This is a genomic window from Variovorax sp. JS1663, from assembly GCF_002157355.1.
Classification (GTDB): Bacteria; Pseudomonadota; Gammaproteobacteria; order Burkholderiales; family Burkholderiaceae_C; genus Variovorax.
Genome location: NZ_LYMK01000012.1, coordinates 111,080 through 154,518, shown reverse-complemented (window position 1 = coordinate 154,518; position 43,439 = coordinate 111,080). Strand labels below are relative to the sequence as shown.

50 protein-coding genes and 1 pseudogene (1 of these 51 cut by a window edge) are annotated in these 43,439 nt (G+C 67.7%); 18 read left to right on the top strand and 33 right to left on the bottom strand.

From position 1 onward, the window contains the following. Nucleotides 1–88: 88 nt before the first annotated feature. The 7 genes from A8M77_RS12905 to A8M77_RS12875 are packed head-to-tail and all read right to left on the bottom strand — an operon-like array spanning nt 89 to nt 6,255. Complete coding sequence (locus A8M77_RS12905; protein ID WP_086921895.1) at nt 89–1,048, bottom strand: acetaldehyde dehydrogenase (acetylating); 960 nt, start codon at nt 1,046–1,048, stop codon at nt 89–91. A gap of 44 nt (nt 1,049–1,092) precedes the next feature. Further along, nucleotides 1,093–1,860 carry a 2-keto-4-pentenoate hydratase gene (locus tag A8M77_RS12900; protein ID WP_086921894.1) on the bottom strand — a complete coding sequence of 256 codons (768 nt, stop codon included), beginning with the start codon at nt 1,858–1,860 and terminating at the stop codon, nt 1,093–1,095. Further along, nucleotides 1,857–2,663, bottom strand: coding sequence for a 2-keto-4-pentenoate hydratase (mhpD, locus tag A8M77_RS12895; RefSeq protein WP_086921893.1), 807 nt, complete (start codon nt 2,661–2,663; stop codon nt 1,857–1,859). Before mhpD ends, A8M77_RS12900 begins: the two co-directional genes overlap by 4 nt. Nucleotides 2,664–2,687: 24 nt before the next feature. Then, nucleotides 2,688–3,713, bottom strand: a complete 1,026-nt coding sequence (locus tag A8M77_RS12890; RefSeq protein ID WP_238136803.1) for an amidohydrolase family protein — start codon at nt 3,711–3,713, stop codon at nt 2,688–2,690. Between the two features lie 20 nt (nt 3,714–3,733). Beyond that, nucleotides 3,734–4,303, bottom strand: a complete 570-nt coding sequence (locus A8M77_RS12885; protein WP_086921892.1) for a 3-hydroxyanthranilate 3,4-dioxygenase — start codon at nt 4,301–4,303, stop codon at nt 3,734–3,736. A gap of 23 nt (nt 4,304–4,326) precedes the next feature. Further along, complete coding sequence (locus A8M77_RS12880; RefSeq protein WP_086921891.1) at nt 4,327–4,764, bottom strand: RidA family protein; 438 nt, start codon at nt 4,762–4,764, stop codon at nt 4,327–4,329. A gap of 9 nt (nt 4,765–4,773) precedes the next feature. Continuing rightward, nucleotides 4,774–6,255 carry a 2-hydroxymuconic semialdehyde dehydrogenase gene (locus tag A8M77_RS12875; RefSeq protein WP_086921890.1) on the bottom strand — a complete coding sequence of 494 codons (1,482 nt, stop codon included), beginning with the start codon at nt 6,253–6,255 and terminating at the stop codon, nt 4,774–4,776. Nucleotides 6,256–6,505: 250 nt separating this feature from the next. Here A8M77_RS12875 and A8M77_RS12870 point away from each other — a divergent pair, with 250 nt between their 5' ends. From A8M77_RS12870 to A8M77_RS12835, 8 genes are all read left to right on the top strand, one after another. Then, nucleotides 6,506–7,048 (top strand): 4-hydroxylaminobenzoate lyase, encoded by a 543-nt coding sequence (locus A8M77_RS12870; RefSeq protein ID WP_086921889.1) that lies wholly within the window; start codon nt 6,506–6,508, stop codon nt 7,046–7,048. 107 nt (nt 7,049–7,155) lie between these two features. After that, nucleotides 7,156–8,328, top strand: coding sequence for an ABC transporter substrate-binding protein (locus tag A8M77_RS12865; protein WP_086921888.1), 1,173 nt, complete (start codon nt 7,156–7,158; stop codon nt 8,326–8,328). Nucleotides 8,329–8,347: 19 nt separating this feature from the next. Then, nucleotides 8,348–8,926, top strand: a complete 579-nt coding sequence (locus tag A8M77_RS12860; protein ID WP_086921887.1) for an NADPH-dependent FMN reductase — start codon at nt 8,348–8,350, stop codon at nt 8,924–8,926. Further along, nucleotides 8,923–9,837 (top strand): branched-chain amino acid ABC transporter permease, encoded by a 915-nt coding sequence (locus A8M77_RS12855; protein ID WP_086921886.1) that lies wholly within the window; start codon nt 8,923–8,925, stop codon nt 9,835–9,837. Before A8M77_RS12860 ends, A8M77_RS12855 begins: the two co-directional genes overlap by 4 nt. 4 nt (nt 9,838–9,841) lie before the next feature. Next, nucleotides 9,842–10,789, top strand: coding sequence for a branched-chain amino acid ABC transporter permease (locus A8M77_RS12850; RefSeq protein ID WP_086921885.1), 948 nt, complete (start codon nt 9,842–9,844; stop codon nt 10,787–10,789). A 16-nt stretch (nt 10,790–10,805) separates the two neighbouring features. Further along, nucleotides 10,806–11,549 carry an ABC transporter ATP-binding protein gene (locus tag A8M77_RS12845; RefSeq protein ID WP_086921906.1) on the top strand — a complete coding sequence of 248 codons (744 nt, stop codon included), beginning with the start codon at nt 10,806–10,808 and terminating at the stop codon, nt 11,547–11,549. After that, on the top strand, nt 11,546–12,277 hold the full coding sequence (locus A8M77_RS12840) for an ABC transporter ATP-binding protein (protein ID WP_086921884.1): 732 nt from the start codon (nt 11,546–11,548) through the stop codon (nt 12,275–12,277). The genes A8M77_RS12845 and A8M77_RS12840 overlap by 4 nt, the downstream gene beginning before the upstream one ends. Nucleotides 12,278–12,279: 2 nt before the next feature. Further along, a complete protein-coding gene (locus tag A8M77_RS12835) occupies nt 12,280–12,930 on the top strand; it encodes a flavin reductase family protein (RefSeq protein ID WP_086921883.1) in 651 nt (216 codons plus the stop codon). 18 nt (nt 12,931–12,948) lie between these two features. On the opposite strand, the gene A8M77_RS12830 is transcribed toward A8M77_RS12835, so the two are convergent. Then, nucleotides 12,949–13,929, bottom strand: coding sequence for a LysR substrate-binding domain-containing protein (locus A8M77_RS12830; protein WP_238136802.1), 981 nt, complete (start codon nt 13,927–13,929; stop codon nt 12,949–12,951). Between the two features lie 3 nt (nt 13,930–13,932). Continuing rightward, nucleotides 13,933–14,913 (bottom strand): AraC family transcriptional regulator, encoded by a 981-nt coding sequence (locus A8M77_RS12825; protein WP_337590016.1) that lies wholly within the window; start codon nt 14,911–14,913, stop codon nt 13,933–13,935. A gap of 109 nt (nt 14,914–15,022) precedes the next feature. Here A8M77_RS12825 and A8M77_RS12820 point away from each other — a divergent pair, with 109 nt between their 5' ends. Next, nucleotides 15,023–15,835, top strand: a complete 813-nt coding sequence (locus A8M77_RS12820; RefSeq protein WP_086921881.1) for an SDR family oxidoreductase — start codon at nt 15,023–15,025, stop codon at nt 15,833–15,835. Nucleotides 15,836–15,854: 19 nt separating this feature from the next. Then, nucleotides 15,855–16,868: a patatin-like phospholipase family protein gene (locus tag A8M77_RS12815; RefSeq protein ID WP_158100921.1), complete on the top strand. Its 1,014-nt coding sequence runs from the start codon at nt 15,855–15,857 to the stop codon at nt 16,866–16,868. A gap of 98 nt (nt 16,869–16,966) precedes the next feature. On the opposite strand, the gene A8M77_RS12810 is transcribed toward A8M77_RS12815, so the two are convergent. Further along, nucleotides 16,967–18,076, bottom strand: a complete 1,110-nt coding sequence (locus A8M77_RS12810) for a zinc-binding metallopeptidase family protein (protein WP_086921879.1) — start codon at nt 18,074–18,076, stop codon at nt 16,967–16,969. Nucleotides 18,077–18,105: 29 nt separating this feature from the next. On the opposite strand from A8M77_RS12810, the gene A8M77_RS37375 reads away from it, so the two are divergent. After that, complete coding sequence (locus A8M77_RS37375; RefSeq protein WP_158100920.1) at nt 18,106–18,537, top strand: hypothetical protein; 432 nt, start codon at nt 18,106–18,108, stop codon at nt 18,535–18,537. A 9-nt stretch (nt 18,538–18,546) separates the two neighbouring features. After that, complete coding sequence (locus A8M77_RS12800) at nt 18,547–19,047, top strand: hypothetical protein (RefSeq protein WP_086921877.1); 501 nt, start codon at nt 18,547–18,549, stop codon at nt 19,045–19,047. Between the two features lie 9 nt (nt 19,048–19,056). Here the strand turns inward: A8M77_RS12800 and A8M77_RS12795 are convergent, their stop codons facing one another. Together A8M77_RS12795 and A8M77_RS12790 are read right to left on the bottom strand one after the other, a co-directional pair. Next, the gene (locus A8M77_RS12795) at nt 19,057–20,064 is read right to left on the bottom strand and encodes an extracellular catalytic domain type 1 short-chain-length polyhydroxyalkanoate depolymerase (RefSeq protein ID WP_086921876.1); all 1,008 of its coding nucleotides are present in this window, start codon (nt 20,062–20,064) and stop codon (nt 19,057–19,059) included. Between the two features lie 316 nt (nt 20,065–20,380). After that, nucleotides 20,381–20,605 carry a hypothetical protein gene (locus tag A8M77_RS12790; protein WP_086921875.1) on the bottom strand — a complete coding sequence of 75 codons (225 nt, stop codon included), beginning with the start codon at nt 20,603–20,605 and terminating at the stop codon, nt 20,381–20,383. 246 nt (nt 20,606–20,851) lie between these two features. Here A8M77_RS12790 and A8M77_RS12785 point away from each other — a divergent pair, with 246 nt between their 5' ends. Together A8M77_RS12785 and A8M77_RS12780 are read left to right on the top strand one after the other, a co-directional pair. Continuing rightward, on the top strand, nt 20,852–21,088 hold the full coding sequence (locus A8M77_RS12785; RefSeq protein WP_086921874.1) for a hypothetical protein: 237 nt from the start codon (nt 20,852–20,854) through the stop codon (nt 21,086–21,088). Between the two features lie 18 nt (nt 21,089–21,106). Continuing rightward, the gene (locus tag A8M77_RS12780; RefSeq protein ID WP_086921873.1) at nt 21,107–22,669 is read left to right on the top strand and encodes a serine hydrolase; all 1,563 of its coding nucleotides are present in this window, start codon (nt 21,107–21,109) and stop codon (nt 22,667–22,669) included. A 411-nt stretch (nt 22,670–23,080) separates the two neighbouring features. On the opposite strand, the gene A8M77_RS12770 is transcribed toward A8M77_RS12780, so the two are convergent. The 6 genes and pseudogenes from A8M77_RS12770 to A8M77_RS12745 all read right to left on the bottom strand — a co-directional run bounded on the left by A8M77_RS12770 (nt 23,081) and on the right by A8M77_RS12745 (nt 27,470). Then, entirely contained in the window at nt 23,081–23,482 is a 402-nt protein-coding gene (locus A8M77_RS12770) for a PIN domain-containing protein (RefSeq protein ID WP_086921871.1), read from the bottom strand. Then, the gene (locus A8M77_RS12765; RefSeq protein WP_086921870.1) at nt 23,482–23,703 is read right to left on the bottom strand and encodes an AbrB/MazE/SpoVT family DNA-binding domain-containing protein; all 222 of its coding nucleotides are present in this window, start codon (nt 23,701–23,703) and stop codon (nt 23,482–23,484) included. Before A8M77_RS12765 ends, A8M77_RS12770 begins: the two co-directional genes overlap by 1 nt. Nucleotides 23,704–23,822: 119 nt before the next feature. After that, a pseudogene (locus A8M77_RS12760) lies at nt 23,823–24,100 on the bottom strand (transposase); the annotation flags it as partial. Between the two features lie 77 nt (nt 24,101–24,177). After that, a complete protein-coding gene (locus tag A8M77_RS12755) occupies nt 24,178–24,441 on the bottom strand; it encodes a helix-turn-helix domain-containing protein (protein WP_086921869.1) in 264 nt (87 codons plus the stop codon). Nucleotides 24,442–24,520: 79 nt separating this feature from the next. Continuing rightward, complete coding sequence (locus A8M77_RS12750; RefSeq protein ID WP_086921868.1) at nt 24,521–26,368, bottom strand: esterase/lipase family protein; 1,848 nt, start codon at nt 26,366–26,368, stop codon at nt 24,521–24,523. 145 nt (nt 26,369–26,513) lie between these two features. Next, nucleotides 26,514–27,470 carry a GlxA family transcriptional regulator gene (locus A8M77_RS12745; RefSeq protein WP_086921867.1) on the bottom strand — a complete coding sequence of 319 codons (957 nt, stop codon included), beginning with the start codon at nt 27,468–27,470 and terminating at the stop codon, nt 26,514–26,516. Nucleotides 27,471–27,610: 140 nt separating this feature from the next. Between A8M77_RS12745 and A8M77_RS12740 the strand changes: the two genes are divergently transcribed. Beyond that, nucleotides 27,611–28,414, top strand: coding sequence for an SDR family NAD(P)-dependent oxidoreductase (locus A8M77_RS12740; protein ID WP_086921866.1), 804 nt, complete (start codon nt 27,611–27,613; stop codon nt 28,412–28,414). Between the two features lie 24 nt (nt 28,415–28,438). Here the strand turns inward: A8M77_RS12740 and A8M77_RS12735 are convergent, their stop codons facing one another. Further along, on the bottom strand, nt 28,439–29,428 hold the full coding sequence (locus tag A8M77_RS12735) for a DMT family transporter (protein ID WP_086921865.1): 990 nt from the start codon (nt 29,426–29,428) through the stop codon (nt 28,439–28,441). Nucleotides 29,429–29,563: 135 nt separating this feature from the next. On the opposite strand from A8M77_RS12735, the gene A8M77_RS12730 reads away from it, so the two are divergent. Together A8M77_RS12730 and A8M77_RS12725 are read left to right on the top strand one after the other, a co-directional pair. Beyond that, nucleotides 29,564–30,439 carry a LysR family transcriptional regulator gene (locus A8M77_RS12730; RefSeq protein WP_086921864.1) on the top strand — a complete coding sequence of 292 codons (876 nt, stop codon included), beginning with the start codon at nt 29,564–29,566 and terminating at the stop codon, nt 30,437–30,439. Nucleotides 30,440–30,564: 125 nt separating this feature from the next. Then, complete coding sequence (locus tag A8M77_RS12725) at nt 30,565–30,768, top strand: DUF3606 domain-containing protein (protein WP_086921863.1); 204 nt, start codon at nt 30,565–30,567, stop codon at nt 30,766–30,768. On the opposite strand, the gene A8M77_RS37230 is transcribed toward A8M77_RS12725, so the two are convergent. The 10 genes from A8M77_RS37230 to A8M77_RS12680 form a co-directional block, all read right to left on the bottom strand. After that, nucleotides 30,733–30,867, bottom strand: a complete 135-nt coding sequence (locus tag A8M77_RS37230) for a hypothetical protein (RefSeq protein ID WP_272947435.1) — start codon at nt 30,865–30,867, stop codon at nt 30,733–30,735. The genes A8M77_RS12725 and A8M77_RS37230 overlap by 36 nt on opposite strands. Nucleotides 30,868–30,959: 92 nt before the next feature. Beyond that, nucleotides 30,960–32,357 (bottom strand): metallophosphoesterase, encoded by a 1,398-nt coding sequence (locus tag A8M77_RS12720; protein ID WP_086921862.1) that lies wholly within the window; start codon nt 32,355–32,357, stop codon nt 30,960–30,962. A gap of 178 nt (nt 32,358–32,535) precedes the next feature. After that, nucleotides 32,536–33,450 (bottom strand): LysR family transcriptional regulator, encoded by a 915-nt coding sequence (locus A8M77_RS12715; protein WP_086921861.1) that lies wholly within the window; start codon nt 33,448–33,450, stop codon nt 32,536–32,538. A gap of 36 nt (nt 33,451–33,486) precedes the next feature. Then, nucleotides 33,487–33,822 (bottom strand): ferredoxin, encoded by a 336-nt coding sequence (gene fdxA / locus A8M77_RS12710; RefSeq protein WP_086921860.1) that lies wholly within the window; start codon nt 33,820–33,822, stop codon nt 33,487–33,489. A gap of 10 nt (nt 33,823–33,832) precedes the next feature. Continuing rightward, the gene (locus A8M77_RS12705; RefSeq protein ID WP_086921859.1) at nt 33,833–34,609 is read right to left on the bottom strand and encodes an enoyl-CoA hydratase-related protein; all 777 of its coding nucleotides are present in this window, start codon (nt 34,607–34,609) and stop codon (nt 33,833–33,835) included. Further along, nucleotides 34,606–35,781, bottom strand: coding sequence for a CaiB/BaiF CoA transferase family protein (locus A8M77_RS12700; RefSeq protein WP_238136800.1), 1,176 nt, complete (start codon nt 35,779–35,781; stop codon nt 34,606–34,608). The genes A8M77_RS12705 and A8M77_RS12700 overlap by 4 nt, the downstream gene beginning before the upstream one ends. Continuing rightward, on the bottom strand, nt 35,781–37,160 hold the full coding sequence (locus A8M77_RS12695) for an FAD-dependent oxidoreductase (RefSeq protein WP_086921858.1): 1,380 nt from the start codon (nt 37,158–37,160) through the stop codon (nt 35,781–35,783). Before A8M77_RS12695 ends, A8M77_RS12700 begins: the two co-directional genes overlap by 1 nt. A gap of 37 nt (nt 37,161–37,197) precedes the next feature. Next, the gene (locus A8M77_RS12690; protein WP_086921857.1) at nt 37,198–38,049 is read right to left on the bottom strand and encodes an ABC transporter permease; all 852 of its coding nucleotides are present in this window, start codon (nt 38,047–38,049) and stop codon (nt 37,198–37,200) included. Nucleotides 38,050–38,073: 24 nt separating this feature from the next. After that, nucleotides 38,074–38,856: an ABC transporter ATP-binding protein gene (locus tag A8M77_RS12685; RefSeq protein WP_192871598.1), complete on the bottom strand. Its 783-nt coding sequence runs from the start codon at nt 38,854–38,856 to the stop codon at nt 38,074–38,076. A gap of 158 nt (nt 38,857–39,014) precedes the next feature. Beyond that, nucleotides 39,015–40,049 (bottom strand): ABC transporter substrate-binding protein, encoded by a 1,035-nt coding sequence (locus A8M77_RS12680; protein ID WP_086921855.1) that lies wholly within the window; start codon nt 40,047–40,049, stop codon nt 39,015–39,017. Nucleotides 40,050–40,390: 341 nt separating this feature from the next. Between A8M77_RS12680 and A8M77_RS12675 the strand changes: the two genes are divergently transcribed. After that, nucleotides 40,391–40,633: a DNA-directed RNA polymerase subunit alpha C-terminal domain-containing protein gene (locus A8M77_RS12675; RefSeq protein ID WP_086921854.1), complete on the top strand. Its 243-nt coding sequence runs from the start codon at nt 40,391–40,393 to the stop codon at nt 40,631–40,633. Nucleotides 40,634–40,711: 78 nt separating this feature from the next. Here A8M77_RS12675 and A8M77_RS12670 read toward each other — a convergent pair whose 3' ends face one another. The 4 genes from A8M77_RS12670 to fahA form a co-directional block, all read right to left on the bottom strand. Further along, nucleotides 40,712–41,923, bottom strand: coding sequence for a beta-ketoacyl-[acyl-carrier-protein] synthase family protein (locus A8M77_RS12670; RefSeq protein WP_086921853.1), 1,212 nt, complete (start codon nt 41,921–41,923; stop codon nt 40,712–40,714). Beyond that, a complete protein-coding gene (locus A8M77_RS12665; RefSeq protein ID WP_086921852.1) occupies nt 41,924–42,178 on the bottom strand; it encodes an acyl carrier protein in 255 nt (84 codons plus the stop codon). A 36-nt stretch (nt 42,179–42,214) separates the two neighbouring features. Continuing rightward, nucleotides 42,215–42,922, bottom strand: a complete 708-nt coding sequence (locus tag A8M77_RS12660; RefSeq protein ID WP_086921851.1) for a phosphatase PAP2 family protein — start codon at nt 42,920–42,922, stop codon at nt 42,215–42,217. 119 nt (nt 42,923–43,041) lie between these two features. Further along, nucleotides 43,042–43,439: the final stretch of a fumarylacetoacetase gene (gene fahA / locus A8M77_RS12655; protein WP_086921850.1), read on the bottom strand. 928 nt of this gene lie beyond the right edge of the window; the window shows 398 of its 1,326 coding nt (coding positions 929–1,326); its start codon lies beyond the right edge, outside the window; its stop codon occupies nt 43,042–43,044.

Sequence of the window (43,439 nt, the reverse complement as noted above, 5' to 3'; positions counted from 1 at the left end):
CCTGGCAGGATCGCACCACCTACGATCCGCTCCGCCACACCGCCGCCATGCTTCATCTCGCAAGCGTCGGGGGTTGACACAGGATGTCTCATGCCTTCTCCTTCAGGCCCCGGGCGGTGCCGCCGGCGATGCGTCGTTGGGCCATCATGTCGCCGCAGGCCAGCGCGGCCGAGGTCATGATGTCGAGGTTGCCGGCGTAGGACGGCAGGTAGTGCGCGGCCCCTTCCACCTCCAGGAAGATGGAGGTCTTGAGGCCATGGCGAAGCCCGACCTTCGGCACGTTGATCGGTCGGTCCGCGGGGATGAGGTCGAACTGCACCCGCTGCTTCAGTCGGTAGCCCGGAACGTAGGCCTGGACCTTGGCGACCATCCTCGCGATGCTCTCCTCGACCTCCGCCTGGTCCGCCGGCTCGGAGAGCACGAACACGGTGTCCCGCATGATCAGCGGCGGGTCCGCCGGGTTCAGCACGATGATCGCCTTGCCCCGCTCGGCCCCGCCCAGCTTCTCGATGGCTGCCTTGGTGGTCTCGGTGAACTCGTCGATGTTCGCACGCGTGCCCGGCCCCGCGCTCTTGCTGGAGATCGACGCCACGATCTCGGCATAGTGGACCTTCGCGACCTGCGACACCGCCGCGACCATCGGGATGGTCGCCTGCCCGCCGCAGGTCACCATGTTGATGTTGACGGCGTCCTCCGCCTCCAGATTGATCGCGGGGATGACATACGGCCCGATCGCCGCCGGCGTAAGGTCGATCACCTGGATGCCATGCGGCGCCAGGACGTCGTTGTGGCGCTGGTGTGCGTTGGCGGAAGTGGCATCGAACACGATGTCGATGTCGTCGAAGACGTCCAGCTTCAGCAGTCCGTCCAGTCCTTCGGCCGTGGTCGGGACACCCAGCCGGGCCGCGCGCGCCAGGCCGTCGGACCCCGCATCCACCCCGACCATCGCACCCATCTCCAGGTACTTGCCGTTGCGCATGACCTTGATCATCAGGTCGGTGCCGATGTTGCCGGGGCCGATGATCGCGGCCTTGAGTTTTTCTGTCACGGTGATTCCTTCAGTTGTGATGACCGGGGTCTGGGCGGCCAGGGCTACTCCCCGACATGAAAGCCGGCGACACCCAGCCGCTCCATCTCGACGGAAACGTACTGGCCAGGCGCGATCCATTCGGCGGGCGTGGCACCTCCGGCCATGACGATCCAACCCGCCCGGAGCGGCTCGCCGGCGGCCGCCGACAATCGCGCCGCGGCGACGAGCGAGCGCAGCGGATGACCCAAAATCGCGGCCGTCGATCCGACCTGGACCGTGCGGCCGTCGATGTTCATCGTCAAACCCAGGTTGCTGAAGTCCTGGCGCGGATCGTTCCAGGCGCCGACGACGAACCCGCTGGACGACGCGTTGTCCGCGATCACGTCCGTCAGGCTGAACTTGAAGTCGCGGTAGCGCGAATCGATGATCTCCAGCGCGGGTGCCACTGCCTCGACGGCGGCCAATGCTTCTGCGGCCGTGACGTCGCCGGCGAGGTCCTTCTTCAGCACGAAGGCGATCTCCGGCTCGACCCTCGGATGGATGAAGCGCGATCGCTTCAGCGCCGAACCCTCTTCGACCTGCATACCGCTCGACAGGCGTCCCCAGATGACATCGTCGATACCCATCTGGATCATCTTCGCGCGGCTGGTGAAGCCCATCTTCACGCCGACGCGTCGCTCGCCGCGCTGGACGCGTCGCTCGATCGACGCCGCCTGGATCGCGTAAGCGTCCGCCACCGACAGCCGGCCCTCGGGGTCGACCTGCTGCACCGACCTGGCGGCGCGCGCCGCGTCGTCCAGCAGTTCCGCGACGTTCTGGATCTGGCTCATGCTTGCTCCTCGCTGTTGGCCGCTTCAAAGACAGCCTTGATGTCGCCCAGGCCATGGATCCTCGTCTCGAAGACGTCGCCGGGCGCCACCGGGACCATGGGGCCCAACGCGCCGGACAGCACCAGATCCCCGGCACGCAGCGGTTGACCCAGCGACGCCATGGTCCGTGCGAGCCAGACCACGGCGTTGATCGGATGGCCCAGGCAGGCCGCACCGGCGCCGACTGAAACCGGCTCGCCGCGACGGGTCATGACCATGCCGCACAGGCGCAGGTCCAGATCGGAGAGACGCCGGGGCGTATTGCCGAGCACATAGGCGCCTGACGACGCGTTGTCCGCGACCGTGTCGACGAACTTGATGCGCCAGTCGGCGATGCGGCTGCCCACGATCTCCAGCGCGGGCAGGACATGGTCGATCGCACGCATCACGTCGAGCTGGGACGGTGACGGCATCGCCAGGTCGCGGCCGAGCACGAAGGCGACCTCCGCCTCGATCTTCGGCTGCTGCAGCGCGGACATCGGCACGGGTTCCCCGTCGCCGTAGCCCATGTCGTCGAAAAGAACGCCGAAATCGGGCTGGTCCACGCCCAGCTGGGCCTGCACGGCGCGCGCGGTCAGTCCGATCTTGCGGCCCACGATGCGGCGCCCGCCGGCGACGCGATGCTCGGTGTTGATGCGCTGGATCTCGTAGGCAGAGTTCGCGTCGAGTGTCGGATAGGTCTCGCGCAACGGCGATATGTAGTGCCCCGACGCTGCGGCATCGCGCAGCGATCGGGCGGCTGTGGACAGTTGTTCAGGCGTCACTTGTCTTCTCTCTGGGGGTGGCGTTCACGCTGGTGCGTACTCTCTCGACAACGAGAAGAACTCTTCTGCGTTCCCGGCGAGCATGCGGGACTGTTCTGCTTCGGTCAGGAAGTCGGCCTCCTCGATCAGCGATCCGATGCGGGCCTCGCCCAGTGGGAACGGATAGTCGGAACCGAGGAGGATGCGATTCGTGCCGTGCACTTCCGTCAGCAGGCGCAGCGAGCGTCGATCGAACACCGCGCTGTCGACGTAGAAGCGATCGACATAGGAAGACGGCAGCTGCGGGCAGTTCTCCCGAACGATGTCGCGGTGCTTCCAAGCGTTGTCGACCCTGCCGAGCAGGAAGGCGAAGGCGCCGCCGCCGTGGGCAAAGCAGATCTTCAGTGAAGTCGGGATGCGCTCCAGCGCCCCCGAGAGGATCAGCGACAGCATGCTCAGCTGCGTCTCGGCCGGCATGGCGACCAGCCAGGGCAGCATCCACTTCTTCATGCGGCCTTCGCCCATCATGTCCCACGGATGGACCAGGACGGCGATGCCTTCGTTCGCACAGTGCGTCAGGAAGGCCACCAGTTGCTCGTCGTCCATGTCCCGGTCGCCGAGATGATTCCCGATCTGAACGCCCACGTGCCCGGCGCGCGTGGCGCGCGTTGCTTCGATGCAAGCCAGTTCGAGGTCCTGCAGGGGCACCTGCGCAAGAACCTTGAGCCGCGAAGGGTCGGCGCTGGCGAATTCCAGCGCATGGTCGTTCATCCGCGCGCACCAGTCGGCCGCGACGCGAGGCGGTGCGCCGTAGCCGAACATGACGGGCGTCGCACAGCTGATCTGGATGTCGACGCCTTGCCGGTCCAGGTCTTCGAGGCGCGCATGCGCGTCCCATAGGACACGATCGACCGGCCTGAACGGCGCGTCGCCGCGCATGATCTGGCCGTGGTCGCCACCTGCATCGATGCGCAGCCAGGCGCCCGATTGGGCACTCAGCAGCTTCGCCTCCTCGCGATCGATGCGCGGAAAGTGATGCGCATGCATGTCGATCTTCTTGGGAGTTTTCATGAGACTGTCCTTCGGTGCGACTAGCCGAGCGCGTGATGGCTGGTGAGCGTGTGGTGCCACGCCCCGGCATCACGCCCAGGGTGCACCTCGCCGCAGTTCGGGCAGGTGCGATCCGCCACCGATGACGCGTAAAAGCGCTCGTAGGTCGGAGGCAGGTCCGCCACGATGCTTCGCAGCTGGATCTCGGAGCGTTGAACGAGGTGGGCGCAGACGGCGCAGTTCCACTGGAAGGCATCGATGTCCGTCGGCGGGCGCTGGCGCTCGACCACCAGGCACAGGCTGCCGACCTCGGGCCGCTGCGGCGAGTGCAGCACGTGCGGCGCCATCAGGAACATGTCGCCCTCTCTCAGGTCGACGCGGTCATACTTCCCCCGATCGAGGATCAGCAGGTACGCGTTGCCCTTGAACTGGTAGAAGAACTCTTCCATCGGATCGTCGTGGAAGTCGCTTCGCTTGTTCGGGCCGCCGACGACGGTGACCAGGAAGTCGCTGTCCTTCCAGATCTGCTGATTGCCGACCGGCGGCTTCAGCAGATGGGCGTTGTCGTCGATCCAGCGCTGGAAGTTGAGGGGGTGTCCGTACTTGTACATGGTTGACCTCGTGTCGTGGGGGCTCAGGCCTTCGCGTCGCCGGCGAGCGGCTTCCAGGCGACGACCTTGATCTCGATCAGCAGATGCGGATGCGGGAGCTGGTGCACCGCCACGGTCGTCCGCGCCGGGCCGCTCTCGTCGAAGAACTCGCCGTAGACCTCGTTGTAGCCACCGAAATCGTTCATGTTCACGAGGTAGGCGCAGGCCTCGACCACGTCCGACAGGGACGCGCCGGCGGCCCGCAGCACGTCTTCGATGTTCGTGATGACGGCGCGGGTCTGGGCGCGGATGTCGAGCGAGGTCGTCCCCATCGCATCCACCTCGACGCCTTCGAAGCTGTTGTCCGGCCGACGCGAGCTGGTTCCGGAGACGAAGATGAATTCGCCCGCGCGGCGAAAGTGCGGAAAGCGGCCGCGGGGTCTGGCCTTTCCTTCGACGACCTGGCTCTGGATGGCGCTCATGGTGGGGTCCTAGAGTTGGATGCTGATGTTGCTGATCTCGGAATAGAAGTCGAGCGAATGGCGTCCGCCCTCCCGCCCGAGGCCCGAGAGCTTCGCCCCACCGAAAGGCGTGCGCAGGTCGCGGTTGAACCATGTGTTGACCCACGCGATGCCGACGTGCAGGCGCCGCGATACGTTGTGCGCGCGTTTCAGGCTCGTGGTCCAGAGGCTCGCGGCCAATCCGTACTTGCTGTCGTTGACGCGACGGATGACCTCTTCGTCCGTGTCGAAGGGCGAGATGTGGCACACCGGGCCGAAGACTTCCTCGACATTGCAGCGCGCACCGTCCGAAAGGCCGGTCCAGATGGTCGGGAGCACGTACGCGCCCTTGTCCCGCGCGTCGCCGAAGGACGGCACGCCGCCACCGGTGACGACCGTGGCACCCTCCTCCACCGCGAGGTCGAAGTACGACAGCACCTTCTTGCGATGGCCGTGCGAGATCAGCGAGCCCATGCCGACGCCGGGCTCGTCCGGGTACCCGATCACCAGCGCTTCCGCCTTCTGCTTCAGCGCGGCGACGAAGCGGTCGAAGATCGGTCGTTCGACGAACACACGTTCTGAACACAGGCAAACCTGCCCCGAGTTCGTGAAGCTCGACTTCAGTACGCCGTTGACGGCCGCCTCGAAGTCGGCGTCGGCGAAGACCACCGCCGCATTCTTGCCCCCAAGCTCGAACGAGACCTCCCGCACGCCTTCGGCGGCCACCTTCATGATGGTTTCACCGGTGCGCGATTCACCGGTGAAGGTGATGGCGTCCACCATGGGATGGCGCGTGAGGAACTCGCCTGCCGAATCGGGTCCGAAGCCATGCAGCAGGTTGAAGACGCCCTTGGGCACGCCCGCCTCATGCATCACCTCGGCCAGCAGCGTCGCGGAAGACGGCGTTTCCTCCGACGGCTTGACGACCACGCAGTTGCCGCACGCCAGGGCCGGCGCCACCTTCCACGTCAGGAGAAGCAGTGGCAGGTTCCACGGCGAGATGATGCCGATGACACCGTGCGGCTTGCGCACGGTGTAGTTCATCAGATCGCCTTCCTGGGTCCGCATCTCGAAGGTCTCGCCGCCGGCGACCTTCACCAGGTCGGCGAAGGTGCGGAAGTTGGCCACGCCCCGGTAGACGTCAAGACTTCTCGCCTGTTCGACCAGGCGGCCGGTGTCCGCGACCTCGGCGGCGATGAAGTCGTCGAACCGGCGCTCGATGCCATCGGCAACGCGCTGCAGGACAGCGGCGCGCTCTGCGGGCGACAAGGCACCCCAGGGCCCGTCGAGCGCGGCGCGTGCCGCGCGCACCGCCCGATCCACGAGGTCCGCGTCGGCTTCGCAAACGTCCGCGATCACCTCGCCATGGACGGGCGAGATGTTCGAGAACCGCTTGTCCGTGGCGACGAACTCGCCGTTCACATAGTTCAATGTCGGGCAGAGCGAGGCAGGCAGGGTCAGAGTCTTTTGCATGGTGAAGTTCTCTCGGTGACCGCCATCCGGCTGAAGTGGATCGCGGCGAAGGAAACTTTAGTCACGCAGGCCGGCGCTGGACAATCAATCTCTCGCGATCGTCTATAACCGTCTCTCATACCGAGGGACCTGCAACGCGCCGCGTTCCCTGCCATGAGTGTTTGGAATATCCACGGACCGAACATTCATTACCACCGGCAGGGACGGCCTCTTATGCTTGCGCCGAACTGTCATGAAGCAGAGGCCCAGGATGAATTCAGACGACGAACTTAGCGCCACCGGTCGCGGGACACCCACCTTGCCGACAGGCCCCCACAAGGCCGCCATGCTGCAGGCGGCGTACGAATTCCTCGCCTTCGTCGGCGACCAGCCCCTGGGCCCCGAACTCGAGTCGCGACTCAACGAGCACTACGGCCCCCACAGCGAGCGATATGCCACGCTGCTGAAGCTCCTGCGGCACGGGATCGACGAAGGCTGGGCCTGCTACAGCGAGATCACCGGCCCCGACTACCGCCGCGGCCGCATCGCGGAAGCCTCCCCGCTGACGCGCGGGTTCACCGTGGAGAGCGGCAGGCTTCGGAACGTGCTGGGCAACTACCACCGGCATCCCCGCGGCGAGATCAACATGATCGGCCCCGTCGACGCCACCGGCCAGTTCTGCGGGCATGGCGCGGGCTGGAAGGTCTTCCCTCCCGAGAGTCGCCACTTCCCGACGGTCACCGGCGGCACGGTCACGATGCTGTTCTTCCTGCCCGGCGGCGAGATCGAATACACGGATCCGCCTGCGGCCTAGGCCTCGCGCCGCCTGCCCGGTGTCTGCCGGGCTCCACCTGCCCCTTTTCTCGTATGCGCTGCGGATCGGCTCCGCAGGTCTCCACTCGTCCATCAGGAACAGACACCATGAAGCTCGCAACGCTCGCACTCCCAGTCCTGCTTGCCTTTTCCCTCGGCGCACAGGCCGCGGACAAGGTCAAGATCGGATTTGTCAGCACGCTCTCGGGGCCTTTGTCCGGGCTCGGCATCGAGATACGGGACGGCTTCCGGCTGGCGCTCAAGGAGACCGGCGACAAGATCGGCGGCCTGCCCGTGGAAGTCATCGAGGGTGATGACCAGGCCAGCCCCGACGTCGGCAAGCAGATCGTCGATCGATTGCTCAAGCGCGACAAGGTGGACTTCATGACGGGGGTCGTCTACTCCAACGTCATGCTTGCGGTGGGCGCGCCGACCTTCGCGGCCAAGACCTTCTACGTCAGCGCCGCCGCAGGGCCCGCATCCCTGGCGGGCGCGCAGTGCAACCCCTACTTCTTCGGCCTCTCGTGGCAGAACGATGGACAGTCCGAAGCCATGGGCAAGTACATGACGGAGAAGGGATTCAAGAACGTCTTCATCCTGGCGCCCAACTACGCGGGCGGTCGCGAGAACCTGGCCGGCTTCAAGCGCTACTTCAAGGGAAAGATCGCGCAGGAGTCGTACGTCAAGCTCGGCGAACTCGACTTCGCTTCCGAGCTGTCGCAGATCCGGGCGGCCAGGCCGGACGCCGTCTTCTTCTTCCTGCCCGGTTCCATGGGCACGAACTTTCTCAAGCAGTTCAACGCATCGGGCCTCGGCAAGGACCTGCCGTACTTCGTGCCCGGCTATTCCGCTGACGAGGACACGATCCAGGCCGTCGGCGATCCGATGGTCGGCCTCTACAACTCCTCGCATTGGGCCTGGGACCTCGACAACGCCGCCAACAAGAAGTTCGTGGCAGCCTTCCGGGCCCAGTACAAGCGCACGCCGTCGATGTACGCGTTCCAGGGCTACGACGTCGCGCGGCTCATCGATCGCGCGGTCAGCGACGTCAAGGGAAAGGTCGAGGACAAGGCGGCGCTGCATGCGGCCCTTGCGGCGGCGCGCTTCGAATCGGCGCGTGGGAGCTTCAAGTTCAACTCGAACCAGTTCCCGATCAACAGCTTTTACCTGCGTCAGATCCAGAAGGATGCCAACGGCGTCGTCACCAACAAGACCATCTCGCGAATCATCGATGCGCACACCGACAGCTACGCCGGTGACTGCAAGATGAAGCCGCTCTGACGACCGCGAGGAACGAATCGTGAAACCCAGGATCCTCGCCTTCGCCGGTAGCTCGCGCGCCGGCTCCTACAACAAGAAGCTCGCCGCCGTGGCGGCCGGGCATGGGCGTGCGCTGGGCGCCGACGTGACCCTGATCGACCTGCGGGACTTTCCCATGCCGATCTACGACGGCGACGACGAAGCCAGGGCAGGATTGCCCCCGGCCGCGATCCGGTTCCGCGCGCTCCTGAACGAGCACCAGGCCCTCCTGGTGGCTTCGCCGGAGCACAACGGCTCGGTCACCGCGCTCCTCAAGAACGCGCTCGACTGGGCATCCCGCACCGCCGACGGCATCGACGGCCTCGCGCTCTTTCGCGGCAAGACGGTCGGCCTGGTGGCCGCGTCGCTGAGTCCCTTCGGCGGCGTCCGCGCGGTCGCGCACCTGCGCGGCATCCTCAGCAAGATGGGCGCCAACGTCCTGGCGGACGAGGTCCTGGTCGCGGCGGCACACCATGCATTCGATGAAGCCGGGCAGCTGACCAATGCGCTCTCGGACAAGCTGACCGTGCAGCTGATGGCCAACCTGGTCGCGAGCGCCCGCTGGAGCGACGCATCATGAGCGCGCTGTACGAATCCTCTCTCAATGGACTCCAGTTCGGGCTGATGCTGTTCCTGCTGGCGGCTGGGCTGACGCTGGTCTTCGGCATCATGGACATGATCAACCTGGCGCATGGATCGCTGTACATGTTCGGCGCCTATCTGACGGCGACCCTTCTGAACGCGACGGGCTCGTTCCTGATCGCCGTCCCCGTCGCGCTTCTTTCGACGGCCGCGATCGGCATGCTGCTCGAAGTCTCGGTGTTGCGAACGCTCTACCGGCGCGATCACCTGTCGCAGGTTCTGGCCACCTTCGCGCTCATCCTCGTGAGCAACGAAGTGGTGCGGCTGGTCTGGGGCGCGCAACCGATCAAGCTGAACATCCCCGAGGCGCTTTCCGGCCCGATCGCGGTGGGTGGCGGCGTTTCCTACCCCGCTTATCGGCTCCTGGTCATCGGCGTCGGCATCGCGGTCGCGGCCGCGCTCTACCTGATCGTCGCGCGCACCCGGATGGGCATGTGGGTTCGCGCCGGCGCCTCCAATCGCGAGATGGCGACCGCGATGGGCGTGGACATCCGGCGGCTTTTCACCTACGTCTTCGGATTCGGCGCACTGCTCTGCGGCCTCGCCGGGGCGATGCTCGGCCCGCTGCTGTCGGTGCAGGTGGGCATGGGCGAGAGCATCCTGATCCTCGCGTTCGTGGTGGTCGTGATCGGCGGCATCGGTTCGATCCGCGGTGCGCTCGTCGGGGCACTCCTGGTGGGACTGGTCGACACGGTGGGGCGCACGGCGCTGCCCGCGCTGTTCGGTGCCTTCTTCTCGCCGACAGTGGCATCGGGCCTCGGGCCCACGGCTGCGTCCATGCTGATCTACGTGCTGATGGCCGCTGTTCTTTTCTTCAAGCCGCGGGGGCTGTTCCCTGCGAGGGGATGACACCATGACGCTCCATCAATCCGTCCGCATGCCGCTGGCCGCGGCGCTGCTGATCCTGGCCGTCGGCATGCCTTTCCTCGCATCGGCGCTGGACCATGATTTCTACGTCGGCGTCCTCACCCGCATCATGATCTTCGGCATCGTTGCCACGAGCCTCAACCTGCTCATCGGATTCGGCGGGATGGTGTGCTTCGGGCATGCAGCGTTCTTCGGCCTCGGCGGCTACGCCGTGGGGATCCTTGCCCATCACGGGTTTCATGCCGCCTGGCTCGCCTGGCCGCTGGCCATGCTCGTCGCGGCATTGGCGGCCGCCATCATCGGCGCCATCAGCCTGCGCACCCATGGCGTCTACTTCATCATGATCACGCTGGCATTCGCCCAGATGCTCCACTACATGTTCGTGTCGCTGGCCGACTACGGCGGGGACGACGGCTTGCCCATCAGCCAGCGCTCGTCGATGACCGCGGGGCTCGATCTTTCGCAGGACACGGTCTTCTACTACGTGGTGCTGGCCTTGCTGCTCGCGGTGCTGGCCTTCGTGCAGGCCCTCGTCAACTCCCGCTTCGGCCGCGTGCTGCAGGCGACCAAGGAGAACGAGCAGCGCACGGAGGCGATCGGATTTCCGGTCTTCCGCTACAAGCTCATCGCCTTCGTGATCGCCGGCGCGATCGCCGGCCTCGGCGGCGCATTGATCGCCAACCAGAACGGCATGGTCAGCCCGAGCCTCATGTTCTGGACGCAGTCCGGCGCCCTGATGGTGATGGTCATCGTCGGCGGCGTGGGCTACGTGTACGGTGGAATTCTCGGCGCGTTCATTCTTCTGCTGCTCGAGGAAGTGCTCGCCACCTACACGATCTACTGGCAACTGCCGCTCGGACTGCTTCTGCTCGGCATCGTCCTCTACTCGCGCAATGGCATCGCCAGCCTGCTGTCGCGCCGCCAGCGAGATTGAAGTGAAGGACCTCTCCATGCTCAAGATCCACAACCTGGTCAAGCGCTTCGGCGGCCTCGTGGCCACCGACCACGCGAATCTCACGGTGAAGGCCGGTGAGATCCATGCACTGATCGGCCCGAACGGTGCCGGCAAGACGACGCTGCTGCACCAGATCTCGGGTTCCCTGCGCTCGAACGCCGGGACGATCGCCTTCGAGGGTCGCGACGTGACCCATGTATCGATGCACGATCGGGTGCGAATGGGACTGGCACGCTCCTACCAGATCACCAACACCTTCAGGAACTTCTCGGTGCTCGACAACGTCGCCCTGGCGGTGCAGGCGCGCAGCGGATCGAGCTATTCCTTCTTCAGCGCGGCGCGCCGGGAGCGGAAGATCTTCGAGGAGGCGCAGGCGGTGCTCGAGCGGATCGGGCTGGCGCGTCGCGCCGACGATCCCGCGGGCAGCATCGCGCACGGCGAGCAGCGGCAACTCGAACTTGGCATTGCCCTGGCGACCAACCCGAAGTTGCTGGTCCTCGACGAGCCGATGGCGGGCATGGGGCCCGACGAGTCGCTGGAGATGGTCGCCTTGCTGGAGACGCTGCGCGGCGACGTCACCATGCTGCTCGTCGAGCACGACATGGATGCCGTGTTCCGGCTGGCGGATCGCATCTCGGTCCTGGTCTACGGACGCGTGATCGCATCGGGGCCGCCGGACGAGATCCGCAGCAGCCCCGAGGTTCAGAAAGCCTATCTCGGTGAGGAGGCAGCAGCATGAGCAACAGCATTCTCGAAGTGGAAGCGCTGCAGACTTTCTACGGGGACAGCCAGGTCCTGTTCGGCGTGTCGCTCGGCATCCAGGCCGGCGAGATGCACACCCTGCTCGGACGCAACGGCATGGGCAAGACGACCACCGTCCGCAGCATCTTCGGCCTGACGCCCTGTCGCGGCGGCTCGGTGCGATTTCTCGGCCACCGCATCGACCGGCTGTCCGCGGACAAGGTGGGCCGGCTCGGCATCGCGCTGGTGCCCGAGGGGCGCCAGATCTTCCCGAATCTGTCGGTGCGGGAGAACCTCGTCGCGTTCGCGCGCGCCGGGGCGAAGACGGAAGGGCGCGGCCCGGGCAGCGAGCGATGGACGCTCGATCGGATCTACGCCGTCTTTCCCCGGCTGCGCGAGCGCGAGAAGAACATGGGCAACCAGCTGTCCGGCGGTGAGCAGCAGATGCTCGCGATCGGACGCGCGCTGATGACCAATCCCCGCCTGCTCATCCTCGACGAGGCCACCGAAGGCCTGGCACCGCTCATCCGCGAGGAGATCTGGCGCTGCCTCGAGCTGCTGAGAGCGGCGGGCCAGACCGTGCTGGTGATCGACAAGTACGTCGACCGGCTGATCAAGATCGCGGACCGGCACACGATCGTGGAACGCGGCCAGGTCGCGTGGCAGGGCTCATCGGGGCAGCTCTCGTCCGATCCCCAGCTCTGGCAGCGGTACATCGGGGTCTGAGCATGAAACACGTTTCGATGGCGCACCTCAGCAATATGCAGAAGTACTGGCTCATCACCGGCAGCATCGGACCGCGACCGATCGCGCTGGTGACCTCGCTCGGCGCGGACGGGCTCTGCAATGCGGCGCCCTTCAGCGCGTTCAACTACATGGGCGAGGAGCCGCCCTTGTTCGTCATCGCCATCGACCGCTACGGCGAGGAAAGCCATCGGCCGCGCGAGAAGAAGGACACGCTGGTCAACATCCTCGACCGGAAGGAGTTCGTCGTGAACATGGTGGACGAACCGATCGCGGAGCGCATGGCCCGCTGCGCCACCGACTACCCGTCGCGCGTGTCGGAGCCGCAGGTGGTCGGCCTGGCGCTTGCGTCCAGCAAGATCGTCCGGGTGCCGAGGATCGCGGAGGCACCCATTTCCTGGGAATGCGAGCTTTTCAGGACCATCGAATTCTCGGCGCATCGAACGCTGGTCTTCGGAGAAATCGTTTCGATGGCTTTCAGGGAGGAACTGCTCGACGAAGACCGGATGCGCGTTCATGTCGACCGGTTCGCCCCCTACGGGCGGCTGGGGGGACCCAACTACGTGCGAACCACGGATCGCGTGCAGCTGCGCGTGCCGACCTTCCTGCCTTCCGTCGGGGCGCCCAGAGAGTAAGGCGGGACGTGCCGGCCATCACTCTGAAACGGAGATGAGATCGGCCGCGGCCCGTTTGAGGCACACGAGGAATCGCTTGCACGATGGCGCCAGATCCTTGTCCGCCCGGATCGAGAAGCCGACGCGTCCCGCGTTGTGCATGGCCGGCATCGACAGGATCGCCAGGCTGCCCACCTTCATCAACTGAACCGCCGCGGCGCGCGGCATGAACGAGAGCAGGTCGCTGTGCAGCATGAGGCCGAGATTCGCGAGCAGCGACAGCGACTCGACCCTGGGCGTGGGCACCGGGATGCCCGCGTCGTGAAACATCTTCTCGGCCGCCATCCGTGCCGGCGACTCCGGCAAGGGGAAGATCCACGCGGCGTCCGCCAGCTCGGCGACGGCGACATCCTCTCGTCCGGCCAGTGGGTGGCCGGTGCCGCAGACCACGCTGAATTCTTCGTCGTAGAGTTCCTCGTGGCGGATCGGGAAGGACATGAACAGCTGCGAATCCCGCTCGGGCAGCCGGCCGACCACGATGTCGATCTCGCCCGTCATCAGCTTGGGAAACAGCTGCGCCGCGGTCCCTTCCTGGATCGTGACGAGCACGCCGGGCGCCTCGTCCTGCAATTGCGCGATCGCCCTCGGAAGCAGGACGGCCGAAGCTGCGATCAGCGTTCCAACGATGAGGTGCCCCGTGTCGCCTTTCCGGAATGCGTGGACCTCGTCAGTCATGAAGCGAAGCTCTGCGATCAGCGTCCGCACGCGTCGGCCGAGCATGAGGCCGAACTCGGTCGGCGTGACGCCCCGGTTCGACCGGTTGAACAGCTCCTCCTCGAAGAAGGACTCCAGCTCGAAGATCGCCTTCGAGATCGCGGGCTGGGTCAATCCGAGTTCGTTGGCAGCCCGGATGAACGATCCCGTGTCGAGAACCCGCGCGAAGACCATCAACTGGCTGAGCTTGAGCTTTCGGCTCAGGTTGATCGTGGAGATGGGTCTGACGGTCAGGCGTTCACTCATGGTTCAAGCTCCCATTTCGTTGTTCGTCGTGAGCGAGGCCTCGACCGGTACGGGCCGGTCACCGGAGGCGGTGGTGCGATCGGCGCGCGCGAACGCGCTGGGCGAGACGCCGACCGAACGGCTGAACGCCGCGCTGAAGGCGCTGGCCGATTGATAGCCGATGCCATGCGCCACTTCCCCCAGGGAGAGGCCGTCATGCCACAGCATGTCCTTCGCCAGGGCCATGCGCCAGCGCAGGACGTACTCCATGGGCGGCACGCCCAGCACCTGCATGAAGCGTGCGGCAAACGCGGCCCGCGACATGCCCACCGCGTCCCCCAGGGCCTCGATCGTCCAGCGGCGCGACACGTCTTCATGAATGAGGCGCAGCGCCTTCGACATGCGGGCGTCCGCCAGGCCCGCGAGAAGGCCGGCGAGCGGGGCGGCGTCATGCACCGGCGCGGGACGCCAGCGCATGGCCTCGATCAGCATGACCTCGACCAGACGGGTCAGGATGGCATCGCCGCCCGCCCTTGGCGTCGTGCTCTCTTCCCCGATGGCGCGGGCGATCCAGGTGAGTCGCTCCGCACCGGGATCGTTGGCCTTGATGTGAACCACCGTCGGCAGCAGGCCGACGAGAAGCGGCGCGTTCGTGGGGTCGAACAGGAAGTACCCACCCAGCATCCGCACGGCCGCCTCGTCCTCCTGGATGCCATGCCGGACCTCCCCGACGGGGGTGGCCTCGGCGACGCGCAGGGTGGGGCGCTCCAGGGCGTCGAGGTCGCTCCCCATCCGGAAGCCGGGCGTTGCCGGCAGCAAGACGTAGTCGCCGGCTTCCATCAGGAAGGGTTCGGCGGATTCCACGCTCAGCCAGCAGGCGCCTTCCAGCATGAGGGCGAAGCTGGGATGGCCGTAGTTGGGGTACTGCACCGCCCAGCTGCCCGCGCCGCTGACGAACTTCGACAGGACGGTTCGCGGACGGAGCAAGGCGACGATGGCGGCCAAGGGGTCGGAGTTTAGACGATCTCGCATGAACGAGAGACTAATCGCCATTGATCGTCTTGGTCAAGCCTCCTAGGATCCCTTTCATCATTTCATCTTGAAGGAATCGAACATGAAAACCGTGCTGATCACGGGCTGCTCTTCGGGCTATGGCAAGGCGACGGCCGAACACTTTCTGGAGCGGGGCTGGCAGGTCATCGCCACGATGCGCCAGCCCGACCCCGGTCTCTCCGGACACGACCGCTTGCGCCTGCTCCCACTCGACGTGACCGACGATGCCAGCATCGCCGACGCCGTGAGGCAGGGCATCGCTGCGTTCGGCGACATCGACGTGCTGGTGAACAACGCCGGGATCGGGCTGTTCTCCGCGTTCGAGAGCACGCCCAAGAACATCATCCGCGAGGTCTTCGAGACCAACACCTTCGGCGCGATGGCGATGACCCAGGCCATCATTCCCCACATGCGCGAGCGCGGCGAGGGGACGATCATCAACGTGACTTCCAGCGTCTGCTTCGCGGGCATGCCCATGGTTGCGCCGTACGCCGCAAGCAAGTGGGCGATCGAAGGCTTCACCGAATCGCTGTTCTACGAGCTGGACTCGGTCGGCATCCGCGTCCGGCTTGTCGAGCCCGGCTACGGTCCCGGAACGGCATTCGCCGCCAATGGCATGGCGCGCATGAGCGGTCTGGTCTCGGTGCCCTACCAGGTCTATGCCGGCCAGTTGATGGCGCAGTTTGAAGGCGCTGGCGCCGTGACGGTCGCGGATCAGGTCGCGGCCGCCGTCTTTGCCGCGGCGACCGACGAGTCGGAGAAACTGCGCTTCCCCGCCGGTCCGGACAGCGAGCACTTGGCGAATGCGCGCTGGAACTGCACCGATGAGCAATTCCTGACGGGAATGCGGTCGATGCTTCGCATGACGAAGTAGTCGGGTCGCCGGAATGCAAGTGAAGCAGCCCCACGCCGCGCGCGCGTGCCGCACCTCCAACCCATGCCGCTGGAAATCCGGATTCGCATGGGCTGGCGTCGCCATGGCGGCCGCGCTCATCGCCGGATGCGGGTCCCTCCACGGCACAAGGGCTGCCGCGTTGTCTTCGGTGCGAACGCTCGAGGAAGTGCGCAGCGAAACGGCGCGCAAGGCCAGGGCGAGCTCCGCTCGACCCGTCGTGGGTCTCGCGCTCGGCGGCGGTGGATTGCGCGGCTACGCCCACGTCGGCGTGCTGCAGGCCCTGGAGGAGGCCGGTATCGACATCGAGGTCGTGGCGGGCACCTCGGCGGGTGCCGTCATCGGCGCGTTCTACGCCAGCGGTCGGACCCCGGTGGAAATCAGGCAACTGGCCGGGACGCTCGACGTCTCCAGCCTCACGGACTGGCGCATCAGCACCGCGTCCTTCATGCGCGGCGATGCGCTGACGCAATGGGTCTCGTCCATGGCAGGCCACACGCCCATCGAGTCGATGCAGCGCCGCTTCGGAGCGGTGGCCGCGGCCATCGATACCGGCGAGGCCGTTCTCATCGACCAGGGCGATGCTGGCATGGCGGTCCGCGCGTCGGCGGCCGTGCCCGGCGCCGTGCAACCCGTCGATTCGCCGCGTGGTCCGCTCGTCGACGGCGGGATCTCCAGCCTTGTTCCGGTGCGCTTCGCACGCGCCCTGGGCGCGGACGTGGTGATCGGCGTGGACATCTACTGCAACAGCCCCCGCGCGTCAGGAACTTCGCTGTTCACGACGCTCGCCAAGGTCGCCCAGACGCAGACCTGTCTCGTGAGCCGTGCGGAGACGGCCGAGGCGGATGTACTCATCGCACCTGGCGTCAGCGTCAAGGACATGAAGAGCGTCACAGAACGCGACGAGGCGATTCTGGCGGGGTACACCATGGCGCGGGCTGCGATGCCTGCGATCCTCGAGCTGATCGAGGGTGGACGCATGGTGGAGTCCGCGGTCGCGGCGGCCTCTCGCTGATATTTCACTGCGCCGCCCAACCGGGCCCCTTTGGAGAAAGCGCGTCGATCTGGTCCCAGCCGAGCAAGGGTCAGGCCTCGGGTTCGTTGCAAACCACTTTAGAAGCCGGCAATTGCACCATCGACTTCCCGCGGCAGGAAATTCATCGGTACGCGGCCTGCACTTCCGGCCCGCACCACGCGGTGGATGAAGTCGAGCTTCTCGATCACCGGCGGGACGACGATGAAGGGGTAGCTGTCGCGTGCGCCGAGGCTGCGGTCCATCGCGTTGATGAACTGCGAGACCGGCAGCCATTGTTCGACGATGGGCGCGCGGATGGATTCGGCGTTCAGGTCGACCGGGCGTACTTTCAGCGCCGGACCGGACGGCGCGGCCAGCTCCAGGTGCGTGCCCCAGGAGGCGGCAGTTTCCAGACCGTCCACCATGTGCAGGTAGTGGGCCCAGGTCTCGGCCCAGTCCTCCCACGGATGCGAACTCGCGTAGACGCTGATGAAGCGCAGGGGCCAGTCGGCGACGGGCGACGCATAGTGGATCTTCAATGCCGCGTCGTAGTCCGCGCGCTCATCGCCGAAGAGCGATCGGAACTCTTCGATCCACGGCGTCCCGCGCACCAGTCGGTCCCAGTAATAGTGCCCGATTTCATGGCGGAAGTGACCCAGCAGCGTGCGGCTGGGCTCGTGCATCGACAGGCGGATGTGCTCGCGGCGCGCATCGTCCGCCTCGGCGATGTTGAGCGTGATGACGCCTTCGTCGTGCCCGGTGAGCACATGCTCCTGCGGGCTCCCCTGCTCGAGAAACTCGAACGACAGGCCGTTGGCAGGGTCTTCGAGCTTGTTCGGCGTCGGCAGCACGAGCTCGATGAGCGTGTAGAACAGGCGGCGCTTGGCCTGTTCGAGCGCGGCCCAGTACCCGTGGTTTTCCGGCTTGGCCAGTGCGGGAATCGTGCGGGTCGTCCGGCACGACAGGCAAAGGTGATGCCCGGTGGCCGAGGGCACCATCCAGTTGCACACATTCGCCTTGCGATTGGCGCACGGGCGGTACGCGGGGCCTTCCAGACCCAGCCGGCGCCATGAGGCGTCGCCCGGTTCGTCGAAGGCCAGCATGCGCTGCTCATCCGGCGCGTAGCCGAGGGTCGAACCGCAAGCTTCGCAGCGCAGGTTCTCGAAGAAAACGCGATTGCAGCATTTCGAGCAGGTCATCTGCTTCATGGCGGCCCTTCGGTCCTGATGCGCTGCACGTGCTTCAACGACGCTTCCTGGCGCGCGTGGTGCGTGTCGTGCGCGCCGGCTTGAGCGGTGCGGTCCACAGCTTGATCCATTCTGAACTCGCCGAGGACGCGGCCGAGGTGGCTGCGCGCCTTGCTTCCGCGGTCATTCGGCCCCGCGCGGAGCCGGCGGCGGCGTTGGCGGCGCTGAGCCACATGCTCATGAATGGGTTCTTCTTCAACCAGGGGTTGGACATGTCGATCTCCGGTGTTTGCAGCGCTATCGTGGGCGGCCTGTCCCGGCAAGTGCCGGAGGGATTGGCCCGTGGTCTTGTGGGATCGGACGCCATACGCATTGAAAACCTCACACAACGTATCGGTCTGCAGCCCAGGACATGCGAGGTCCCTGCTGACATGTCGGCATCGGCAATGCGGCGACCATCGGGGTTGCTCAATCCATTGTGATCCCTCCCCATGAAACTGCTGCTTGGCGTCTATTCGGCGATCCATGCCTTCATGGCGGCCCTTTTCGCCATGGCCGCGGTGATGCTGATCGTGATCGCCGCGCGAATGGCCTGGGCGGCATTCGTCAATGAGCTGGACGCTTCATCGGCGGAAACCATTATCGAGGCGATGGGCCTGCTGGCCGCTGCGGTGGTCGCATTGCAGATTTCCCAGACCATCGCGGAAGAGGAGGTCATCCGTGACGCGCACATCAGTGCACCCACCCGCGTGCGACGGTTTCTTTCGCGCTTCATGGTCGTGATCGTCGTGGCAGTCGCAGTCGAAGCGCTGGTTGCCACCTTCAAGGCGCGTGAAGCCCCTTCGCTGCTGCTCTACGCCGCCGCGACGCTGTGCTCCGTCGGCGTGATCCTTGCCGGGTGGGGGCTCTTCGTGCGGCTCAATCGCTACGCGGAAGAGCTGGAACCGGAGGCCATGGCCGAGGCGAAGCGGGAAGACGCCAAGCTGAAGTAGTCCACCCCTTCATCGCGCCCGAAACTGCTTTGCCGCAAACACCCAGGCCATGCGGGACGCGTCGGGACCCCGCTCATCGCTGTAGGGCTGCTTGGCTGCGCCGCCGCTCCATGCATGCCCGAGGCGCGCGATCTCGACCAGCTTGGCCACTGTGCTTCCCCTGCGTTTGAACTCGGTGATGCGCGTCGGATACCGGCTGCCCCTCTGCACGCTGCGCTGCTTGACGGCCGTGGCGCCTGCCGCGTCGGCCCATGCCTGCACTGCCGCCTGCCCATTGCTGGAGGCCACCACCCGGTCGAGGCCGCCGTGGATCACCATCAACGGGGGCCAAGCTCCGGCCAGGGCCGCTGGCGTCGCGACCAGCGGCTTCGTCGATCGCTGGCCCACCATCGCGCCCATGGCGGAAAGGGTTGAATGCGCTGTCCCCGGCGGGATGCCCGAATGCATGACGACCGCCCTGAAGCGCTCCGGGTGCCTGCTCACCAGCAGCGCAGCCATGCTGGCGCCGGCTGAAAGCCCCGCGACCGCGACACGCGTGCGGTCCACCGGGTACATCAAGCACACCTGGTCGATGGCCTTCATGATCAATGCGACCTCGCCATACGCCCGCCCGGCGGACGTGTCGAACCAGTTCCAGCAGCCCTGCGCGTTGGACACCCGGTCTTGCTCCGGATACAGCACGAGGAATCGCTCGCGCGCCGCAATGCCGTTCATCCGGGTGCTGGTTGCGAAGCTCTTGGCGTCCTGCAAGCAACCGTGCAGCATGACCATCAGCGGCAGTCGCTCCCCAAGCTTGACGCCGGGCGGCCGGTAGAGCCTGAAGCGACGCATTCCCGCCGCGCCCATCGCCACGCCCGAAATCCATTGCCCTGCGCCGGCCGGCGGGCGGCGCTTGTCGATCGCCGACTTCACCACGCCATCGACGACCTGCGCGTTCACGTGCAGGCCGATGCGAGAAAGCGCAGAGACGCTGCGTGCAAAGATCCCGGTCCAGGTGGCCTTCTTGCGCTTGGCCATTCAGCGCCTTCGGCGCTTCGCAGAACCGGCCAATTGACCGCGGAGCGCGTTCGTTGCCGTGCGGGCGGAACCGAGCCGCCTGCGCATCAACGGGTTCTTCGGGGTCCTGGGATCGTTCATGGTGCCTCTCTGTGACCCATTGGCCATCGGATCACAGTCTGGCCATTTGCTCATTGCGGCGGTGCAGCATTTGGCGCGATCGAAGGTCGCCCGTGTCCTACGCTGACGGCAGCGTCGAATGAGAACACCCGAAGGGCGGCCTTGCCCTGCAGGAACGGGCCTCGATCGGCCGGCGGTGGCGCGGGGGTGAACCGCGCTATGCAACGAGATCGCGCTGCACTTCCAGCAGCATGGAGCACTTGATCAAGCCGATCCGGTCCACGGCCTCGGCCATGGTGTAGCCCATCTCGGTCAGCCACTCGGGCCGGTTGAGCACCAGGGCCGCGACGACCCGCTCCCCGTTGGAAAGGGTGCTCAGCCCTTCATCGCGTGCGCCTCTGCACTTCTCGAGCAGCTTTTGGTATTCGATGTCACTTCGCATAACTGGTGGCGTGCTTGTGTAATGGGTCGGATGATCGAATTCTTGTGCATTATGAGTGCTTTGGTTTTCAGAAAATCGCTACATATACCAAGAAGTTCACACCCCTGAACGAACGGACATCGGCCCCTGTCCGTTTGTCCGACACGTGCATACGCCATGTGGGCGATGCCGGACGCCGCCCCGGTTGCTAGATTGACTGGACGCACCGCCCCGCAGCGGCTCCATCGACCCACCAGAAGGCCTCCCATGCTCGACACGGTCTCCAAAGTCGACATCCTCCGCCGCAACGGCATCGTCGTCCCGGCCCGACCGGCGCCCGAGACGGAAGCCTGGAAGGCTGCGGTCGACGCGCTCTTCGATCTCTACGTGGTCCAACGCGCCGCGCACAGCCTGCGCCAGGCGGAGGAAGCCTGCGATCTGGAGCTGATGAACCGCCTGGCCGCTACGTCCTACCAGCGTCGGCGGGTCACGTACTACGCCTGACGCAGCGCGCTGGGCGACATGAATTCGGCAGGGCGGCAACGCCGCCGCATCGTCGTCGGCGGCGGTCTCGCGGCATGCGGGTTGCTGGGGCTCCCAGGGTGTGGCGGAGGCGGTCGCAGTGGCGCGGGCCTGGCGGCTTCGGCCGACGAGGCGAAGATGCGCAACGCCCTTGCCCAGCTCGACGGCCTGGCCACGGCGCTGATGGCGGACACGGGCCTTCCCGGCATGGCCGTCGCGGTGGTTCGCGGCGACCAGGTGGTCTACGCGAAGGGCTTCGGCACGCGGGTTGCCGGCACGAACGCGCCGGTCGATGCCGATACGGTGTTCCAGCTGGCGTCGGTGTCCAAGTCGCTGGGGGCCACGGTGGTGGCGCACCAGGTCGGGGCGGGGGCGGTCGCGTGGGACACCCCCGTGCGCAGGCATCTGCCCTGGTTCGAACTCTCCGACCCCGCCGTGAACGCACAGCTCACGATCGGCGATCTCTACGCGCATCGCTCCGGCTTGCCGGACCATGCCGCCGACCGGCTCGAGGACATGGGCTACGACCAGCAGGAGGTGCTGCGACGCCTGCGCTACCTGCCGCTCGACACCTTCCGCCAGTCCTACCACTACACCAACTTCGGGCTCACCGGGGGCGCGGCCGCGGTGGCCGTTGCGTCCGGCGCCGACTGGGCGACGCTGTCGGAGCAGGCCCTCTACCGGCCGCTGGGCATGAGCCGGACGAGTTCGCGCTTCGCCGACTTCCAGGCGCGGAGCAACCGGGTGGTGGGGCACGTCAAGGTCAATGGCGCCTACGTGCCGGGACCGGTGCGCATGCCCGACGCGCAGGCGCCTGCCGCGAGCATCAGCTCATCGGTGAACGACGTGGCCCGGTGGCTGTCGATGATGCTGGGCCGGGGCGCCTTCCAGGGCCGGCGCATCGTCGATGCCGATGCGTTGGCCCCCGCGGTGTCGCCGCAGGCCCTGAGTTCGCCGGCCAGCGGCGAGCGGCCGGCGGGCCACTACGGCTACGGCTTCAACGTCGGCACCACGGCGGTCGGGCTGCCCTCGTTCAGCCACTCCGGCGGCTTTCTGCTGGGCACGGGGACAGCCTTCATGGTCGTGCCGGCCACCGGGGTCGGCATCGTGGCGCTGACCAATGCGTCGCCGATCGGGGTGCCGGAAATCCTGGGGCTGCAGTTCTTCGACCTGGTGCAGTTCGGCGCGATCCAGCGGCCTTGGAAGCAGATCGTCACGCCGGCCTTCGATGCGATGTCCGCGCCCGAAGGCTCGCTGGTCGGCATGCCGCGTCCCGCGCAACCCCGTCCGCCCCAGAGCCTGTCGGCCTATGCCGGGACCTACGGCAACGCATACCACGGCCCGCTGCAGGTGGTCCAGGAAGCGGGCGGGCTGACGCTGGTGCTGGGGCCGGCGCCACTGCGGATTCCGCTGACGCACTGGGATGGGGACGTCTTCACCTTCACGCTCTTCAACGAGAACGCCGCGCCGGGCACGCTCTCGAAGGCCAGCTTCGCGGGCGATCGCGTGACGCTGGAGTACTACGACCACGAGAAGCTCGGGACTTTCCAGCGCGGCGGCTGATCGCGTTGTCGGCCAGTGCTCAAGCCTTCTTCGACAACGAAGAAGGACAGGTCGTAGTGGTCGCCCTGAAAGTCCCAGACCTGGAATGGCATGAAGCGCTTGCCATCTTCGACCCGCGCACCCTAGTGCTTGACCAGGTTGGTGCCACGCTCTTCCTTGTCAAAGTCCCTGACGGTGACGACCCCGGCGCATACTGGTCGTCCATGAGCTGCTGAACCCGTTGGCGGTATCGATTGAGCGATACCCAGTTCAGCAGGTCCAGTGTCTTGGCGCGGTTGGAAGCCGCGTACGTCACGAAACGAATCGCGGCTTCCTCGGCGTCCGTCACACAAGCTGCCGATTCGTCCACGCGCCTCAGCCTCGTTAAGGCGACGTTGTTGGGCGTGCGCCGCAAAGGTCCGGTCCTGGCCGTCACCGGGCCATCTGCTGCGCGCCGCTCACCTTGGCCGCACGCTTGTCGAACGTCCACAACGGCTCCTCTCCGGCCTGTGCCGCCAGGGCGATGTGCAGGCAATCAGCGAAGTCGGCTAGACCGTTGCGGTACAGCTGCAGTGCCACTTCAAGGGCTCGCTCTGACTCAAAGGCAAGTTCGGCCGTCGAGAACAGGTTCGACAGCGCCTCCATCACCTCATCCTTTTCATATTCAAAGCTGGCGCGAAGAACCCATTCGAGCTCGAGCGTGACCGTCACCGGGACAAAAAGCGTCTGGCCTTCGGCTACGCACCTATGGATGAGCCGTCTCGCCGAGGCCAACTGCGCCTCGTCGTCTTGCACGACATAGCGCACCAAGACGTTGGTGTCGAGCGCGGGCATCAGCGCCAGGGGTTCATCTCTTCGACGGCAACCCGCTTGCGCTTCGGAGTCTTCAGCATTCCGGCCATGTCGAGGATAGATTTTGTCTTTGCCCGAACGATGATCGTGCCGTCTGGCGTTACGGACCAGACCAACCGGGTTCCAGGCTTGGCATGCACGAGCGCCCTCACGTCTGCGGGAACCGTCGTTTGGCCTTTGGCAGTAATGGTGGATTCAGTCATAGCGATCCTTACTTTTAAACCAATTGTAATGCATCCGGCAGGGCGACGCTGGTTTCTTGTTGCCGTCCGCCCGAGGATTGCTCTGGAGCGATTCTGACCGGCTACCTCAGCGTCGGCTTCTGGGTGAGGAAGCGGGTCGACCCCATCCAGTGCTTGAGCGTGCCGAATACGTGCTCGACCGTTCGCCGACGTAACGTCATCGCATCGGGCTTGCGATCCAGGCGCTGCTGCGCGCGCTCGAGCACCGCCTCGTGCTCCCATCGCCGCACTCGCCGATAGGCACTGGGTGTGTGCACTGCGGCTTCAGCGGGCAACTTGGGCAGGCGCTGGTCCAATACAGGCGTGCATGCAGGCCGTTCTTCTCCACAGTGCTGAACCTGAAGACGGCCCGTTGTCCTGGTCGAACCATCCGCTTCCCTCAGCGCATCGTTCAAGCCACGGGGAGTGATTGCAAGAAGGAAACAGCGGTCGGTATCACCGCTTGAGCAACTTGTAAGGCGCAACCTCCAAAGCAAGAGCCAAGCGTTCGAGATTGTCCAGCGAGATGTTTCGGGCCTGTCGCTCGACGTGGGCCACAAACGTCCTGTGCAGCCCAGCCTCAAGGGCAAGAGCTTCCTGAGACCACCCTCGTTCTGCTCTCAATCGGATGAGGTTGGCGGCGAGCACCTCTCTTGCCGAGAGATCGTTGAGCTGTGCGGAGTTGGCTGGGCGAGACACTGCGCCGCAGTTTCGCCACATGATGCTTTTAAGTCAGCCGCGTTTAAGTCACAATGACTTGCTTTTGCACTGAATCGTTGGGTCTGCCTGCCTCCGGGCGCTAGAAGCGGGTCAGCACCGTCCAGACCAGGGCCGCGTAGCCCACCACCGCCAGCGTCTTGACCCATTCCCGCACGCGCCAGCGCAGCAGGCGGCGCAGGATCCACAGCAGCACCACGGCGATCAGGATCCAGATGGCCCAGGCAGCGTAGGCGGGGTAGCGCACCCAGCCGTCGGCCTTGTCGACGATGCGCACGCCGTGCGGTTCCTGGTACTGGCCGGTCAGGACGAAGCCCGCGATGGTGTCCCACCAGCCTTCGTCCAGCGCGGCGCTGTGGCCGCCGGCCGCGCGCCGGGTGTTGACCTCGGGGTTCAGCCGGAAGCCGTCGTGGCCGGCGCTGCCCAGGTCCTGGATGCCCACCTCCTGCAGCGCGTTCGGGAACCAGGCCACCACCCAGTCCGCGGAGGCCAGGAAGTTCAGCACCCGGGACACACGGCCCTGGCGGATCAGCTCGGGCCAGCCGTAGTCGCGGTGGACCACGCTGCCGGCGAAGGCCACGTTCTTGAAGCGCACGGCCGGGTAGTCTTCCAGCGCCTTGGCGATCAGGTAGGTGCCATGGCTGTGGCCCACGTAGGAGAAGGCGGCCGCGGGGTACTGGGCCTTGGCCTCGGTGTAGCGGTCCATCAGCCATTCGACCTTCTCCTGCCGCGCGCCAGGCCGCAGGAAGGAGAACATGGGGAAGTAGCCGTAGCTCGAGGTTTCGGTCGCGATCAGGGGCAGCTTCCTCTCGCGCCCCATGTGGACGATGCGGCGCGCGATTTTCTCGGTCCAGTAGCCCTCGTCGCGGATGCCGTGCATGACGAAGACCACGTCTTTCACCGTGGGGTCGGTCACCGGCGCCTTGCCGACGGGCTGCACGGCGGCGTCGCCGAACTCGCTTTTCGTCAGGGCGTCGAGGAGGACCCGGGCGCGCCCGGCGCCATGTTCCGGGTCGGCCACCTCGACCACGTCGGCATGGCCGGACCGCGGCACGTCGAGGTAGACGAAGTCGTCGCCGGTGATGAGGTCGATGTTGTCGTCCGGCGGGACCAGGTCGTCCTTGGTGCCCAGCAGCTGGACCACGCAGGCGCCGCCCGGCACCGGCGGGCCGGTGCGGCAGCGGGTGGCGCGCCGGCCCGGCGGCTGGTCGTGCGGCAGGCCGGTGCGCATCTCCAGCCATTGCAGCCGCAGCTGCGTGATGAAGGGCGCGCCGCGGCGCGCGGAGAACACGATGGGCGGCTTGCCGAAGGCGCCCATCGCATCGCCCAGCGCGCTGCCCGCGCTCATGTAGAGCGCGCGCTGCAGGCTCATGTGGTGCGAGATGGTCCAGCCGCGGTTCATGCCCGCGAGCAGCACCAGCCGGTCGACCTGGCGGGCCCAGTCGCGTTCCTTGTCGATACCCGGCGCGCCCAGCGCGGCAAGGGTCTCGGCCAGGTCGGGCTCGAAGGGCGCGCCCGGCTTCGATCCGTTGGCCGCCGCGTAGACCTTGCGCGCATACAAGGCGCCCATGCTGTGTCCGACGAGGAGGATGTGCTGGTAGGGCCCGCCACTCGCCTTCCGGTCGCTCCAGGCCTGGTCGATGCGCGCCAGCGCCCGCGCCACCACGTCGGCGGGCCGCGCGGTGGAGAGCAGGGCGAAGGGCAGGTCCAGCGGCAGGATGTCGGCGGCCGGGAACTGCTCGCGCAACAGCTTCCTCAGGGGCAGCAGATCCTCCTGTTCCCGATCGAAGCCGTGGAACAGCACGATCAGGGTGGTAGCGTCCTTGCCGGGGTCGATGGGGGTGACGGCCTGGGGTTCGCCGCCGCAGCCCGGCAGCAGGACGCCGGCCGCCAGCGCGGCCAGCCAGAGACGCAGCACACGCAGCAGCATCCTCGCTCCTCGTTCGATGGTTGTTGTGGCGTGCATCCGCGGCCGAGCCGGCCTGGCGGTGCACGCTGACTTTTTGTCCAGGCGGAATGCTACGTGGCTGCGGCGGGGGCGCAAGGGGCCGGGTGCGCTCAGCCTCGGGCGGGTTTCAGGCGGCCAGTGCCAGCTCCGGCCGCTGCCGCGCGCCGCGGCGCAGGCTCTGCGGCGGCTGGCCCAGGGTGCGCAGGAAGGCGCGGCGCATGCGCTCGGGATCGCCGAAGCCGGCTTCCCGCGCGATCACGCCGAGCGTGAGATCACCGGTCTCGATCAGGCCGCGGGCCGCCTCCACGCGGAGGTGTTCGACCGCGTGCGCGGGCGACTGCCCGGTTTCGGCCTTGAAGGCACGGCTGAACTGGCGCGGGCTCAGGTGGGCGACCTCGGCCAGGTCCTCCACCGACAGTGCATCGCGCAGGTTGGCGCGCGCGTGGCTCAGCGTGCGCTGGATGCGGTCCGACTTGGGCTCCAGCTCCAGCAGGGCGGAGAACTGGGACTGGCCCCCGGGGCGCCGGTAATAGACCACCATCTTCCTTGCGACCGCGCGCGCGGCCGGCGCGCCCAGGTCCTGCTCCACCATGGCCAGCACCAGGTCGATGCAGGCGGTCATGCCGGCGGAGGTCCAGACCGGTCCGTCCTGGATGAAGATGCGGTCGGGCTCCACCCGCACGGCGGGGTGGCGTTGCTGCAGCGCCTGCGCGAAGCCCCAGTGCGTGGTGGCGCGCCGGCCATCGAGCAGGCCGGCCTCGGCCAGCGCGAAAGCGCCGGTGCAGATGCTGGCGACGCGCCGCGCGCGGCGCAATGCCGAATTCAGGAAGCGGCACAGCCGCGGCGTCGCGCTGGTGGCGATGAGTGCGCCGGTCATCACCACCGTGTCGAAGCGCGCCTGCGTGAAGCGCCGGGTGTCGACCATCGCGCCGCTGGAACTCGCCACCAGCCCGCCCGTCTCGGACAGCAGCTCGACGCGGTAGAGCGGCTCGGCCAACTGCGCGTTGGCGAGTTCGAAGGCGGCGATGGCGGCCAGGTCCAGGATCTGGAAGCCCGGAAAGACCAGCATGGCGACGGTTTTCATGCCGGGAGGGTACGCGGGAAGGGACAACCATGTCTTGAAAGGTGGCAAATATGTCATTCAAGCCATGGTGGTCGAGCCCAAACTGGAGATCAGCCGTCGGCCATTCGACGTGCAGACCTCCAACCAAAGGATCGATCGCCATGACCCCCTCTTCCACCCCCCTGGGCACCGCCCTCATCACGGGCGCTTCCTCCGGCATCGGCGCCATCTACGCCGATCGCCTCGCTCGCCGCGGCCACGACCTGGTGCTGGTCGCCCGCAACCGCGAGCGCCTGCAGGCGCTGGCCGACCGGCTCGGCACCCAGACCGGCCGCCGTGTCGAGACGCTGGTCGCCGACCTGACCCACCCGCACGACGTGGCGCGCGTGGAAGAGCGGCTGCGCAGCGACGAGCGCATCACCATGCTGGTCAACAATGCCGGACTGGGCGCCACCGCGCCGCTGGTCGACTCGGACATCGACAAGATGGAAGCCATGCTCGCGCTGAACGTGAACACGCTGACCCGCCTGACCTACGCAGCGGTGCCGGTCTTCCTGAAGCGCCCGGGCGCGTCGATCGTGAACATCGCGTCCATCGTCGCCATCTCGCCGGAGACCCTGAACGGCGTCTACGGTGCCAGCAAGGCCTACGTGCTGGCGCTGGGCCACTCGCTGCAGCACGAGCTGGCGGGCCGGGGCGTGCGGATCCAGACCGTGTTGCCGGGCGCCACCGCCACCGAGTTCTGGGACATCGCCGGTGTGCCCGTCTCCCACCTGCCCAGCGAGATCGTGATGACGGCGGACGATCTGGTCGACGCCGCGCTGACGGGTTTCGATCGGGGCGAGACGGTCACCATCCCGTCCCTGCAGGATGCGGCGGACTGGGAGGCCTACGAGGGCGCGCGCCGGGCCATGTCGGGCCGGCTGTCGAGCGCGAAGGTCGCGCCGCGCTACGCCGCGGGCTGACCTGTCCGCCGCACGGCAGCGACGTCAGGAGGCCGCGCCGCAGGGACCGCCGGATCGCGCGTGCGGCAGGGCCGGGACAGGAGCGACCTGCGCAGCGGCGGCGCCAGCCCGCGCACCGGCGGTGTGCAGCAGCAGCCCGCCGACCACCAGCGCCATGCCCGCGAGCTCGTGCCCCGAGGGCAGCCGGCCCAGCGCCAGGCTCAGCAGGAGCGCCGACACCGGCACGAAGTTCAGGAAGGCCGTGGCCGATACCGCGCCCATGCTGCGGACGCCGTAGTTGTAGGCCAGCACCGCGATGGCCGACGACACCACGCCGATGTACAGCAGGCCCTGCCAGGCGAGCTGCAGCCCCGGGACGGCCGGCGGCGCGGCCAGGCCGACGGCGGTCGCGCCGAGCGCCCCGAGCAGCAGCAGCGGCCAGGCGGCCAGCACGGTCAGCGCGCTGTACTCGACCACGTCCAGGGTGCCGGCGAAGCGGGCGGCGCCGCGCGTGTACCAGACCCAGCCGAGCGTGCCGGCGAAGGCGATCGCGTCGCCGAACGCGGTGGAGGCGCCGCCCTGCGCGCCGTGCGCGGGCTCCAGCACGCCGGAGACGATCACCACGCCGGCCAGCGCCATCGCGCTGGCGAGCAGCGTGCTCCGCGTGGGCCGCGCGCCATCCAGCGCCCAGCGCAGCAGCTGGGTCGTGATGGGCGTGGTCGCCATGAGGATGGCGCCGTGCGAGGGCACCGAATGGGCCAGGCCCACCAGCAGCATGACGCTGAAGACGCCGAAGCCCGCCACGCCGCGCAGCGCCAGCGGCCCGGCGTGTGCGCGCAGCTTGCGCCAGGGCGCCGCGCCGCGCGGCAGCAGCAGGGCCGCGAAGAGCAGGGCCGACAGGGTGTAGCGGATCAGCGTGAGCCAGAAGGGATCGACGTGCCGCAGCACGCCCTGGCCGACGAGGAACATGCCGCCCCAGGCGGAGGTGGCGGCGAGCAGCGCGGCGATGCCGAGCGGGGAGGAGGAAACGGGCATGGAAGGCATCCGGAGACGTGAAATCGATGCCCGAAGAATGGGTGCGGGCCGCCCCGATGACCATTCGTTTCTTTGGACGGGGGTCTCCGGATTTGCGAATGGCGTGTGCCCGGGCGCGCGCCCACAATCCGGGCCATGGAGCTGTACCAACTCAAGACCTTCGTCGCCATCGCCCGCGAGGGCAGCCTGACCCGGGCCGCCGAGCGTGTTTTCACCAGCGCCCCGGCAGTCAGCGCGCAGCTCAAGGCGCTGGAGGACGAACTGGGCGTGAGGCTCTTCGATCGCACGCCGCGCGGCATGACGCCGACCGAGGCCGGCCTGACCCTGCTGGAGGAGGCCGAGCGCACCCTGGCCTCGGCCACGCGCATGCGCTCGGCGGCCGAGCAGATCCGCGGCCAGGCGCAGGGCGTGGTGCGCTTCGGCACGGTGGTGGACCCGGTCGCCTTGCGGCTGGGCGAGGTGCTGGTGAAGCTGGCCGAGCGGCATCCGCAGGTGTCGCTGCAGCTGCAGCAGGGCCTGTCGCACCAGACCCTGGCGGCGGTGCAGCGCGGCGAGCTGGACTGCGCCTATGCGCTGGGCGACGCGGAGGCGATCGAGGGCCTGGCGGTGCACCGCCTGGGCGTCGTGGACCTGGTGGTGGCTTTGCCGGTGCCGCTGGCCGAGGCGCATCCGGCGCTGACGCTGGACGAGCTCACCGGTCTCAGCTGGGTGGGCACGCCCAATTCCTGCGTGATGCGCAAGCACCTGGACGGCCTGTTCGCCAGCGCCGGCCGCGAATACCGGCCGGGCCGCACCGCCGACAGCGAGGGCACGATCCGCAGCATGGTGGCCAGCGGGCTCGGGCCCGGCGTGATGCGCCACGACCAGGCGCTGCAGGCGGAACGCAATGGGGAGCTCAGGATCTGGCCCGGCTGGCGCGCCCACACCTGGCTGTGCTGGGTGGAGGCGGAGGGCCGGCGCGCGGCGGCGGTGGATGCAGTGCGCACGGCGGTGATGGAAGCCTGGGCCTGAGCCCGTCGGCCGCGTCCGCCTGCGACGGGTAGGACGATGCAGGCTTTTCCTACGCGGCGGACCCTGGGACGCGGGCAGGCTATGCCCCGAAACCGACCACTTCCACTTTGCCCGCGCAGGACGTCATGACCACACCCGCTACCTCACCCGCCCGCCTGTTCATTCCCCCGATCGCCGACTCGGCGACAGAGCGCAGCATCGACGTCACCGATCCGCGCGACATCGACTACTGGACCGAGGCGCTGGGCGTGACCGAGACCGAACTGCGGCTGGCCGTGGCCGCGGTCGGCAGCTCAGTGCAGGACGTGCGCGACCACCTGGGCTGCTGAATTCAGCTGTGCCTTGGGCGGCTGCGGCTTGGGGTCGCAGCCGGTGAGCGCTGCGAGGGCGAGGGATGCCAGCGCGATGCAGAGAATTCGTAGCTTCATGCGCGTCTCCTTCGTGAGGGCCGTGGGCTCGATGGCCCATTCTGGTGCCGGCGCGCATGCCGCGGCTGTCAGCCGATGGCGCTGTTTTCCGCTCAGGCCAAAGCGTCTTGCCAGGGTTCGAGCGCCGCACCGCTCCACCGCATCAGCCGCGCACCGCCGGCATCGACCAGTGCAACGGGCTGCCCGTTCCAGCAGGGCAACTTGTCCTGCTGCAGCTGGGCCAGCCATTCGGGCAAGTCGACACCGTCGTCCGGGGGCATCACCTGGTGCAGCCACGTGCCGGTGTTGAGGTAGACGCCGCCTTCGGCCGTGACCAGCGACTTCGCCGCATGGGTGTGTCCGGTGATGGCGACGACGTCGTGGCTCCAGCGATCGGTCACCTGTCGAGACAAGCGATCCGGTTTCGCGGCCCGAAACCCCTCCCGCGTCGCCGCCAGTGTTTTCCCCAAGGCCCGCCACAGCAAGGCGCGCACCGCCCCCTCGCCGCCGGAGAGCATCTCGTTCCCGAGCAGGCCGGGTTCGGCCTCGGCCTGTCCGGCAAAGTAGGCGTCCAGTTCGTGTTCGATGTGCAGGGGCTCCACGCCGGTCTCGGCTGCGGCATCGCTCGCATTCCAGGCGATGTTCGCCGTCAGCTCATCGACCCAGTCCGGGTCGCCCGTGCCGGCCTGCGCCTCGGCGGTGCCATCCAGCAGCATCGGCCCGCCCAGGCCGCTGGCCATCAGCGCCTTGCGCACCATCGCGGCGGCACCGATGCCCAGCGCATCCTTCAGGCGCTTGCCCGCCAGGCGCGGGTCGAGCAGCATGATCGCCAGCACGACGGCCTGGTCTGAAGGCAGGCGGTCGATGAAGGGGAAGCGCTGCGTACCGGCGGGCGTCTTGGCACGGCGAAACGGGTTGATCACCTGGCATACCAGGCGAGAACCGGGCGGCAGGGGCACCGTCTCGTCACCGTCGCCCTGTGCCTGGCGCATCTGCGTGCTGCTGATGGCGTTGAAGGGGTCTTCGTGATGCCCATGCACGCCCATCACGGTGTGGCCCGCCACGTGGAGGCGCCACTGGCCGTCCCAAGGCGGAAGCGTCGTGTCGCTGCCCAGGCGCTTCGCCAGCACCTGCTGCACGGTGGCCAGGTTCAGCTCGGGGTCGTGGTTGCCGGGCAGGCAGCTCAGCGCATGTCCCGCGGCGGTGAAGCGGCGCAATGCCTGCACCACGTTGCGGTGGGCGGGCTCGGCATCCAGCGCGTCGAGGATGGTCTCCATGCGCTGCGGCGCCAGTGGCAGCGTGAGCGCGTCGTAGCCGGGGATCTGCAGGAAGTCGAACACGTCGCCGTTCAATACCAGCCGCTGCGGTGGATCGGTCGCCGGCGCGGCGGCGAGGTGATCGATCAGCGCCACCAACGGCTCGTGTGCCGCGAAGACGCATTGCTCGCCGGGTGGGGCGAGGTGGAGATCGCTCAGGACGAGCAGGCGACTGGCGGTGGGGTCAGCATTCATCGGTGGTCCTCCTCAAGGGTGAAGGGGGCGAGTGGAGATCGATTTCCCCGCATCGCTTCGCCTTCGACACGGAAGCACGCTTGCCAGCATGGCCTCCTAATCTAGCGCAACGGCCCGGGGATTGGAGGCTTTCGATGCGCGCTCAGTCCCTCTCCTGAAGGAACAGGCCGCAAGGTCCTCAAAGCGCAGCCGCGGCCATCTCCAGCTGTGTCAGCCGCCGCGCCATGCGCCCGACGAAGTTCTGCGTCACGTGCGGCAGCGCCCGCTGTGTCGGCACCACGATGCCCACCTGCAGATGGTCCAGCGCCGGCAGCGCGAAGGGCCGCCACAGCAGCTCGCCGCGCCGCAGCTCCTCGATGAAGGCGATCTTGGAGAAGCAGGAGATGCCCTTGCCGCCCATGATCAGCCGCTTGAGCAGCGGCGTGGAATTGCAGGTCGCGGCCGGCTCCATGTCGTCCCAGAAGGCGGCGAATTCGGCCGACAGCGCGGCGCTGATCACCGGGTGCGAGCTGGAGCGCAGGAAGGGGTAGGGCGCGCAGTCCTTCAGCGCCACGCGGTCATGCTTGGCCAGCGGATGGCCGGGCGGCATGACGATGCCGATCGGCAGGTCCGCCAGGCTCACCGCCTTCACCCCGCCCGGCAGGCGGCTGACGAAGCTCAGGCCCACGTCGGCCTGGCCGGACATCACCAGCTGCGGCACCTCCATCGGCTGCGTCGAGGTGATGGTGTAGGTGACGGCGGGGAAGATCTGCAGGAACTCCTCGACCGCGGAGGGCAGCAGTTCCTCGAAGAAGGAGTCCATCGCCGCCACCTTCACGTGGCCGGTTCGCTCGCCGCGCAGCGCGTCGAGCTCGGTGCGCATCACCTGGAACTGGTGCAGCGTTTCCTGCGCGTGCTTGAGCAGGCGCTCGCCGGCCGGGTTCAGCCGCAGGCCGTTGGGCAGGCGGTCGAAGAGCTCGACGCCGAGCTCGTCTTCCAGCTTGTGGATCTGCCGGTTGATCGCGCTGGCCGCGACGAAGAGGCGCTCGGAGGCCTTGCGCACCGAGCCGCAGCTGGCGACCTCGATGAAGTACTTCAGGATGCTGGCATGCATGGCACGGCGGACTCATTCACACCTTCTGAGTCTGCATCAGCCGGCCGCTGCCGCTGCCTCCATGGCGACGACGGCCGGATGGTCGCAGGCGATGCGCCGGCCCTCGGCGCCGCCGGGCGAGCCCAGGCCGCTGACCTCGGGCGCGAAGAACTCGCGGTTGATCGCGATCCAGTGGCCCATCTCCGGCGGCAGCCGGAATTCCTCGTAGATGGCCTGGGTCGGGCAGGCTGAGACGCAGATGCCGCAGTCGATGCATTCATCCGGGTGAATGTACAGAGTGCGGCCGCCCTCGTAGATGCAGTCGACCGGGCAGCACTTCACGCAGGCGCCGTCCTTGATGTCGACGCAGGCGCCGGTGATGACGTGGGCCATGGCTGCCTCCTCAGCGCCCCTGCCACTGGGGCTTGCGCTTCTGCTGGAAGGCGCGCACGCCCTCGTCGGCATCTTCCGAGCGCAGCGCGGCCATCAGCGCGGGCAGGCGCTGGCCGTGGGCCTGCAGCGGCGTGAGGGTGCCGGTGCGCCGCACCACCTGCTTGATCGCCTTGAGCGACAGCGGGGCGCAGGCGAGCATCTGCTGGACCCAGCGGTTGACCGCGTTGTCGAGCTCGGCGCGCGGCACCACCTCGTTGATCAGGCCGATCTCGGCGGCGCGTGCGGCGCCGACGCGCTGGCCGGTGAGCATCATCCCCATCGCGTGGCGGAAGCCAATCTGGCGCTGCAGCAGCACCATGCCGCCGTCCAGCGGCAGCCGGCCCACCAGCGGCTCGGGCAGGCCAAAGCTGGCTTCCTCGCAGGCCACCGCGATGTCGCAGCCCAGCACCATCTCCAGCCCGCCGCCGAGCGCCAGGCCGTTGACGCGGGCGATCACCGGCACGTCCAGCGTCTCGCGCAGCGCGATGCCGCCGAAGCCGCCGGGACGCGAGGCGCCCCAGTACTCCACGCCCTTGAGGTTGGAGGTGTTCTTCAGGTCCGCGCCGGCGCAGAAGGCGCGCTCGCCGGTGGCGCCCAGCACCACGACGCGCACGTCGTCGCGCTGCTCGATGTCGGCCCAGATGCGCAGCAGCTCGGACTCGGTCGGCATGTCGACCGCGTTGAGGACTTCGGGCCGGTCGATGATGACGGTCGCGACGTGGTCGTCGACGTTGTAAAGCACGCTCATGCGTCGGCCTCCTCGATCAGCGCGCGTGCCTCGGCGAACAGTTCCTGCGTGTGCTCGCCCAGCTTCGGCGGCGCGCGGCGCAGGCCAGCCTGCGCGCCGGACATGCGGATCGGGCTGGCGATGAACTTCAGTGCACGCCCGCTGGGCGAGCTGCCCTCCAGGATCATGCGGTTGTGCAGGGTCTGCGGATCGACCAGGGCCTCGCGCATGTCGCGCACCGGGGCTGACAGCAGGTCCTGCTCCTCCAGCCGGGCCAGCCAGTGCTCGCGCGTGTTGGCGGCGAAGCGCTCGCGGAAGATGGTGTGCAGCTCGGCCTTGTGCGCGAACTGGGCGGTGAGGTCGGCGAAGCGCGCATCCAGCGACAGGTCCTCGATCTCCAGCGCGGCGCAGATGTCGCGCAGCGGGTTGGCCTTGAACGCGCCCACCAGCACCAGCGGCCCGGTCTGCGTGTGGAACACGCCCGACAGCGGCATCGCGGCCCAGTTGACCTCCGAGTCCTCCATCATGATCATCGCCGCCTCCTGCATCTGCATGGCGAGCATCGAGTCGTAGAGCGAGACGGCGATCTTCTGGCCCTCGCCGGTGCGCTCCCGCTGCAGCAGCGCGAAGAGGATGCCCTGCACCATGTGCATGCCGGCGGTGTAGTCGGCCAGCGCCGTAGGGTAGATGGACACCGGCACCGACGCATCGGCGCGGCGCGCCATCACGCCGGTCAGCGCCTGCGCCAGCACGTCCTGCCCGCCCTTGTGCGCGTAGGGGCCCGATTCACCGAAGCCCGTGCCCACCGCGTAGACGATGCGCGGGTTGATGCGCCGGCAGTCCTCGTAGCCCAGGCCCAGCCGCTCCATCACGCCGGCGCGGAAGTTGTTGGTCACCACGTCGGCGTCGGCGATCAGCGCCTTCACCAGTTCCATCTGGGCCGCGTCCCGCAGGTCGATCTCCACGCTGCGCTTGTTGCGGTTGAGGCTGCAGAAGATCGGGTTGTCCTCGCCGGCGACGGGCGCGAAGGTGGAGCGGCTGAGGTCGCCCGCGCCCTTGCGTTCGATCTTGATCACGTCGGCGCCATGGTCGGCCAGCATCTGGGTGCAGACCGGGCCCATCATGACCTGCGTGAAGTCGATCACGCGGATGCCGGAGAGGGGCAGCTTGTCATTCGTGTTCATGGTGGTCATCACGCGGCCTCCGCGAAGGAACGGGCGATGGCCGGGATGTCGGCATTCGGGCCCTTCTGGTCGCCGGGGTCGGCGCCTTGCGCGCGCAGGGTGCGCTGCAGCTTGGCGATGTCCACGTTGCGCACCGCCACGCCGGCGCTCAGCGACAGCGCGGCGGCGGTGCCGGCAGCCTCGCCCATCGCCATGCAGGGCGGGATCTCGCGCGAGATCTTCTGCGCGGCCGAGGTCGACGAGTAGTGGCGGCCGGCCACCAGCAGGTTCTCCACGCTGCGCGGCACCAGGGTCCGGTAGGGGTAGTAGTAGTCGCGGCCACGCGCCACGCTGTCCTCGAAGCGCACGCGCTGGGCCACGTCTTCCTTGCTCATGACGTACTCGCCTTCCAGCAGGCGCGTCTGGCGGATGCCGGTCTGCGGCGCCAGGTCGACCAGGTAGCAGTTGGCGAAGCCGGGCAGCTTGGCGCGGATGAACTCGATCACCTTGTGGATGGTGGCGCGGCCCTGCACTTCGGCGCGGGTCAGGTCGGCGACCTGGAGGCCGTCCAGGCCCGCCATGTGCGGGCAGTTGCACCACACCACGCCGGGCAGCGGGGTCTTGAGCCACCACGAATCCCAGGCGCCGCCCAGGATGTGCTTGACCTCGCGGTCGAGCGCCGCGAAGGCGGCGGGCTCCTCGTGCTCGAAGCGCTCGGCCTCGTCGGTGTCGACCCCGCCCAGGCGGAACACCGTGGTCACGATGTAGGCGCCGCTGATGTGCGGCGCGCCGGCCGAGGCTGCCACGTCCAGGTCGCCGGTGGCGTCGATGACCACCTTGCCCAGGATCGCTTCGCGTCCGCTCTTGGATTCGACCACCACGCCCTTGACCTGGCCGCCTTCCACCAGGGTGCGCGAGAACCAGGAGTGCAGGCGCAGGTTGATGCCGGCCTGCTGCACCATCTCGAGCGAGGCGCGCTTGAAGGCGTCCGGGTCGAAGGCGGCGGCAAAGCAGATCGGGTGCGGCTTTTCCTTGCTGTGGAAGTCGAAGGTGCCCCAGCGCTTCCAGCGGCGCACCGACTCGGGCAGGGCGCCCCAGTCCTTCTGCTTCGGGTACTCGGCCAGGCCGCGTTCGGCTATGCGCTCGATCATCTCCAGGCAGATGCCGCGCACCGAGATCTCCTGCAGGTGGCTGTCCCACATGTCGTCCAGCACCAGCACCATGCCGCCGGAGGCCAGGCCGCCCAGGTGGTTGTAGCGCTCCAGCAGCGTCACGCTGGCGCCGTTGCGCGCCGCGGCCAGCGCCGCCGCCTGTCCGGCGGGGCCGCCGCCGACCACCACCACGTCCGATTCGGCCGCCACACGAATGTCGTGGGCAGGCTCCTGCATCCAATCGCCAATACGGCTCATCACTATCTCCTGTCTAAATGTCGGGGTGTTCGGGGACTCAGTGCGCGTTCTCTGGCTGCCATCTGATGACCCAGCGCTCGGCCAACGTCACCAGGAGGAAGAAGAGGCCCGAGAGGGTGGCGCTCATCACGATCGCTGCGTAGAGCAGCGGCGAATCGAAGTTGAAGGTGGCCTGCAAAATCATGGCGCCGATGCCCACGGTCGCACCGACCCATTCGCCGATCACGGCGCCGATCACGCACATGGAAGCCGCGATGCGCAGGGCCGAGAACAGGTAGGGCAGCGCATTGAGCAGCCGCAACCGGAAGAAGATCTCGGCCTTGCTGGCCGACAGCACGCGCATCAGCTCCATGGCCTGCGGGTTCACCGACTCCAGGCCGCGCACCATGTTCACCAGCGTGGGGAAGAAGCACACCAGCGCGGCGATGGTGATCTTGGGCTCCATGCCGTTGCCCATAATCAGCACCAGCACCGGGGCCTTCGCGACCAGCGGCACGGCATTGAACATCAGCACCACCGGGAAGAAGATGTCCTGCAGCGTCTTGTTGTGCACGAAGACCGTGGCCACCGCGATGGCCGCCAGGTTGCCCAGCAGGAAGCCGCCGGCCGCCTCCATCGCGGTGGGCAGCAGGTTGTCCAGCAGCACCGCGCGCTTGGCGTAGAGGGTCTCGACCACCGCCCAGGGCGAGGGCGCGATGAAGGGCTTGACGTCGAAGACCGCGATCACGGCCCACCACAGCACGATCAGGCCGGTGATGCCGAGGGCGGGCAGGATGCGGCGGCGCCACATGCGGCGCTGGCGGGCCGTGGCCCAGGCCTGGTACTCGGTGTCGGCCGCGGCGAGGGTGGCGGCGGATGCGCTGCTGGCGTCGATGGAAGAAGTGCTCATGGCTCGGGCCTTGTTCAACAGGTTTCAGCAGGTTTCCAGCACGCGCCGCAGGTGCGCCGTGAGGCGCACGAATTCGGGGGTCTCGCGGATGTCCAGCGTGCGGTCGTCCGGCAGCTCGACAGGCACGATCTCGCGCACGCGTCCCGGGTTGGCCGCCAGCATGAGCACGCGCTGGCCCAGGAAGGCGGCCTCGTGGATGCTGTGGGTGACGAAGAGGATGGTCACGCCGGTCTCCTTCCAGACGCGTCGGATCTCCTCGTTGAGCCGGTCGCGCGTGATCTCGTCGAGCGCGCCGAAGGGCTCGTCCATCAGCAGGATCTTCGGGTCGCTGGCCAGGGCGCGCGCGATCGACACGCGCTGGCGCTGGCCGCCCGACATCTCGTGCGGCCAGGCATGGGCGCGGTCCTTCAGGCCCACCAGCTCCAGCAGCTCCTGCGGCGAGCGGCGGCCCTTGCGGCTCGCGCCGCCGCCGACCTGCAGCGGCAGCTCCACGTTCTGCAGCGCGGTGCGCCAGGGCAGCAGCGCCGCGTCCTGGAACACGAAGCCGATGTCACGGTTCTTGCGCGCGGCCTGTGCGCTGGACGAAAGCACCTCGATACGCCCGCGGCTGGGCTCCAGCAGGTCCGCGACCACGCGCAGGAAGGTGGACTTGCCGCAGCCCGAGGGGCCGAGCAAGGTGATGAACTCGCCCTGGGCGACGTCGAGATCCAGGCTCTTGATCGCGGTGACGTCGCGGCGCTCGGTGAAGAAGCGCACGCCGATGTCGCGGCAGGAGATCGCCGGGCTGGCGCTGACGACAGCACTCATATCAGTTCTCCCAGCGGCAGTTGGAGACAGCGACGCATGCGATGCGGGACCCATCCGGGGAACACCGCGGAACCGGCTTTGCCGGGCCGCTGGTGTTGCCCCCGGAGAGGGGGTTGGCGGACCACACGAAGTGGGGGAGCCTGGGGGTGAACGTCATTTCAGGCTTTCCCCATCCGCAGGGCGGTGGTGGCTTTCAGGCCGTCGAGCCAGATCACGTCTTCCACCTTCGGCGTGCGGGCGGTGAACTGGCCCAGCTCCGCGTAGGTGTTGATCTGGTCCTGCCACACGGCCGGGTCCATCGCGCCCCAGCCCTGGGTCTGCGCGAGGCCGCCGAAGCTGTAGTCGAGCATCACGTCCACCGCCGCGCGCTCGTCCTCGCGCTTGAGGTTGGGGTACTCCTTGACCAGCAGGTCCACCGCCTGGTCGCGGTTGGCGCGCACGTGCTGCCAGCCGCGGGTGGTGGCGCGGATGAAGGCCTCGATCACCTTGGGCTGGGTTTCGATCGTCTTGGTGGTGGCGTAGTAGGGCAGGGCATAGAGCTGCACGCCGCCGTCCCACAGGGTGAGGTCGACGCGGTCCGGGCCCAGGGTCTTGAGCGCGGTGGTGCTGGTGAGCCAGCCGGTCACCACGTCGACCTGGCCGGTCAAGAGCGGCCCCATGTCGGCGCCGACGGTGACGAACTTGACGTCCTTCTCGGCGATCTTGTTCTTGGCCAGCAGGGCGCGCAGCAGCACTGCGGCGGTGGAGGGAATGCCCACCTTCTTGCCCACCAGGTCGGCCGGCTTGCGCACCGGGTTCTTGGCGAGCGAGAAGAAGGTGAAGGGGTGCTTCTGCGCGCCGACCGCGAAGCACTTGATCGGCAGGCCCTGCGAGACCGCCAGCATCACCGAGGGGCTGGAGGACACCTGGCCCACCTCGTGGCGGCCGGAGGCCACGATGGCCACGCCGTCGATGTTGGGGCCGCCCGGCTGGATGGCGAAATCGATGCCTTCCTGCTCGTAGAAGCCGAGGCGCTTGGCCACGACCTCGCCGATCTGGTTGACGCCGACGATCCAGCCGAGCTGCATGTTGATGCGGGCCTTGCCCTGGGCGTGGGCTTCGATGGACAGCAGCCCCCCGGTCGAGAGGCCGGCGGCGGCCATGAGCGAGGTCTGGAGGAGGCGTCGGCGACCGGGATCGCAAAGTGTGGCCATGGCAGATTTCCTTTGAAGACGGGACAAGCGGAAGTGGCGACCTGGGCCTTCGCCGGCGCCGAAAAAAATGCGGCAGCGAAGGCTCGATGAGGCGAATGCTAGGAGGCGAAGGCGTTGCCTCCAAGAACCGTTTTTCGCCCCGGGTGAGCTAAAAATCAGCTCAGCAATACCTGTGGAAAACCCTGTATCTCAATGAGACATGTGATTGAAACGCAGACAGTTTTCTTGTTCGAATTCCAGCCGAAAGCGGTTTCTTTCCAGTGAACGCTTCGCTGCGCTCTAGCGCGGAATCGATGGCATGAACTGTGCAAGTTCCAGGCATCGTTTTCCGGAGAAGCCCCATGAGTGAGGGTCAAGCCATCGCCGACCGGCCGGCGACCGAGTCGCTGCTGGACGCCGACATCGACGTCCTGAATCTGTCGCTGCGCACCGCCAATGTGCTGCGTCTCAACCAGCTCCACACGGTGCGCGACGTGACGCGCGTGCCGGCGAAAAAGCTGTTCGTTCTTTCGCGGCTGGGCCGCAATTCGCTGCGCGAGATCGTCGAGAGCGTCAACCGGCGGGGTTTGCACCTCGCCGACTGAGCCACTGCACATCGCGGCCCGCGCCCCCCGGTGAGGGGGTTGGCGGACCACACGAAGTGGGGGAGCCTGGGGGAGCGCTCAGGTTCGGCGGAAGGCCAACACGGCGTTGGTGCCGCCGAAGGCGAAGGAATTGCTGATCGCGGCTTCCAGCCGCAGCGCTGCTGCGCCCTGCTGCGGCACTAGGTTCAGGCGGCATTCCGGATCGATGTCCGCGCCGTGGGCGTTGGGCGGCAGTTGCCGCCGGTGCAGGGCCAGCACGGTGATCACCGCCTCCAGCGCGCCGGCGGCGCCGAGCAGGTGGCCGTGCAGGGCCTTGGTGGAGCTCACCTGCAGGTCGTCGAGCGCTTCGCCCCACACGTCCGCCAGCGCATTGCGCTCGACCACGTCGCCGATGCGCGTGGCCGTGCCGTGCGCATTGCAGTAGCCCACCTCGTCCGGCGACAGCCCAGCCGTGCGCAGGGCGGCGCGGAGGGCGCGGGCCTGGCCGGCGGCGTCGGGCTTGGTGAGGTGGGTGGCATCGCAACCGATGCCCCAGCCGGCCAGCCGGGCATAAGTGCGTGCACCGCGCGCGCGGGCGCGCTCGGCCGATTCGAGCACCATGAAGGCCGCGCCCTCGCCGAGCGCGAAGCCGTTGCGGTCGCTGGCGAAGGGCCGCACTGCGCGCGCCGCCTCGCCGGGCTCGAAGGCGGCGAGGGTCTGCATCGCCTGCCAGGCCAGCACCACGCCGGGCACGATCAGCGCCTCGCTGCCGCCGGCGATGGCGAGATCCACCTCGCCGCGCTGCACGGCCTTGGCTGCCTCGGCCAGCGCCACGCCCGAGGAGGCGCAGGCCACCGAATAGGTGAGCACCGGGCCCTGGACCTGGCGGCGCATCGCGATCTGCGCGGCCGGTGCATTGGGCATGAAGGCGGGAATGGTCAGCGGCGGCACGCGGCCGTTGGCGCTGCGGTAGGCGGCCTCCAGCGCGGCGGCGCCGCCCATGCCGCAGCCGGCGTAGATGCCGATGCGCTCGGGTGCCACGTCCTGCGGCGCGCCGGCGTCACGCATCGCCATCTCGGCCGCTGCGACGGCGAGCTGGCTCACGCGGTCCACGCCGGCCAGTTGGAGCTTGGTGAACCAGCCCAATTCGTCGAAGGGAGCGAGCGCGGCCGCGGCCGGCTTGGGCAGCTCGGGGAACACGGGCTGCAGCGCCGATTCGCCGCGCATCAGCGCGTCGAACATGGCGCCGGCATCGTCGCCGTGCGGGCTCACCACGCCCAGCCCGGTGACGGCGACTTCCACCACGCTCATCTATTTGGCCTGGGCCGTCGCGGCGCGCTCGGCCAGGAGCCGGTCGACCACCTCGGCCAGCTCGGCCAGCGTGTCGATGTTCGTGTCCTGGTCGGGCATCGTGATCTTGAAATGGTCTTCGATGGCGAAGACGAATTCGACCAGCGCGAGGGAGTCGAATCCCTTGTCGCGCATCGATGCGTGGGGGTCGAGCGCCGCGGCATCGAGGCCGTATTTTTCCTGGATCAGGTCCTGTAATTGTTTCAGCGAACTCATTGGGCGATGTCCGTCGTCACGCGGAGGGCCATGGGGTCATCGGTGGGGGATGATATCCGCTCGCCCGAACATGCGCGTGGGCGGACGGGCCGGCTTCGGCCGCCAGTGCATCGAGGGAACCGCGAAGGCGATGCCCAGCAGCGCGCCGGCCACCGCATCGAACACCACGTGTTGCTTGACCGCCAGCGTCGACCAGGCGATGGCGGCGAACCATAGCCAGTTCACCAGCCGCGGCCAGGGCGGCGTGCGGGCCTGGCGCAGCACGTCGTCGATGCGGATCGCGGTGAACATCGCGACCGCGACGTGCATCGAAGGACAGGCGTTGCCGGGCGCGTCCATGCCCTGCAGCAGCGCGAAGCCCGGGAAATCGGAGCTGCCGGCCATGCCCGGCGGCACCTGTGTCGGCCAGAGGAGGAAAAGGCCCAGGCCGGCGAGGCACAGCGCGCCGACCCACAGGCCGTAGACCACCAGTTCCCTGAAGTTCGCCTGCAGCCCGGGCGCCACGCCCACGTAGACCCACAGCGAGAAGTACGCCACCAGCATTTCAGGCTGGAACGGGATGAGGATGTCGAGCGCCGTCAGCGGCATCACCGCGACCGGATTCGCCGGATGACGCAGCAGCTCGAAGTAGCCGATGAAGAAGAGCCAGGTGAAGACCGTGACGCCGACGAGCTTCAAGGCCAGCAGGTGGCGGATGCGGAAACGGATGTCGGCGGTCCAGGTCGGCGCAGGAGAAGAGGGCATGTGCGGGCAGGTGGGGCCGTGCGTCGACGTCGGTCACCGTTTCCTGCACGAATGCCCGAGCATGCCCGTTTTCGCGCCGGCGCGGAACCCTCGTGCTGGAAGCGCGCCTGGGGCGCCCCTCATCCCAGCGCCGGCAGCACCGTCCCCCGGCTCTCGCCGAAGCCGATGCGCGCATGCCCCGGCTTCTCGCACCAGCCGCGCAGCAGCACCGCGTCGCCGTCCTCCAGGAAGGCGCGCGTTTCCCCGTCGGCCAGTGCGATCGGCGACTGCCCCGCGCGCGTGAGCTCGATGATCGCGCCGGCCTCGCCCGGCCCCGGGCCCGAAATGGTGCCGCTCCCGAACAGGTCGCCGGTCTGCAGGCTGCAGCCGCCCACCGTGTGGTGCGCCACCATCTGCGCGATGCTCCAGTACTGGTGCCGGAAGCTGGTGGACGACAGGCGCGAAGGCGCGTTGCCCGCCGTGCGCGCCTTGGCGCTTTCGAGCCAGACTTCGAGCTGGATATCGAGCGCGCCGTGCG

Bases quoted from the DNA above. Each gene is read 5' to 3' on its own strand.
- A8M77_RS12900 (WP_086921894.1), bottom strand. From the start codon at position 1,860: ATGAGCCAGATCCAGAACGTCGCGGAACTGCTGGACGACGCGGCGCGC.
- A8M77_RS12890 (WP_238136803.1), bottom strand. From the start codon at position 3,713: ATGAAAACTCCCAAGAAGATCGACATGCATGCGCATCACTTTCCGCGC.
- A8M77_RS12885 (WP_086921892.1), bottom strand. From the start codon at position 4,303: ATGTACAAGTACGGACACCCCCTCAACTTCCAGCGCTGGATCGACGAC.
- A8M77_RS12880 (WP_086921891.1), bottom strand. From the start codon at position 4,764: ATGAGCGCCATCCAGAGCCAGGTCGTCGAAGGAAAGGCCAGACCCCGC.
- A8M77_RS12875 (WP_086921890.1), bottom strand. From the start codon at position 6,255: ATGCAAAAGACTCTGACCCTGCCTGCCTCGCTCTGCCCGACATTGAAC.
- A8M77_RS12870 (WP_086921889.1), top strand. From the start codon at position 6,506: ATGAATTCAGACGACGAACTTAGCGCCACCGGTCGCGGGACACCCACC.
- A8M77_RS12865 (WP_086921888.1), top strand. From the start codon at position 7,156: ATGAAGCTCGCAACGCTCGCACTCCCAGTCCTGCTTGCCTTTTCCCTC.
- A8M77_RS12855 (WP_086921886.1), top strand. From the start codon at position 8,923: ATGAGCGCGCTGTACGAATCCTCTCTCAATGGACTCCAGTTCGGGCTG.
- A8M77_RS12850 (WP_086921885.1), top strand. From the start codon at position 9,842: ATGACGCTCCATCAATCCGTCCGCATGCCGCTGGCCGCGGCGCTGCTG.
- A8M77_RS12845 (WP_086921906.1), top strand. From the start codon at position 10,806: ATGCTCAAGATCCACAACCTGGTCAAGCGCTTCGGCGGCCTCGTGGCC.
- A8M77_RS12840 (WP_086921884.1), top strand. From the start codon at position 11,546: ATGAGCAACAGCATTCTCGAAGTGGAAGCGCTGCAGACTTTCTACGGG.
- A8M77_RS12835 (WP_086921883.1), top strand. From the start codon at position 12,280: ATGAAACACGTTTCGATGGCGCACCTCAGCAATATGCAGAAGTACTGG.
- A8M77_RS12830 (WP_238136802.1), bottom strand. From the start codon at position 13,929: ATGAGTGAACGCCTGACCGTCAGACCCATCTCCACGATCAACCTGAGC.
- A8M77_RS12820 (WP_086921881.1), top strand. From the start codon at position 15,023: ATGAAAACCGTGCTGATCACGGGCTGCTCTTCGGGCTATGGCAAGGCG.
- A8M77_RS12810 (WP_086921879.1), bottom strand. From the start codon at position 18,076: ATGAAGCAGATGACCTGCTCGAAATGCTGCAATCGCGTTTTCTTCGAG.
- A8M77_RS12800 (WP_086921877.1), top strand. From the start codon at position 18,547: ATGAAACTGCTGCTTGGCGTCTATTCGGCGATCCATGCCTTCATGGCG.
- A8M77_RS12795 (WP_086921876.1), bottom strand. From the start codon at position 20,064: ATGGCCAAGCGCAAGAAGGCCACCTGGACCGGGATCTTTGCACGCAGC.
- A8M77_RS12790 (WP_086921875.1), bottom strand. From the start codon at position 20,605: ATGCGAAGTGACATCGAATACCAAAAGCTGCTCGAGAAGTGCAGAGGC.
- A8M77_RS12785 (WP_086921874.1), top strand. From the start codon at position 20,852: ATGCTCGACACGGTCTCCAAAGTCGACATCCTCCGCCGCAACGGCATC.
- A8M77_RS12780 (WP_086921873.1), top strand. From the start codon at position 21,107: ATGAATTCGGCAGGGCGGCAACGCCGCCGCATCGTCGTCGGCGGCGGT.
- A8M77_RS12770 (WP_086921871.1), bottom strand. From the start codon at position 23,482: ATGCCCGCGCTCGACACCAACGTCTTGGTGCGCTATGTCGTGCAAGAC.
- A8M77_RS12765 (WP_086921870.1), bottom strand. From the start codon at position 23,703: ATGACTGAATCCACCATTACTGCCAAAGGCCAAACGACGGTTCCCGCA.
- A8M77_RS12755 (WP_086921869.1), bottom strand. From the start codon at position 24,441: ATGTGGCGAAACTGCGGCGCAGTGTCTCGCCCAGCCAACTCCGCACAG.
- A8M77_RS12750 (WP_086921868.1), bottom strand. From the start codon at position 26,368: ATGCTGCTGCGTGTGCTGCGTCTCTGGCTGGCCGCGCTGGCGGCCGGC.
- A8M77_RS12745 (WP_086921867.1), bottom strand. From the start codon at position 27,470: ATGAAAACCGTCGCCATGCTGGTCTTTCCGGGCTTCCAGATCCTGGAC.
- A8M77_RS12740 (WP_086921866.1), top strand. From the start codon at position 27,611: ATGACCCCCTCTTCCACCCCCCTGGGCACCGCCCTCATCACGGGCGCT.
- A8M77_RS12735 (WP_086921865.1), bottom strand. From the start codon at position 29,428: ATGCCCGTTTCCTCCTCCCCGCTCGGCATCGCCGCGCTGCTCGCCGCC.
- A8M77_RS12730 (WP_086921864.1), top strand. From the start codon at position 29,564: ATGGAGCTGTACCAACTCAAGACCTTCGTCGCCATCGCCCGCGAGGGC.
- A8M77_RS12725 (WP_086921863.1), top strand. From the start codon at position 30,565: ATGACCACACCCGCTACCTCACCCGCCCGCCTGTTCATTCCCCCGATC.
- A8M77_RS37230 (WP_272947435.1), bottom strand. From the start codon at position 30,867: ATGAAGCTACGAATTCTCTGCATCGCGCTGGCATCCCTCGCCCTCGCA.
- A8M77_RS12720 (WP_086921862.1), bottom strand. From the start codon at position 32,357: ATGAATGCTGACCCCACCGCCAGTCGCCTGCTCGTCCTGAGCGATCTC.
- A8M77_RS12715 (WP_086921861.1), bottom strand. From the start codon at position 33,450: ATGCATGCCAGCATCCTGAAGTACTTCATCGAGGTCGCCAGCTGCGGC.
- fdxA (WP_086921860.1), bottom strand. From the start codon at position 33,822: ATGGCCCACGTCATCACCGGCGCCTGCGTCGACATCAAGGACGGCGCC.
- A8M77_RS12705 (WP_086921859.1), bottom strand. From the start codon at position 34,609: ATGAGCGTGCTTTACAACGTCGACGACCACGTCGCGACCGTCATCATC.
- A8M77_RS12700 (WP_238136800.1), bottom strand. From the start codon at position 35,781: ATGACCACCATGAACACGAATGACAAGCTGCCCCTCTCCGGCATCCGC.
- A8M77_RS12695 (WP_086921858.1), bottom strand. From the start codon at position 37,160: ATGAGCCGTATTGGCGATTGGATGCAGGAGCCTGCCCACGACATTCGT.
- A8M77_RS12690 (WP_086921857.1), bottom strand. From the start codon at position 38,049: ATGAGCACTTCTTCCATCGACGCCAGCAGCGCATCCGCCGCCACCCTC.
- A8M77_RS12685 (WP_192871598.1), bottom strand. From the start codon at position 38,856: ATGAGTGCTGTCGTCAGCGCCAGCCCGGCGATCTCCTGCCGCGACATC.
- A8M77_RS12680 (WP_086921855.1), bottom strand. From the start codon at position 40,049: ATGGCCACACTTTGCGATCCCGGTCGCCGACGCCTCCTCCAGACCTCG.
- A8M77_RS12675 (WP_086921854.1), top strand. From the start codon at position 40,391: ATGAGTGAGGGTCAAGCCATCGCCGACCGGCCGGCGACCGAGTCGCTG.
- A8M77_RS12670 (WP_086921853.1), bottom strand. From the start codon at position 41,923: ATGAGCGTGGTGGAAGTCGCCGTCACCGGGCTGGGCGTGGTGAGCCCG.
- A8M77_RS12665 (WP_086921852.1), bottom strand. From the start codon at position 42,178: ATGAGTTCGCTGAAACAATTACAGGACCTGATCCAGGAAAAATACGGC.
- A8M77_RS12660 (WP_086921851.1), bottom strand. From the start codon at position 42,922: ATGCCCTCTTCTCCTGCGCCGACCTGGACCGCCGACATCCGTTTCCGC.